Consider the following 47,015-nt stretch of genomic DNA (forward strand, 5'->3'; position numbering starts at 1 on the left):
GGAAACGCTGGGCATACCTTGCGGTTGTTCTTGATCTGTTCGCGAGGAAACCGGTGGGGTGGGCTATGTCGTTCTCCCCGGACAGCAGACTGACCATCAAAGCACTGGAAATGGCATGGGAAACGCGGTAAACCAGCCGGAGTGATGTTCCACAGCGATCAGGGTAGCCACTACGAGCAGGCAGTTCCGACAGTTGCTGTGGCGTTACCGGATCAAACAAAGCATAAGTCGGCGGGGTAACTGTTGGGATAACAGTCCGATGGAGCGCTTCTTCCGCAGCCTGAAGACAGAATGGGTGCCGACAAAGGGTTACAACTGCTTCAGCGAAGCAGATCATGAAATTACCGACTATATCGTGGGATATTACAGCGCACTCAGGCCGCATGAATATAACGGTGGGTTGCCACCAAACGAATCAAAAAATAGATACTGGAAAGACGCTAACGCGGTGGCCAGTTTTAATTGACCACTACAACATTGCCCTTTAATAGCACACCATTTATTTCTTTCGTAATGTAAAAACCGCCAGCCAATGTGAGCATAATCGCTCGAATCGTGAAAGAAGATGCACACCAGCTCAACGTGCGGGCGGGAGTGAAGAGGACGTAGGGACAGGGGGAAGAGATACTAACGGGGTGCGGGAAGGCAGTATAAGCTTGAAATTGGAATTAGAGTTGAAATCAGGCGCGAGATTGAGCTTAGGCTTTCCAATTGCGCTGATAATAGCGCGTGAAAATGGGTTGATGTGGTTGTTTTCGCTTTCCAGACCCTGATTACTGCCCTGTGTTTCAGGTACGCCGTTTGCCTTAGGTCTGAGGGCGTTCGGCGGATACTGTCTACTTTGCGTTTTTCTTATCGCCCTGGCATCAGCAGGGTAACCATATATGGGTCGTGCCAGGTGCGCTGTCCACCTGGCTTATCGGGGGGGGGTATTTATTTACAGACATAAAAAAACCCCGCCAGAGCGGGGTTATTTTGTCATGATAACTTAAGCCTGGGGCTGAGTTACCACGTCTTTGATGCCTTTCACTTCGATCTCTACACGACGATCCGGGGCCAGGCAGCTGATGACAGCAGCACGGCCTTTCATGCTGTTACAGGTGTTGCCGGTAACCGGGTTGGATTTACTCATACCGCGTGCGGAAATCTTGTCGGAAGGAATACCTTTGGAAACCATGTAGCTTACGACGCTCTGAGCGCGTTCCTGCGACAGTTTTTGGTTGTACTGCTCGGTACCGATACGGTCGGTATAGCCCAGAACGACGACAGAACCGTCTCTCGGATCCATCAAGCTCAGCTGGGAATACAGCTGATCTAGCGCCTGCTGACCTTCCGGTTTCAGGGTGGCTTTGTCGAAGTCGAACAGTACGTCAGACTTCAGGGTGAAGCGTTTGGTCTGAACAACCGGAGCCGGAGCTGGAGCCGGGGCAGCCACTTCATCCTGGCCGAAGCGGTAGGATACGCCGACGCTCAGCAAGGAGTTATCAGGACGGGCACCCACGGTACCGGCGTCGCCGATGTTGTTAACCCACTGGTAGTCCAGACGGGTGGCCCAATTTTTGGTCCAGGCATATTCCAGACCCACAACGGCCAGCGGCGAAACGCCGATATCATGGTCGCTTACTCGGCCGGCATTGCCGTTGTCGTAAGCACCTTTGGAATCAGCACGCCATACCATGCCGCCCAGACGGGTGTAGATCTCCAGGTCGTCGGTCAGCGGGTAGCTCAGCTTGGCTGCGAGGGAAATGCCCTGCGCTTTGAAAGCCCCGTTATTCACGCTGCCTTTATACGCCATACGGCCCAGCCAATCATAGCCCAGCTCGAAGCCCAGGTAAGGGTTCGCCTGATAGCCTAGAAAAGCACCCGCGCCCAACAGGTTATCACGGGTAGGACCGTTGCCGATACGGTTGTCAAAACCGTTACCGTAGAAACCGGTGTCGTGGTACTGGGACCAGCCCAGTTTGCCGCCGGTGTACCAAGTGTCGTCTTTCGGAGCGGCTTGCGCTACGGTCGCGAAACCTGCCAGTGCCACTGCAAGTGCGATAGCTGTCTTTTTCATTGTTTGCGCCTCGTTATCATCCAAATAGGCAATGAGCTTTTAAAGCTAATTTTAGAAATCTATTGCCGGCGTTCGTGCTCAGACTCTGTGCATCGCCATTAAAATAGCGTTATAGAGCAACCCCGGCGAATTAAAGTCTACAACGAAGTTGGAAACTTACAAGTAAGATGTAGTAAGCCGCTAATAAAAAAACAGCGTTTCAGGGCATCGCCATGGGAAAAAACGGGCTGAAAAAACGCTGTCGACAGGATGGAAAACGTACGCGAAGCCGCATATTCGCTGGATTTAACCCGTTGGGGAGGCGGTCATTCGGATCGACGGCCTGTCGACCTGAGAATAATCCTAATTTTACTTAATGATACAAAGTTGAATGAATTTTTAACCCTGAAAACTGTCCAGAATGACGCTGAAGTTGTTCGTTAGCAAGGCCTTTTCCATTGCCGCCACGGTATCGAACGCCGACGGTTGGCGCAACTGCACCACCTTTTGTAGCGGCAGGCCCGACTGTAGTGGCACACTGAATTTGGCCACCTGAACAGAGGTGATATGCTCACCTCAGAACAACACGGGTGCACCAATGAAAAGAAGAAATTTTAGTCCTGAATTCAAACGCGAATCCGCTTAACTGGTTGTCGACCAAAATCACACCGCCGCACAAACAGCAAAAGCCATGGACGTCGGCCATTTCTACGATGACGAAATGGGTAAAACAACTGTGTGATGAGCGACAGGGGAAAACGCCAAAAGCCTCTCCCATAACCCCGGAACAAATCAAAATACGTGAGCTCAAGAAAAAGGTACAACGCATTGAAATGGAAAATGAAATATTAAAAAAGGCTACAGCGCTCTTGATGTCAGACTCCCTGAACAGTTCTCGTTAATCGGGAAACTCAGAGCGCGTTATCCTGTGGCCACACTTTGCCACGTGTTCAGGGTTCATCGCAGCAGTTACAAATACTGGAAAAGTCGTCCTGACAGGTCAGACGGCAGGCGAACAGTATTGCGCAGTCAGGTTCATGAACTACACAGTATCAGCCATGGTGCAGCTGGCGCGAGAAGTATCGCCACCATGGCAACCCAGAGAGGCTTCCGGGTGGGACGCTGGCTCGCAGGCAGGCGCATGAAAGAGCTGGGGCTGGTCAGTTGTCAGCAGCCGACGACGCACAGGTATAAGCGTGGCGGTCAGGAGCATGTTGCGATCCCGAATTATCTTGAGCGCCAGTTCGCTGTAACGGAGCCAAACCAGGTATGGTGCGGCGATGTGACGTATATCTAGACCGGGAAACGCTGGGCATACCTTGCGGTTGTTCTTGATCTGTTCGTGAGGAAACCGGTGGGCTGGGCTATATTGTTCTCCCCGGACAGCAGACTGACCATCAAAGCACTGGAAATGGCATGGGAAACGCGTGGTAAACCAGCCCGGAGTGATGTTCCACAGCGATCAGGGTAGCCACTATACGAGCAGGCAGTTCCGACAGTTGCTGTGGCGTTACCGGATCAAACAAAGCATAAGTCGGCGGGGGAACTGTTGGGATAATAGCCCGATGGAGCGGTTCTTCCGCAGCCTGAAGACAGAATGGGTGCCGACAAAGGGTTACAACAGCTTCAGCGAAGCAGCTCATGAAATTACCGACTATATCGTGGGATATTACAGCGCACTCAGGCCGCATGAATATAACAGTGGGTTGCCACCAAACGAATCAGAAAATAGATACTGGGAAAACGCTAACGCGGTGGCCAGTTTTAGTTGACCACTACACTGTATGTGCGCCCTCACCCTAGGCACCACTAAAACAATCTTAAAGTTAGACGTCATTACGCCCTTTGAGCAAGAGGTCAGCGCATGAGGTATCAGGAAATAAAACATCTGCGCCGTCAGATTGAAAAACGCCTTAACCGCGCCATGCATCATCTGCAGGCAGACCATTCTGCCGCTGCGTATTGTAAATTTCAAAATGCCTTCGAGATATTGGCCAAACCCTTAGATAAGGAAAACACATTATGTGTATTACCTGCATCAGCTGCCATCAGGCAACCCGCCACCTGAATTTTACCCAAGCCAAGATCACCCAACAACCGGAAAGCTGCGAGTGGGGAATTGACCTACTATTGGCCTGTCCTCACTGCGGACAGCCGTATAGCACCTGGGTACTTAACTGGGATGTCGTGCCACTAAAACGTATCACAGAAAATTCACCGTTAACGCCCCACAATTTCAATAAACCCGCCGATTAACGAGGAGGACATCACCATCTGGATATTAATTTTGGTCATGTACGCCAGTCCTTATGCCAATAATGCTTTTTCTTCCCTGCACACACAGGAATTTGACACGGAAACCGCCTGTCAACAGGCCGCCAGACTGTTTGCGGAAAAATTTGAAACGTTCAAGGATATTGATGTCTGGGCAATTTGCGTGAGGAAGTCATAGCAGAAAATCGGCATATAAACCATTCAATTATATAATAACGATATTCATCCTATAATCCTTCAAACCCCGGAGGATTATTTTTTGCCCATAGCATAAGGAACCCTGACCTCAACCACGACGATAAAGGACGCCACCGATGACCCGACAAAAATACCTGCAGTTAATCCATATTGCTACCCACAATCTCAAGGTGGATGGCACGACTTACCGCCAGATGCTGCACAGGCTAACCGGGAAAACATCGGCAAAAGCTCTGAATATAGCTCAAACTGGCTCAGGTGTTAAACGCGCTGAAAGCCAAAGGCTTTCGTATCCAACCCCATCAGGCCAGTACAAAAAAGCAGACTGACCGTCCGCAAATCCAAAAAATGTAAGCCCTATGGCAGACAGTGGCTCGCGAGGGCATTGTCCGGGTTGCGTCAGCAACAGCCCTTACCCATTTTGTTAAACGGGAAACCGGTTGTGATTCGCCTTACTAACTGGATAGCGAACAGGCCGGTCAGGTTATCAAGAAACTCAAGCAGTGGCAAACACGTGTGGCGAGGGCAACATCATGCTAGAGAATACCCTTTGTAGCAAAGGGTTAGAGTTACTGGTCGAGCTGGCCGAGCACACCGCCCAGACTGTCAGGCAGATTATCGACGTTGACCCCGCCGTTGCCAGCCAGATGATGACGGTTTGGGGAGGGCAAAATGTCTATTTCCTGATGGGGCTGATATGGAAAGTCAGCCAGCGTGACCGGGAGATATTTGCTGACTTCAACAATTATAACCATCACGCGCTAGCGCGTAAATATAAAGTCTCGCTACAGTGGATTTACTCCGTGGTGAAGCGGGTTAAAAAAGAAGAGCTGGCTCGCATCCAGGGCAGTCTGTTTGAAGATGAAGATAAGCCGTCTGGATGACCGTTTCTTGTTTCGCATAGTGAAACTTAATTACCGTAACCTGTCCCAGGTAGACCCACATTTATCGCACGTTTCCCTTTTAAATATCTCACGTCCTATCACCCCGGCAGGGCCGCCGCTGGTGGAAGGCAAGAGCGTCACGGGTTTTAGCAACACCGAAAGAAGAGGATGTCGGGCTGACTCACGTCGTGCCGTTCCTGGTGGAGGATGAGCTTAAGGTGTTGGGCGGCCTTTATAGCAAGGGGGAAAACTGGGCGCCTTATGTTGTGAGCGATGGCCTGCTGATAACCGGCCAGAACCCGGCGTCATCCGCGTCAATGGCGGCCTTGTTGCTTAAGCGCCTGAACGCAAGAAAATCTGCATAAGGTCACGGCCGACCATGAGCCGCTTCCCTCCCGACCAGCGGTGGGGCACTACAAGGCCGTCAGGCGGCGCGCGCCGAAAGGCCGAATAAGCGGGTATAGCGTTTTGTTCCGGCCGGCATGGGGAAAAGCATGGCACGTCAGCCAATGCGGCAGCCTGCAAGGCCGTGGCGACAAGGTATGTAGCAGGGCAGGCAATAAAAAAGCGGCCATGGGCCGCTTTTGACGATGATTAAGCCCGTGGATTAGCGGCTTTCGAGCGCTTTGCGCACCATTTTGACCGCGCCCAAAATACCGACGCTGCGTTTAGCCCAGCGCCCCAGACGGCTGGGGTGGCGAACATTATATAACGCCAACCGGCTGGTACCGGCAATCAGGTAGCAACAAAGACTTAACACACGTATCCAGCGCCGATTTCAAGGAGCGACAGCAAGCTGCCACTGGCGACTTTGCACACCCAGCGCCTGCCGCTGCTGCTGGATTTGGCGTAACAGCAGCAACTTCTCGGCGTGTTTCGGTTTGCGTTCGCTCATTTTGCCCCCGCAATTCTGTCGCGCTGCTTATTTTTGACTTTTTCATCGTGCTTGCGTTCGGATTCTTCGTTCTTGATTTCATCCTGCAATTTTTCAAGGATGTTACGATCTACCTGCAGCTCCTCGCGCGTGGAGCCGAGCAACGAGGATTTTCGCGCTTTGGTCAAAGTCACCACCGCGCCGACGATCGCCAGCAACAGCAAAATGCCTGTCGTGGTGGCGATCGCCGTCAGTCGGTACTGCGGATCGATGGCCAGGATCACCAATACCAAGAGGCTCATCAGACCGAACGCGGCAAAAAGCAGCGTGATACCAGCCATTATCAGCATCTGAATGATATTAAATTTCTCTTCCTCCAGCTCCACGACGGCCAGGCGCAGTCGGGTCTCTACCATACCGACGACGATAGTAAGGATTCGCTGGGCGATATTGAATAAGCCATTACCCGGGCCCTAGTTTTGCTGTTTGATCATAATGATTAACGCCGTGTGATAATTGCACCGAGGATAAAGCCGACCACGGCGCCGACGCCAATGCCCGCCCAGGGATTTTCATGTACGTGTTCATCTGCCTTGGTCGCTACCACGCGCGTTTGCTCCGCCAAACGCTCGCAGCCATCGCCAAGACGACTGCGGGTATCCTTCAGCGCGCTCTCCGCTTCGGTACGCAATTTTTCAAACTCTGCTTTGGGCTTTTGTGCGGATCCACGCAGTACCTCTTCTAACGTGTCCGCCAGTGATTTCAATTCCGCACGTAAATGTTCTGAAGTGGCATCTTTGACCATTTTTAGACTCCTTTGAAGTTTTGGCATTGGGGCTGGTGTGAAAAATCCCTTGTCCCACCTTGCCAATCATTAATTATTTTAAACCCGGCGACGTCCGACGCTGGCTTGTCCGAAAACGCTCACAACGCCGTTAGCGCCTCCCGGCGACAGGGTCTGGGCATAAAACGCGGCCTGCAGCGGCGTAGCTCGGATTGATAGGTCACTGCACTGTGTGCGATAAAGCCAGGTCGTCATGCTAAACATCAGAAGCTCTTCTGATGTTTAGCGCTTAAGGTTAAGCGTAGCCCCGGATCCGCCAAAGGGCAAAAAAGTGGTAACAATTTTTTAGGGTTAATCCGGTTAGGGACGCGGCAGTCGGGCAAAGCCGCCGGATAGGCGATAGAGCAGCGGCGCCCCACCGCAGGGCGTGATGCCGAGGCGGGATAACCCGGCGCGCTCACCCCCAGGCGCTCCTCATCGGTGGACGGGCGCTAAAGCCACTGCTAGCCGCTGCAGCGGCGGCTTTTGAGTATCGCGTAACCTTCCGGCAGATGGTGCTGCAACACCAGCTGCGCCGCCTGCGCTTGTTCCGGGGTGTCCAAATGAATAATCATGCTGTCTTTGGCGGGGGTAATGCTTTTAACGTGGATGCCGCGATCCACAAGCAACTGATAGAGAAAAAGCCGTCCGGTAGCGATCCGCGCTCGCGGGCAACGGTAATTTGCAGAGTGCTGTCATCACGGCAGCATAGGGTCGGCAATAAAAGCGTCAGCGTCAGCGACACCAGCACGGCCACGGCCAGCAGACCGAGGCGAAAGTGCTTTATAAAGCCAACACAACCTGACTCTTTTATTATTCTTTATCCGAATCGGTAAGCCGTTTGCGGCGCCAGATGATGACCAGCGAACTCACCAGTCCTATTGTCAGAAGCGCCAGCGGCAGCAGCATCAGACATAGCATCAATTCCTCTTCATAACGCTGAAAGATGGGCGTTTTGCCGAGGATGAACCCCACCAGCGTCAAGATAAAAACCCACAGGAAGGCGCTGGTCCAATTGAAAAATTGGAAACGCGAACTGCTCAGGCCGGACAAGCCGGTAATGGTCGGCAGCAGCGTGCGTACAAACGCGATAAAGCGACCGATAAGCAAAGCCGACAACCCGTGGCGATGAAACATCCGGTGCGCCCGCTGATGGTAGTGCGCCGGCAAATGGGCCAGCCAGCTTTTCATCACCTTGTTGTTCTCCAGCCATTTCCCCTGTAGATAACTTATCCAACTGCCCAGGCTGGCGGCGACGGTTAGAAGCACCAGCACCAGAGGAAAATTCAGCGTCCCCTTGGCAATCAGCACGCCGAGCAATATCAATAAACTATCGCCGGGTAGAAAGGCGGCGGGCAAAAGGCCGTTTTCCAAAAAAACGATGACAAACACCAGAAAATAAATGGTCCAAACCAAACTTTGATCGGAAAGTGTTTTAAAATCCTGCTGCCAGAGGGCGTGCAACAGTTCCTTAAAAATATCCATTGTGTATTCTCAACCAATGACGGCATATTATGCTGCTGCCCGCCGCCGAGTCGGAAAAGTAGAAGCGGGTATATGAGCGTTGACGCTTCGGCGTGGTCGCTTATCAACCGCAAACGTTGGGTTTAACGCTTCCCTCTCCGCGCCGGAAAAACCCGTCCCTGTATTTGAAGCGAGGGATAAACCGCCCGTAATGCGACGGCTGGCGAACCGGCAAAAGTGTAAAAAAACCATTCATACTGTAACAAAAGCAAATCCATTGAAACAGTGAAGTATAGCCGAAAATGCCTCGCAATGAGTGCTTTTGACGTTAAAAATTCGTCCTGCAACATGAGTTTTACACCCGCTGACATAAACTCACGCTTACTGACTTTGCCTGCGGCCCCGCTGCACGCCCGGCGGCGAAAAAGAGCGGTGCCGGACCTTACGGCGCATGCGGTGCTGCCGAAGGCGAGAGAAGGCCAACAGGCCGGCGTCCGTGCACGGCTCGACACACCTCAGGTTAAGCGCGCCGCCGGCGAGTCCCCAGCCGACAAAACCTCCCTAGCCGGCAGAAGGCCAAGCTCGAATGCGCTGGCTTAAATTACATATTTGCAACGCTGTAGGCCCGCTAATTAGCATAAAATACCAGCGGTAACGATATTTATGCCGGCAGACTTTTTCGCTTGGGAGATAATTATCGCCGTGTCCGATCCTTGACGATAAAGCTAACCGCTTTCTCTTGGCGGCGATAATTTTGCGCTTCGCTATTTGTCACGTAGATTATGCTCTGATGCGGGTGCGCACTTTTTATTCTGTCAAATAAGGATCGGTAATTAAATATTTCAATATTCGCGCAAATAGCTTAGAAAGGATTTTACCCGCTGTTAGGGCTGGCCTGGGGAGGGCTATTTCTGAAGCTTACAATCTGCGGGTGAGGGAAATTCACACTACTTTTTGGGGTATCATTATGTGGCCTTCAATAGGCATTGTTATTCTCGGCTTTGCGTTGCATTTCAACCCATTGGTGGTCGTCACACTCGCGGGACTTATCACCGGGCTGACCAGCGGCCTGGATTTGCCGGCGGTGGTCAGCGATTTCGGTACCGCCTATGTGCAAAACCGGTATATGACGCTTATCTGGCTGGCACTACCGGTCATCGGCCTGCTGGAGCAAAACGGCCTGCGCGAGCAGTCGCAACGGCTGGTGATACGCATTCACACCGCTTCTCTATCGCGCATCCTGATATTGTATATGCTGATGCGGCAGTTGACCGCTGCGCTGGGCTTGACCGCGCTCGGCGGCCACACGCAGATGGTGCGTCCGCTGATGGCCCCGATGGCTGAGGGCGCGGCACGTAAACGTTTGGGAGATCTTCCCCAGGCGGAGCGGGAAAAAATCCGGGCGCACAGTGCGGCGGTCGATAATATCGGCGTCTTTCTTGGGGAAACCATATTTATCGCCATCGGCTCGATCTTATTAATGAAAGGATTTATGGAGCATAACGGTTATATTATTGAGCCGCTGCATTTCGCCGTATGGGCCATACCCACCGCCTTTTTCGCCTTTATCATTCATAGCTGCCGCGTGACATTCTACCAACGCGCACTTATCCGGCGCTATGCGGCGCAAAGCAAATCGCGGCCGTCCAAGGAGTATAAGTGATGACAATCCTGGACGCGCCTTATTTGTTGATGGGCATTATGTTTGCCACCACAGCAATAATTAACCTGCGTGATAGTTCAAATGCCAAACGCTGGAAAAGTGCCGGTTTTTGGGGTATCAATGCGATTATTTTTATTTTCGGCAGCTATTTACCGCCGTTGGCAAATGGAATACTGGTCATTGTCATGGTATTGCTCGCGGGGCTCGGCGGACTTGGTCGCAGCGGCAAACCTGAAACGTCCCTGGAGCAGCGAGAAGTACGCGCCAGCCGCTTTGGCAACCGGTTATTCATTCTGGCGTTGCTGATTCCGCTGGTGACGCTGCTCGGCACCTTTGCCTTCAAAAGCCTGACCTGGAACAGCGCGCTGCTGATACCCGCCGGATCCTCCGCGCTGGCGGCGCTGGGTTTGGGGATTATTGTCGCGTTTTTCGCGGCGCTGGTGATGCTGCATGAGACGCCCGCCAGCGCAATGCACGAGGGCCGAGGTTTACTGGACGCCATTTGTGGGGTGGCAATCGCCGGGCAGGGGACGCTGGCGATCGAGCTGTTGCAGCAAGACGCCCATCTGGACCGCATATTCGTGCCGGTGGGCGGCGGCGGTCTGGCGGCGGGCGTGGCGGTGCTGATAAAGCATCTGATGCCGCAAATCAAAATCATCGGCGTCGAAGCGGAAGAGTCCGCCTGGCTGGCGGCGGCGCTGCAAGCCGGCGCGGCAGTGGATTTACCGCGGGGCGGTCTGTTTGCCGAGGGGGTAGCAGTAAGGCGTATCGGCGATGAAACCTTCCGTCTTTGCAGCGATTACCTTGATGATGTAGTCACCGTGGACAGCGACTCGATTTGCGCGGCGGTAAAAGATTTGTTTGAGGATGTACAGGCGATTGCCGAACCCTCCGGCACGCTGGCGCTGGCGGGGATGAAAAGATATATCCAACAACAACACGGCATCCGCGATGAGCGTCTGGCGCACGTACTGTCCGGCGCTAACGTCAATTTTCACGGCCTGCCTATGTCTCGGAGCGCTGCGAGCTGGGCGAGCAGCGCTAGGCGCTGATGGCGGTGACCATTCCGAAAAGGAAGGGCAGTTTTCTCACTTTCTGCGAGCTCCTGGGCGCTCGGCCGGTAACGGAGTTCAATTACCGCTACAGCGAAGCGATGCCGACAACGCCTGTATTTTCGTCGGCGTCAGGCTGACCCGCGGGCGCGAGGAGCGCGGGGAAATCCTGGCGGAGATAGTTGCCGGCGGCTATCAGATGGCGGATCTGTCCGACGACGAGATGGCCAAGCTGCACGTCCGCTATGTGGTGGGTGGGCGACCGTCAAAACCGCTGCGTTAGTGTTTATACAGCTTTGAGTTCCCCGAATCCCCGGGCGTATTGCTTAAATTTCTCTACACGCTGGGCACGCGCTGGAATATCACTTTATTCCACTACCGTAGTCACGGCACGGATTTTGGCCGGGTCTTGGCGGGCTTTGAACTGGCGGAACCTGAGCCGGAGTTCGATCATTACCTGTCGGCATTAAGCTATGGATGCCACGATGTCACCGCCAATCCGGCGTTTCGTTTGTTCCTGGCGGATTAACCGCTTTGGCGGCCGGGGCGAGTGCATTTTTTGGCGCCGATCAGCGTTTCAGCAGTTGCCAGAAGGCGTCGATCAGCGGTTCCTATAGCCGCTTTCTTTGCGCGCAAACCCCGAGCGCCAGCGGCGCGACCCGGGTGCCATGCTCCAGCAGGGTTATGCGGCTGCGCACCGGCTCCGGCGAATTGTTTATCACCACCGACGGGATCAGCGTGATGCCGCAGCCCAGTGCCACCATCGATACAATCGCCTCATTAGCGGCAACGGTAGCGTAAATCAGCGGATTGCTGATATGGTTGCTGCGAAACCACAGTTTAATACGCCTGCGCGCCGGACCGTGCTCCGGCAGTATAAATAAAGTGTGCGACCAGTCAGGCTGCGGGGTCTTCACACGGGCGCGAACTCTTTAAGTTGCTGGCCGGCGTCGGTCAATTGCACCGTGCGGTTGCCGCGTAGAAAAAGCGTCTGCCCGACGTCCTTTTCCAAGCGCTGAATCTGGCGCGTCAAGCTCGACGGGCTGACGTGCATCGCCTTGGCGCTACGGCCGAAATGGCGGCTTTCCGCCAGGTGGCGAAACAACTTAAGGTCGCGGATATCCATGAACTCGCCCCGAGAGTGAATGAACCCACCGTCACACATTGCCGGCAAGGTGTATTGCTGATTCTGCGAGATCAGATTGTTAATATATCAATTTAAGCAATGCTTTTCCTGCTTTATAGTGGTCGCCAGAGAAGAATTTTGTCCGCGGGCGAACGCCTGCGGTAAGCCCTAATACCCGATGATGAAGTTGCTTCATGGCTAACTATTTCAATATTTTAAACCTGCGTCAACAGTTGGCGCAGTTAGGTAAATGTCGTCTCATGAGCCGGGATGAATTCCTCGATGACGCGGATTACTTAAAAGGCAAAAAAGTGGTGATCATTGGCTGTGGCGCCCAAGGCTTGAACCAAGGGCTGAATATGCGCAACTCCGGACTAGATATTGCTTACGCGCTGCGTAAAGAAGCCATTGCCAAGAAACGTCCCTCCTGGCGCAAGGCGCCCGAAAACGGTTTCCGCGTCGGCACCTATGAAGAGCTGGTGCCGGAAGCAGACCTGGTGGTCAAACTGACCCCGGACAAGCAACATTCCGCCGTGGTGCAGGCGGTACAACCGCTAATGAAGCAAGGCGCCGCGTTGGGCTATTCCCACGGCTTCAACATCGTTGAAGTGGGCGAGCAAATTTGTCGCGACATCACCGTTATCATGGTGGCGCCGAAATGTCCGGGTACCGAGGTGCGTGAAGAGTACAAGCGCGGCTTCGGCGTGCCGACCCTTATTGCCGTGCATCCAGAAAACGATCCGAAGGGTGTGGGCATGACGCTGGCCAAAGCCTGGGCGGCCGCGACCGGCGGCCATCGCGCGGGGGTGCTGGAATCCCCTTTCGTCGCTAAGGTCAAGTCGGATCTGATAAGCGAGCAGACCATTCTGTGCGGCATGCTGCAGGCCGGCTCGCTGCTGTGCTTCGACAAAATGGTTGCCGATGGCGTCAACCCGGCCTATGCCGGCAAACTGATTCAATTCGGCTGGGAAACCACCACCGAAGCGCTGAAACAGGGCGCCATCACGCTGATGATGGACCGGCTGTCCAACAGCGCAAAATTGCGCGCTTATGCGTTGTCCGAGCAGCTCAAGCAACTGATGCAGCCGCTGTTTGAAACACATATGGACGATATCATCACCGGCGCCTTTTCCAGCGGCATTATCGCCGAGTCGGCCTATTACGAATCGCTGCACGAATTGCCGCTCATCGCCAACACTAGTCGCGCGCAAGTGTTTGTATGAAATGAACGTGGTCATTTCTGACACCACCGAGTACGGTAACTATCTGTTCGCCAATGCCGCCGTGCCGTTGCTGAAAGACGCGTTTATGGGCAATCTGCAGGCGGGCGATCTGGGTAAACCGGTGGCCGACGGTGAAATCGATAATGCGCGTCTACGCGATGTTTAATGAGGCTATCCGCCAGCATCCGATTGAAATCGTGGGCGCCGAACTGCGTGGCTACATGAAGGATATGAAACGCATCGCGGTCGCGAACTGACCGGCGGGAGGGTCATCCCGACGGGTGACGCTCCATTCAAACTTCAGCCCCGCCGTCCGGCGGGTTTTTTTGCCCGCCGCGAGGATAAACCCCGGTGCCGCTTTCTGCCACAATCCCTCTCCGTTCTCCGCCACTGTTTTTGCCTGGGATTCATGTATGCGCCTTAATCCAAGCCAACAGCAAGCCGTCGAATTCGTCACCGGACCCTGCCTGGTGCTGGCCGGCGCCGGCTCGGGCAAGACGCGGGTTATCACCAATAAAATCACCCATCTGATCCGCGGTTGCGGCTATCAGGCGCGGCATATCGCGGCGGTAACGTTTACCAATAAAGCCTCCAGGGAGATGAAGGAGCGGGTGGCGCAAACGCTCGGTCGTGCAGAAGCGCGCAGGCTGACCGTCGCCACGTTCCATACGCTCGGACTGGCTATCATCAAGCGCGAATATAAGGCGCTGGGCATGAAAGCCAAATTCTCGCTATTTGATGAGCAAGACCAACTGGCGCTGCTAAAGGATCTTTCCGAGCCGTGGCTGGAAGGGGACAAAGACCTGCTCAAGTCGCTGACCTCCGCCATTTCCAACTGGAAGAACGATCTGCTGTCGCCGCCGCCCGTTCCGAACAGGATAAGTTGCTCGCCCATTGCTATGCGCTCTATGACGACCATCTTATCGCCTGCAATGTGTTAGATTTCAATGATTTGATTCTACTGCCGACCCAGCTGTTGCAGCGCGACGAGGCGGTGCGCGAGCGCTGGCAAAACCGGCTGCGCTATTTGCTGGTGGATGAGTATCAGGATACCAATACCAGCCAGTATGAACTGGTGGAGCTGCTGGTAGGGCCGCGAGGCCGTTTCAACGTGGTGGGCAACGACGATCAATCAATCTATTCCTGGCGCGGCGCGCGGCCACAAAATCTGGCGTTGCTGCAACAAGATTTCCCGACGCTTGCGGTTATCAACCTGGAGCAGAATTATCGCTCCACCGAGCGCATCCTGAATGCCGCCAATATTCTTATCGCCAACAATCTACATGTCTTTGAAAAGCATTTTTTTTCCCGCCTGGGCTATGGCGACATCCTGAAAGTCATCACCGCCAACAATGAAGATCACGAGGCTGAGCGGGTGGTGGGGGAGCTGATCGCCTACCACTTCATCAACAAGACCCGTTATCGGGATTACGCCATTTTGTATCGCGGCAATCACCAGTTGCGGATGTTTAAAAAGATGCTGATGCAAAACCGCATTCCTTATCGCATCTCCGGCGGGACGTCGTTTTTTTCACGGCCGGAGATTAAGGACCTGCTCGCCTATCTGCGCGTGCTGACCAATCCCGATGACGATAGCGCATTTTTGCGGATAGTGAACCACGCCACGCCGGGAGATAGGCGCGGCGACGCTGGCCAAATTGGGCACCTGGGCGACGCAGCGCGATAAAAGCTTGCTTACCGCCAGTTTTGATTTGGGCCTCGGGCAAACGCTCAGCGGCCGCGGCCTGGAGTCGCTGCAACAGTTTACCCATTGGCTGGACGGCGTCGCCCGTCAGGTGGAGCGAGAGCCGGCGGCCGCAGTGCGTGAACTTATCCACGGCATCGACTATGAAAGCTGGCTCTATGAAAGTTCCATTAGTCCGAAAGCGGCGGAAATGAGGATGAAAAATGTCAATTAACTGTTCAGTTGGATGACCAAAATGCTTACCGGTTCCGATCTGAATGAGGCGATGACGCTGGATCAGGTGCTCACCCGTTTCACCCTGCACGATATGATGGAACGTGGCGAGAGCGAGGAGGAACTCAATCAGGTGCAGTTGATGACGTTGCATGCCCCCAAGGGGCTGGAGTTTTCCTATGTGTTCCTGGTCGGCATGGAAGAGGAGTTATTGCCGCATCAAAGCAGTATCGATGAGAATAATATCGAAGAGGAGCGCCGGCTGGCTTATGTCGGCATTACCCGCGCGCAAAAGGAATTAACCTTCACCCTGTGCCGCGAGCAGCGTCAATACGGTGAGTTGGTCAAGCCAGAGCCGAGCCGCTTCCTGCTTGAATTGCCTCAGCACGATGTGCAATGGGAGCAGATACGCAAATCGGTTAGCGCCGAGGAACGCATGAGCCACGGCCAGGGGCATCTGGCGAGTTTGCGCGCCCAATTGGCAGGGCGACTAACTTTCCCCACTCTGAGCGGGTACGCGGTTCGGCGGGCGGCACCCTCAGGGCGCTTCCTGCGGCAGAACGGTTGACGGTGAGGGGAGAGCCGGCGGCTCAATGTCGGGGCATCTCAAGCGGCAGGCGCCGTCAATGGCAAGGCGGCCTTCGCCGGCTCAGACTTGCGGCGTTTCTTCCAGCAATAGGGCCAGTGGACATAACTCTGCCATTGGCTTTCTTGCTTAAGGTACTCCGCCCGCAGCTGGATGCTGGCTCAACCAGCCCTGGGGCAAGATGACATGCAATCTCACTTCCGCGGCGCGCAGCTCTACTGCGGGTAATGCGTCGTCGCGGCGGCGGCTGGCAAAGATGATCGCCAGCCGGGTCACCCGCTGCGCCTGTTCGGTATCCAACTGGTAACGGCGCTGCAGATTTTCCAGGGTACTCTGGCGGATATCGCCGCCGACCGGCAGCGCCAGCAGAATCGCCAGCCCGCTCGAAGTTTTCCCAGGTCAGGCTGCGATCGTTAAAATAGCGCTCAAGCCAGGTGACGCAGCCCATTTCCAGACTGAACAGCGCCAGCGCCTGCGCGCCGCGCCCCGCAACCAGTTCGGTGCTGCCGCCGCTGTCCACGACCAGACGCTCATCGGAACCGCCGGTGGTATGGGGGACGCCCTGATAGACAAGCAGGGCTTCTTCTTCGCCGGAAATGACCTGCACCGGGCAGCCCAGAATGGCACTGGCCGGGCCGAGAAACTCCGCCGCGTTGGTGGCCAACCGCAGGGTGGCGGTGGCAACCACGCGTACCTGGGGGGGGGGGTATCCTGCAAATGTTCGGCAAACAGGCGCAGGCACTGCCAGCCCCGCTGCATCGTGTCGCGGGTCAGCCGGTTATCGCCGTTAAGTCCGGCGGCCAGCTGCAGTTTACGCTTGATACGCGCCAGCGTCTGAAGGGTGCCGGCCACCTCACGCACGACCAACATATGAAAGCCATTGGAACCTAGGTTAATGGCGGCATAGAGAGAGGTGGCGCTTATCATCTGTGTTTCAGCCAGGATGTTTACGGTTATGTCGCGGTGCGCCGCTGCGGTGGCGGGTCAACCGTTTCGGCGCGGGCAGGTCGGTCAGTAGCGCGTCGCTGTCATATTTACTGACGGGGATCTGATGGCCAATATAGCTTTCAATGGCGGTAAGATTCAACGCATATTTTTTGCATGCCAGGCTGATGGAGCAATCGCTCTCGCCGGCGCGTCCGGTGCGGCCGATGCGGTGCACATAATCTTCGCAGTCGTCGGGCAAATCGTAGTTGAATACATGGGTCACGGAAGGAATATGCAGTCCGCGGGCGGCCACGTCCGTCGCCACCAGAATATCCAGGGCGCCCTGGGTAAACTCTTCCAAAATGCGCAGGCGCCGTTTCTGCGAAACATCGCCGGTCAGCAGTCCGACGCGATGACCGTCAGCGGCCAGATGGCCCCAGATATCTTCACGGCGGTGCTTGGCATTGGCGAAAATGATACACCGGTCGGGCCATTCTTCCTCAATAAGCGTCTGCAGCAGCCGTATTTTTTCTTCGTTGGAAGGGTAAAACAGTTCTTCTTGTATGCGGTGACCCGTTTTTTGCAGCGGTTCCACTTCGACATATTCGGCGTTATTCATATGCTCGAAGGCCAGTTCACGCACCCGATAGGAGAGCGTGGCGGAGAACAGTATATTCAGCCGTCCGGCGGATATCCTTGATGAAACCAAGGTCGAACATTTCGTCGGCTTCGTCCAGCACCACGACCTGTATGGCGCCCATATTGACGTAGTTTTGTTTGGTATAATTAATCAGCCTGCCGGTCGTGCCCACCAGGATATCAACCCCGGCTTCCAGCACTTTCAACTGCTTATCATAACCATCGCCGCCGTAGGCCAGCCCCATTTTTAGGCCGGTCGCCTGGGCTAATGGTTCAGCATCGGAATGGATTTACACCGCCAGCTCGCGGGTGGGCGCCATGATCAGCGTGCGAGGCTAATTGGTTTGACGTCCCTCGGCGGTAGGGTGGGTAAGTAGATGATGAAAAGTGGCCGTTAAGAAGGCCAGCGTTTTGCCGGTACCGGTTTGCGCCTGGCCCGCGACGTCTTTGCCTGCAAGCGTAATGGATAAAGTCGGCGCTTGAATGGGCGTACAATTGTTAAAGCATTTAGAATCAAGTACTTCAACGATTAGCGGGTGCAGGGCGAAGTCGGAAAACTTCTTTTCTGTTGAGTGTGTTTTGCTCATAGCGTGGTAGAATACCGGTTAACTATTGCATTACGAAAGTGTATACAGTGAAATAAAGTCAACCTGTTGTTGGGCATTGCTGCAGCGGCAGGTAACGATAATCTTGCGGAGTAAAACATGAGCGATAAAATTATTCATCTAAGTGGCGATAGCTTCGAAAAGGACGTATTACAAACCAAAGGGCTATTTCTGGTCGATTTCTGGGCAGAATGGTGTGGTCCTTGTAAAATGATTGCGCCTATTCTGGCAGAAGTCGCTGATGAATTCGACGGCAAACTGACCATAGCTAAATTGAACATCGACGATAATCCGGCCACTGCACCGAAGTATGGTATCCGCAGCATTCCAACCCTGTTGTTGTTCCGCGATGGTGAAGTGGTAGCCACCAAGGTTGGCGCCCTGTCCAAAGGACAGTTGAAAGAGTTCCTTAACGCAAATCTGTAAGCGGTATTGCGAATCTTCCTCTGGGCGCTGGCGTTCATAAGCATTTCTCATATTGACCGCTAGACGCCCATCAAAAACCATGCTAAGTTTATGTCCACTGCACTGTGATCTTACCTGTAGTTTGAATCTGAGCTTTACTCTTTGCCCGCACCCCGTTGTAAGAAAGCACCAAACGTGACCAACGAGGCGTCAGGCAGGCGGGATTTAAATTAATCCGTTGTTCGGCACTCTTAATCTCAGTCTTCTTGTTGTTCATATTGCATGAGTTGCTGTTCATCAGCCCAAACGGGATATACCGGGATTAAATGCCATAGACAGGCACGATTTTACGCTGCCATACCATCCACAAAATCAGTTCGAGATATACCCCGAGTTTAAGAACTCACCATTATGAACCTTACCGAATTAAAAAATACGCCGGTTTCAGAGCTAGTGACCCTCGGCGAAAATATGGAGCTGGAAAACCTGGCCCGCATGCGTAAACAAGACATCATCTTCGCCATCCTCAAGCAGCATGCCAAGAGCGGCGAGGATATCTTCGGCGATGGCGTACTGGAAATTTTGCAGGACGGATTCGGTTTTCTCCGGTCCAGCGACAGTTCCTACCTTGCCGGCCCCGATGATATCTATGTTTCTCCCAGCCAGATCCGCCGTTTCAACCTGCGTACCGGCGACACCATTTCCGGCAAGATCCGCCCGCCGAAAGAGGGCGAGCGTTACTTTGCGCTGCTGAAGGTTAACGAGGTTAACTATGACAAGCCGGAAAACGCCCGCAACAAGATTTTGTTTGAAAACCTGACGCCGCTGCACGCCAATTCGCGTTTGTGCATGGAGCGCGGCAACGGTTCTACCGAAGACCTGACCGCGCGCGTTCTGGATCTGGCCTCGCCTATCGGCAGCGGTCAGCGTGGGCTTATCGTGGCGCCGCCGAAAGCCGGTAAGACCATGCTGCTGCAAAATATTGCCCAAAGCATCGCCTATAACTATCCCGACTGTGTGCTGATGGTGCTGCTGATTGACGAACGTCCGGAAGAAGTAACCGAAATGCAGCGTCTGGTGAAAGGCGAAGTGATCGCCTCGACCTTTGACGAGCCGGCGTCCCGCCATGTTCAGGTCGCCGAAATGGTGATTGAAAAAGCCAAGCGCCTGGTTGAACATAAGAAAGACGTTATTATCCTGCTGGACTCCATTACTCGCCTGGCGCGTGCCTATAACACCGTAGCGCCTGCTTCCGGCAAGGTATTGACCGGTGGTGTGGACGCCAACGCCCTGCATCGTCCCAAGCGTTTCTTCGGCGCCGCGCGCAATATGGAAGAAGGCGGCAGCCTGACCATCATCGCTACCGCGCTTATCGACACCGGCTCGAAGATGGACGAGGTGATTTACGAAGAGTTCAAGGGAACGGGCAACATGGAACTGCACCTGTCGCGTAAAATCGCCGAGAAACGCGTCTTCCCTGCGATCGATTACAACCGCTCGGGGACCCGTAAAGAAGAATTGCTCACCACTCAGGAAGAGCTACAGAAAATGTGGATCCTGCGCAAAATCATTCATCCCATGGGTGAGATCGATGCAATGGAATTCCTGATGAACAAGTTGGCGATGACCAAAACCAACGACGAATTCTTTGACATGATGAAACGTTCGTAAGTCACAAAAACTCGGGTAGCGCCACGTAAGAACGTGGCGTTTTTTGTTTCTGATGCTAGGATAGTCACATCTTTGGTGTGCCCGGTTACAAGCTTTCAGCCTGTCCGGGCGATTTAGATCTTATCTGCACGCCTGATGGAGATTCGGGTGGAAAATAAAGAGATAACGAAAACCCTATTTCGTTGCCACAAAACTCAGTGACGGGTAAGGCATCGGAGTTAAGGCGTAAACTATGGTGGCGCATTGAACGGCCTGATGAATGCAGAGAGCTTTCTATTGTGAACATACTCAATATGAGTACTGATTTTGTTGCTATTTTTCTATTTTCTTTGCTCTTTTTGTTTTTAGCGCGCAAGGTTGCTAAAAAAATAGGCCTGGTTGACAAGCCCAACTACCGCAAACGCCATCAGGGGCAGATCCCCCTGGTCGGCGGCATTTCCATTTATGCCGGCATCTGTTTCGCCTTTTTCTATACTGATCATTATATTCCCTATGTCGCGCTGTATCTCATGTGCGCGGGCGTCCTGGTAGTGACCGGCGCACTTGACGATCGATTTGATATCAGCGTGGCGGCGCGCGCGATTATCCAGGCCTTGGTCGCGGTGGCGATGATGGTGTTCAGCGGCCGCTATATCAATAGCCTGGGCTATATCTTCGGGCCGTGGGAGATGGTGCTGGGCCCTTTTGGCTATCTGGTGACGCTGTTTGCCGTCTGGGCGGCGATCAACGCTTTCAATATGGTGGACGGCATTGACGGACTGCTGGGCGGGCTTTTCTGCGTGTCCCTCGGCGCGATGGGTATCCTGCTTTCGCTTGATAATAATCTCGGCCTAGCGCTGTGGTGCTTTGCCATGATTGCCGCCATTTTGCCCTATATTTTACTGAATTTGGGGGTTTTCAGCCGGCACTATAAAGTATTTATGGGCGATGCCGGCAGCACCATGATTGGCTTTACCATCATCTGGCTGCTGCTGCAAAGCACTCAGGGCTGGGGGCATCCGATGAATCCCGTGACCGCGCTGTGGATTATCGCCGTGCCGCTGATGGATATGATAGCCATCATGTATCGCCGGATGCGCAAAGGCATAAGCCCGTTTGCGCCGGACAGGCAGCATATCCACCATCTCATCATGCGCGCAGGTTTCAGCTCGCGCCAGGCGTTTATCATTATCACGCTTACCGCCACGCTGTTAGCGTTTTTCGGCGTGGCGGGAGAGCGTTGGCTGCGCTGGCCGGAGTCGGTCATGCTGTTGCTGTGGATCGGGGTGTTTTTGTTGTATGGCTACGTACTGAAATGCGCCTGGCGGGTTGCCCGCTTCGTCAAGCGGACCAAGCGACGGCTCAGCCAATATAAAAAAGCACCACCTTAAACGGAAATTTGGGGCGAAATGACACTTGCAAGCTCACCATCTTCCGCCGGGCGGGAACAGCCTATCGCCAATGAACTGGACTTGCGCGGCCTGCTGTGTGCCCTGTGGCGCGGCAAACTCACCGTTATCGTCTGTGCTGTCGTGTTTGCACTGGGCGCTTTGATTTACTCCCTGGTGGTGCGCCAGGAGTGGACCGCCATCGCCATTACCGACAAACCTACGGTGAATGTGCTGGGCGGCTACTTCTCCCAGCAGCAGTTTCTGCGCAACCTGGATGTGAAAAATACCGCGCTGCCGACCACCGACACTCTTTCGATTGCCGACGAGGCCTATCAGGAGTTTTTGCGCCAGCTCGCTTCCTATGATACCCGGCGGGATTTCTGGGGCTCGCCAGCCTCAAAAAAGGCGACGTTCATGCCGACGCGGTGCTGCTGGATGAATTGATAAACGCCATTCAGTTCCTGCACCGCGACAACGTGAAAAAGCTGCCGGACAGCGCGCGGCTGGTGGCGGAAACCGCGCCAGACGCCAATCAACTGTTGCGGCGCTATGTGGATTTCGCCAACCAGCGTGCGGCTAACCACCTCAATGAGGACGTTGTAGCCGCCTGAGCTGCACGCACCGTCTCGCTCAAGGCGCAGGTAAAACGGCAGGAGGCAGTGGCCGCGGCGGTTTACCATCTCGAGCAGCTACACCTTAATCAGGCGCTGAAACTGGCGCACGCGCAGGGCGTCGATCGCAGCCGGACCGATGTCGCCGCCGATAGTTTGCCTCAATCCGAACTGTTCCTGCTGGGCCATCCGCTGTTACAGGCACGTTTGGACGCTCTGCAGGCGGCCGGGGCGGCCTATGATACCGATTACGACCAAAACCGCGCGATGTTGACTATCCTCAATGTAGGGCCGGTATTGAACAAGAGCTTCAAGACCTACCGTTATTTACGGACCCCTGAAGAGCCGGTAAAACGCGATGAGCCACGCCGCCTATTCCTGCTTATTCTGTGGGGCGCCGTTGGTACGTTGATCGGTGCGGGAGTCCTGCTGGCGCGCCGTCTCGTTAATGCCGCTGACAGGCATTAAACTGTCGGAATAAACCGCTGCCGTTAGCCGCGGGGCCCACCGAATTCTACGCCGTAGCCGGCTTTGCTCAGAATGAAGGGAACTGTTGTGAAAGTGTTGATCGTCTTTGGCACACGGCCGGAAGCCATCAAGATGGCGCCGCTGGTTCTGGCTCTGGCCAATGATACGACCTTTGAAACCCGCGTCTGCGTGACGGCCCAGCATCTCGCGATGCTGGATCAAGTGTTGCGCCTGTTTGCGATCGTGCCTGATTAAGATCTGGATATCATGCGCCCGGCACAGAGCTTGAGTGAGATAACCAACCGTATTCTGACCGGTATGCGGCCGGTATTGAAAGATTTCCGCCCGGATGTCGTGCTGGTACATGGCGATACCACCACGACCTTGGCCGCCAGGCTGGCGGCGTTTTACCAGCATATTCCCGTGGGGCATGTAGAAGCGGGCCTGCGCACCGGCAATCTGCTTTCCCCGTGGCCGGAAGAGGCGAATCGCAAATTGACCGGCCACCTGGCCCGCTGGTATTTTGCGCCTACCGAAAACGCGCGCGCCAATTTGCTGGCGGAGGGACTGCCGGCGGCACGAATTGCTGTGACCGGCAATACGGTTATCGATGCGCTGTTCTGGGTGCGCGCTCGTGTCATGAGCGACGCGGCACTGCGCGCTAGTCTGGAGCGACGTTACACATTTTTCGATGGCGTGCAGAAGATGATTTTGGTTACCGGCCACCACCGCGAGAGTTTTGGTGAGGGTTTCAAGCGCATTTGCGCCGGCCTGGCACGCATTGCGCTCGATCATCCCGACGTACAGGTGGTCTATCCGGTGCACCTCAATCCTAACGTCAGCGAACCGGTTAACCGTATGCCTAGCGGCATCGCCAATATAAAATTAATTGATCCGCAAGACTATTTGCCGTTCGTGTATTTAATGGATCGCGCCACGATTATTCTGACTGATTCCGGCGGGATCCAGGAAGAAGCGTTTTCTCTGGGAAAACCGGTGCTGGTGACGCGTGATGCCACCGAGCGACCAGAGGCGGTGGCGGCCGGCACCGTGCGGCTGGTAGGGACGGACGAGCAGGCGATTCATCAGGCGGTATCGCAGCTGCTGAATGATGCCCAGGCGTATCAACGGATGAGCCGGGTACATAACTTTTACGGCGACAGGCCACGCCCGTGAGCGGATTATCACGATATTAAAAAAAGATAGCAGGTGAATCCACGAGTTTTGACACAATTTCCGTAATTGGACTGGGGTACATCGGTCTGCCCACCGCCGCGGCGTTTGCCTCGCGCCGCAAGCGGGTAATAGGGGTAGACACCAATCAGCACGCGGTGGATACTATTAACCGCGGCGCGATTCACATCATCGAACCCGATTTGGACCGGGTCGTAACCAAAGCCGTGCGCGAGGGGCTGCTGCGGGCGGTAAGCCAGCCGCAGCTGGCGGACGCGTTCCTTATTACCGTAGCAACCCCTTTTAAAGGCGATCATCAACCCGATCTCAGCTATATGCAGGCGGCGGCGTTAGCGTTAGCGCCGGTGTTAACGCCGGGCTGTCTGGTGATCCTCGAATCCACCTCGCCGGTGGGGACAACCGAACAGATGGCCGGCTGGCTAGCCGGCGTACGTCCCGATCTGACCTTCCCACATCAGGTGGGCGAAGCGGCAGATATCAATATCGTTTATTGCCCGGAGCGGGTGTTGCCCGGCAAGGTGATGGTGGAACTGATCAAAAATGACCGGGTGATTGGCGGTATGACGCCGCGCTGGTCGGCACGCGCCGCCGAGCCGTATCGCATTTTCCTGGAAGGGGAGTGCGTCGTAACCCATGCCCGTACCGCCGGAATGTGTAAACTGACCAAAAACAGCTTCCGCGATGTCAATATTGTCTTCGCTAATAAACTGTCGGTGCTCTGTGCGGAACAGCAGATTAATGTCTGGGAACTGATAGCGCTGGCCAATCGCCATCCGCGGCTCAATATCTTGCAGCCGGGGCCGGGCGTCGGCGGCCATATTGTATCGCGGTGGATCTCTGGTTCATTGTGGCGTAGAACCCGGCGCAGGCGCGGCTTATCCGCACCGCCCGCCGGGTTAATAATAATGATAATGATGATAAGCCCGATTGGGTGGTGGAAAAAGTAAAGGCGGCGGTGGCGGATTGCCTCAACGACAGCGGGCGCGGCAGTAGCGATGTGATTATCGCCTGCTTCGGGCTGGCGTTCAAACCCGACATTGACGATTTGCGCGAAAGCCCCACGCTGCACGTGACGCAGCTGATTTGCCCGCGGACATCGCGGCCAGACGCTGGCGGTGGAGCCGAATGTCCATGCACTGCCGGCATCGCTGGACAGGCTGGTCACGCTGATTAAAATCGGCGCCGGCCTGCTGGTAGTAAAGGTGTTGGCGGTGGCCTTTGGCCTCGACGGCGTGGGGCAGGCGGGGAACTACCGCCAGTTAATCAGGGTGCTGGGCGTGTGTTGTCCCGGCGCCGGCAGTCTGCTCGGCGTCGTGGCCTTCTTCGCCTGCTATCGCCTGGGCGGTTATGCGGGGAGTTAGCCGGATTGGCGCTGCTGCCGGCGATGGCGCTGCTGCCGGTACTGTTCATGTTGTGCTACCGGCGTCAACTGCCGCTGTCGTTCCTGTTGCCCGCCTGGGACAACGGCTATGCCGCCTTGCTGAGCAAGTTCACCGTCATGGCGCTCATTACCGCGGTCACGCTGCCGGTGGCCTATGTGATGATGCGGAATTTACTGGCGCGCAGCGAGGGGTGGGCAGCGGTGGAGGCGGTCAGTCTGGCGCTTTGGCTGCTGTGCGATGTGGCGATACGGATTTTGTTTTCCGCCAAATTCAGCGCGATGAGCGGTTTATTTGCCTGGCAACTGGTGGGGGATGTCCTTAAAGTGGGCGCCTATGTTTTTGGCTATCTGGTGCTGGCCCAGGCGGCGCTGCGGATCTATTTATTGGCTGAAATCACCCAGTTTGTCCTGTTGACCGGATTTTCCCACTGGCTTATTCCGCGGCAAGGCGCGCTGGGCGCGACCCAGGCCTATATGGCCACCTATATCGTCTATTTCGCGCCGTGCGGCGGTGTGTTCTTACTCTATCTTAGGAAAAAATGAGTAATTTGACCCATCTGCTGGGATCCGATATCCCGCATCATAATGTGACGGTGCTGCGTTTCTTTAACGATAGGCTGGCGGCAATTTGCCCGCCGGCGCAGACCCGGCGTTTTATGGTGGTTGCCCGGGACGGCGCGCCATTCTCCAACTTTAACCAGCTGGATATAGAACGTTTCGACAGCAAACGGGCATTGATTAAAGCGCTGCGCCGCCGCGGCGCCGGACGAACGCTATTTTCTGCACGGTCAATTCAATCCCATCGCTCTGGCTGGCGATGCTGACGGGCAAAATACTCCCGGCGCGCCATGAGTTAGCACGCATGGGGCGTAGATCTGTACGAAGATTCACGCCGTCTGCGCCACCGGTGGTTCTATCTGCTGCGCCGGCGCGCTCAGGGACGGGTTGGCCATGTGTTCACGGCCCGCGGCGACCTGGCCTGTTACCGCCAGCGTCATCCGTCGGTGCCGGCTTCGCTGCTCTACTTTCCCACCCGGCTGGCCACAGATATCGCGCGGGCAACGCCTGATAAGGCGGTCAATCGGCCGCTGACGCTGCTGGTGGTCTATATATTATTACTCACGTTGGTGGCGGCGCTGACCTACCGGGAGTTTCGGCGGGTCAGGTTTAATTTCAATGTCTTTTTCTCCCTGTTATACCTGTTGACGTTTTATCTCGGCTTCCCTTTTACCTGCCTGCTGATGTTTCGCTACGGCGTCGAGGTGGTCCCGGTGGACAACCTGCTTGAGGCATTATTGGCGGCGACCGCCTTCTACGGCATCTATTATATCAGCTACAAAACCCGTCTTTTCGCTCGTCCACGCGGCCCGCGGCCGCCCTGGTTCAGCATCAGCCGTACCGAAATTCATTTGCTATGGCTGCTGCTGGCGCTCATCGCCGTAGCAACGGTTTTGATCTTCTTCATGCAGAACGGTTTCCTGCTGTTCCGGCTGCGCGCCTATAGCCAGATCTTCTCAAGCGATGTCTCCGGCGTTGCGTTAAAGCGCTTCTTTTATTTTTTCATCCCCGCCATTCTGCTGATTTACTTCCTGCCGCTGACCCGGCGCCGCTGGATAATATTCCTCATCACCACGGTCGCCTTCAGTATTTTCACCTATCTCGTGGTGGGCGGCCACCCGCGCCAATATCATCATTGCCTTCGCATTGTTTTTGTTTATCGGTATTCAACGCCGCTAGATCACGCTGTGGATGCTGGCGGGCGCCGGTGTGGTGGCGATCGGGGACATGTTCTGGCTGGCGCTGAAACGCTATGGTTTGAATGTCAGCGGCGATGAGGCGTTTTATACATTTCTCTATTTAACACGTGATACTTTTTCGCCATGGGAAAATCTGGCGCTGCTGCTGCAAAACTATGGCCACATTGATATTCAAGGGTTGGCGCCCATCGTGCGTGATTTTTACGTCTTTATTCCCGGCTGGCGGTGGCCTGACAGGCCATCATTGGCGCTCAATACGGCGAATTACTTCACCTGGGAAGTGCTGAACAATCATTCAGGATTGGCGATACCACCCACGCTTATCGGCTCGCTCGTAATGATGGGCAGGGTAGGTTTTATCCCGCTGGGCGCTGTCGTGGTCGGGCTTGTTATTAAGGGGTTCGATACGCTCTATGAACGCGGCAAAGCGGCGGGGGATCCCTATCGCGCTTCGTTGCTGCAATCGTTTTGCTTTGCTGCAGTATTCAATATGATTGTATTGGCGCGTGAAGGTGTGGATGCGTTTGTATTAGGAGTGGTGTTTTTCTGTCTGATATTCGGGCTATGCCTGCTCGTGGCCAAACTTTTGTTCCTGTTATTCTGACATGCGGGATTCATTCGGCTGCGCACCGCCAGATTAAACGGCTACAACGCTATGCCGTAACCGATTACCCCTATGGGAAAAAGAGAATGCATAATAACGACGGGGTACCCCACTATCAAATCCGCGGCCTGTCCCTGTGGGGATTTCGCTGTCGGGCTGACTTCATCGATTATCTGTTTGCAGGCGGACGGCTTAAAACCGGCACGCTGCTGGCGATTAACGCCGAGAAAGTGCTCAACGCCGAGCGGGATGCGGCGTTGAAAAAGTTGCTCGACGAGGCGGAATACAAATATGCCGATGGTATCAGCATCGTGCGTTCGATCCGCTGTAAATATCGCCATGCCGAGGTAAGCCGTATTGCAGGGGCGGATTTATGGGAAGATTTAATGGCCCGCGCCGGCAGGGAGGGGGTCCGGTGTTTTTGGTCGGCGGGCGCCCGGTGGTGCTTATGCAGACCGAAGCGCAACTGTGCGCACGCTGGAATGTCAACATTGTCAGCCGGCAGGATGGTTATTTTAGCGTCGACGCACAGCCGGCTCTGGTAGAACGCATCCGTGTCAGCGGGGCCGCCATTGTCACCGTTGCCATGGGGTCGCCGCGTCAGGAGCAGCTGATGGCACCAATCCGGCGGGAGCATCCTGCGGCGCTGTACATGGGCGTGGGCGGCACCTATGACGTGTTTACCGGTCACGTCAAGCGCACGCCCAAGGTATGGCAGGATCTTGGTCTGGAGTGGCTTCACCGTCTATTCCGCCAGCCGTCACGCCTGCAGCGTCAGCTTAAACTTTTACGTTATCTGGGCTATCATATCAGCGGACGCCTGTAGCGAGTGGAAGGAAAAGGCGCGCCGCCGACGTAAGTGAGCAAAGGGTAATCAAACGCATCATTTCTTTGAAAAATCACTAGACAGCCGGCGCGTAAATCCGTACTATCCCCACCCGCAACGGAGCTACGCGCCCGTAGCTCAGCTGGATAGAGCGCTGCCCTCCGAAGGCAAAGGTCTCAGGTTCGAATCCTGTCGGGCGCACCATCACATTTGTGTGCAGAGCCGCGGTAAGTCTAATGCCGCGTTGCGATAGTAATCAGTAATGGTGATTGTAGCTCAGTTGGTAGAGCCCTGGATTGTGATTCCGGTTGTCGTGGGTTCGAGTCCCATCAGTCACCCCACTATTAGTGGGCATACGAAGGTGTAGTAGGCATACAAAGGTGACGAAATTGGTAGACGCGCTAGCTTCAGGTGTTAATGTCTTAACAGACGTGAGGGTTCAAGTTCCTCTCTTCGCACCACATCCTTAATTTGCCAGTATCACCTGTCTGTCTGCCTCCGGTATGCGCATGCTCACGGTGGCATGCGCAGCGTATCATCTCGGCGAGTAGCGCAGCTTGGTAGCGCAACTGGTTTGGGACCAGTAAGTCGGAGGTTCAAATCCTCTCTCGCCGACCATATTCCCCAAAAAGCTTGTTAAACAATATCCAGACAAGTTTTCAACTAGAAACAGCAAGTCATGATAACTTGCTATTTTTTTTGGTTCACATCCTCTGATGCTAATGCTTAATTCACCTTTGCCGATAAGGCGTTGGCTACCCCTTGGATCAGGGGCGTTTTGCGACGGTTTGTCCCGCTTGATGTGTGATGACCAAGACCCGCAGCGGCCCCAATACACCCGCTGTGACAGAGATGAGTCCCGCTATAGCGCTTATCACTCGCTTTTCTTTAAAAAAGTCCCCTTTTTTTCGAGTAAAACAAGATCGCACATCCACTGCGCTTTTAGCGTGATGGCAATACGTCAGCAAAAAGAAGGTTTGTTTATTATTAACTTTTGAGGTAAATGTATTAGCTCCTTTAGCCTTACTAATCTCCAACTTAAATTAATGCTTTATAGCAGTAATGAAATAAGTAAATAAGTAAATAAGTAAATAAGGCCTGAGATTTACTGATCTTTGAAAATAGAGACATAGAATTACAAAAAAGGTCATTGCTTAACCAAAAGCAAGAAGCACATTACATATTTAGTTAAATATGACATGCTATAGCTATAAAAACAATATGAGTATTTTTATTATTTCCTTACTTGACGGCAATATGCAATGCAATCGCATCATATAATTAACATTAATGTTGTTGGTAATGAAATAAATATTTCATCGAACGAAAATAGGATTTGTCATTTAATAAATAGTGGAAACGGGTATGGAAAGGATTCTTGTGACAGGTGAAGCTGGCTACATCGGTACCCATTTAGTGGGGCTGCTAGTTTCTCAGGGGGACTTTGTCCGCGTTTTAGATAATGGGACATTTGGTCTGTCAGGATTACGGCCCTTTTATGGATTGAATCGTTTCGAGATGCAAACAGGAGATATACAAATCACAGCGCATCTTCGCAAAGCGATCGGCACTATTGATAAAATAGTTCATTTGGCTGGGGTTGTAGGCAATCCGGCATGTTCCTTTGATAAAAATATTTGTCATGAAGTGAATGTCGTTGCCACTAGACAAATCTTTAATGAGGCCGCCAGAGGAAATGTCAAAAACATCGTCTTTGCCTCCAGCTATAGCGTGTACGGTTATGGTGATGATATTTTTACCGAAGAATCAAGATTAAATCCGGTCGATTATTACTCAGAAACCAAAATCAAAGGCGAAGCTATCGCGCAGGCCTACAAAGATTACTTAGTCATGACGCTATGTCGATTCTCTACGGTTTTTGGTGCATCACGGGGAATGCGATTTGATTTAGCGGTGAATGCTATGACCGCTAGTGCAGTCAACAGGGGAGAATGCATGATTCATGGCGGGCAACAATGGCGGCCGTCCTGGTTTGGCTTCGTTACAGCGAACTGGCGCTCAAAATAATTCGGGATCGCAACATGCTCCTGACCGCCACGCTTATACCTGCTGTGCGTCGGCTGCTGACAACTAACCAGCCCCAGCTCTTTCATGAGCCTGCCTGCGAGCCAGCGCCCCATCCGGAAGCCTCTCTGGGTTGCCACGGTGGCGATACTTCTCGCGCCAGCGGCACCATGGCTGATACTGTGCAGTTCATGAACCTGACTGCGCAATACTGTTCGCCTGCCGTCTGACCTGTCAGGACGACTTTTCCACCAGTATTTGTAACTGCTGCGATGAACCCTGAACACGTGGCAAAGTGTGGCCACAGGATAATGCGCTCTGAGTTTCCCGATTAACAAGAACTGTTCAGGGAGTCCGACATCAAGAGCGCTGTAGCCTTTTTTAATATTTCGTTTTCCATTTCAATGCGTTATACCTTCTTCTTGAGCTCACGTATTTCGATTTGTTCCGGGGTTATGGGAGAAGCTTTTGGCGTTTTCCCCTGTCGCTTATCACGCAGTTGTTTTACCCATTTCGTCATCGTAGAAATGGCTGACGTCCATGGCTTTTGCTGCTGGCGCGGCGGTGTAATTTTGGTCGACAACCAGTTAAGCGGATTCGCGTTTGAATTCAGGACTAAAATTTCTTCTTTTCATTGGTGCACTCGTGTTGTTCTGAGGTGACCATATCACCTCTGTTCAGGTGGCCAAATTCAGTGTGCCACTACACTCTGTGCGGTGCCGTGATCGTTGCATTCGATAAGATGTTCGGCCAGCGCCACTTGCAGTGGGACGTCGTTGCACACCTTCCGGCTCTGCTCGCGCCACCAGCGGTTTAACCCCTCGCTGCCCTGATCTTCCATAATCTAATCCATCAGCCTGTTGAAAGCCTGATACTGCAGGCGGTTCAACGTCTCTTCGTTATAAACCTGCACTTTACGCATCGCCGGCAGAATATCCAGCAGCGATTGCTAAGCACGGGTACGGATAAACGCCTGTTCCGCCAAATGCAGCACCTCCGGATGGCGCGGCGCGGTCTCCAACAACCGGTCGATGCCGTGGCGCGCAGCATGATCCTTATGACGTGCCAGCTGAATACGCACCCGGGTAATATCCACCGGCAACTGATCGTTGTCCACCACTTCCGTAGCGCGCGCCAAATATTGATTGGAGCGCAAATCGTCCCCACGCTGCTGCGCGGCCTCCGCCGCCAGGAGGTAGTTGACCACCGGCTGGTCGGCGTGATCGGCATTGCGCGCCAACAGTTTTTCCACCTGGCGATAATCTCCTTCGGCCAGCTTCATCAGTGCCGCCCGGGTATGCTTGCGGGCGCGATGATTTTTGCGGCCGTGGAACCAGCGGTGGGTACGCGCGCCGGTCCGAAACAGTCGGCGGATGTCCCATTCGATGATAAAGAGGACGATAAACGCCAGAATGAGAATAATCACCAGACCGGTAACGCTGGTCTCAATATTATAATCGTCGGTCTGAATCAGCACATAATCCTGATGACCGGCGACCAGCGGACCGAGCACAACGCCCGCGAACAGCAGGACGAACAGCAATAAGACCTTGAGCATCGCTTACTCTCCCTGTGCGGCGGTCCCCGCTGGCTGGGCCAGCAGGTTGCGCACCCGGGTCTGCATCAGCTTATCCATATCCAGCAGCGGCTGGCTTTGCAGGCTGTCCGGCAGGGTTCATGGTGATATCCTCCTGACTCAACGCATCGAGCTGGCTCAGGAAGACGCGGGTATTGGCGTCGTCGGTGTCGAAGTAAGCGCGCACCTAGGTGGAGACCGAATCCAGCGACTGCTGGTAGATTTCATTTTGATGGCGCGGCACCGCCTGGGCTGCAACCAGTAGCCGGGCGCGGATATTTTCTCGCAGGTAGACATCTTGATTCGGCGCCAGTAGCGGCTTGGCGCCGGTGTCGCGGCGGCGCACGGTAATAAATTCGTTCATGAAGTTGTGCCAGCTTTTGCTAATGTTCTGCCGCCACTCCTAAATTGACCCCGACAATTCACCGCTGTCGCTATCCATGGACGCTTCATCGCTGTTGTTATCCGCCAGACGCAGGTTATTTATCTGATTGGTTAACTGATTGGTTAACTGATTGGTTAACTGATTGGTTAACTGATTGAGCTTGAGAATAATGCCGTCGAAGTCAACCTGGCTGACGCCGGCCAACGTGTGCCGATATCTTAGGTGATCGCGGGTCGTGCTTCGGTCAGGCTGGGATCGTTCATTTGCGCCAGGCTGGCGTCAGCGCTTTTCAGCAGTGCGCCGGCGGTAACGACATCCCGGTCGCTCCATAATTTACGCCCGGCCATTTTTACCAGAAAATCCGCCTGCGACAGCAGCCAGGTATTGGCGTTGCTCCCGGTAATCGCCGTCAATTTATTTTGCAAATCTTCCAGCTCGCGACCCTGCGCATCTTGCTGCGCTCGTGCCGCGTCGAGCGCCCGCCCTTGGGTGCCCAGCGCGTCCTGGTATTGTTGGCGTTGCGTCTGCTGGGCCTGACTGAGTTGCATCAAACCCCTCTTGCAACTGCGCACGGGCGGCCTCCTGCTGGTGCTGCTGGCGCGCGGCGATATAGACGCCCAGCGCTAATAATAGCGCAATGATCAGCGCCAGCAGCACCACTATCAACGCGAGCGGACGGCGTCCGCCGGCCGTCTTGCCCGGTTTGCCATTACCGGCCGGCGAAGTTTTCCGCCCCGCGGCGCGTGTGGAGGCGGCCGGCCAAGGCCCGGCATCGCCGGAGAGCGGGGTCGAAGCATGCGGGCTATCAGTCTTCCCTTCCTGGTCGCGTCATCCTGCGGGATCGTTGGAGTAGTGTGTTCCGTCATGTTGTGGCCTGTCCCATGATTAAATTTAGAGCAATACGCGCATCAAAGCATCGTTGTCTGCCGCGTTTGCTACGACGATATCCGTCCAGTCCAATTGGCGGGCAAGTATGGCTAACCGTTCGCTGATGACTATCAGCCGGCAGTGCGTCAGCCAGGCGTGACGATAGTATTCAGGCATTAAAGTATAGAATTGTTGTAACATTTCGCCGCTGGTAATTACCAGTGTGTTGATGCCCAGCGTCTGCATCCGCCGGCACTGCTCTTCGCCGTCGTAGTGGATAGGGCGGCGGCGGTAGCACTCGCAATAAGTGGTGTGCACGCCGCGCTGGCGCAACGTTTGCGCCAGCACTTCCCGCCCGCCGTTACCGCGTAAGATCAGCGCGCGCTTGCCATCGATACGCGCAAGCGCCGGTAGGCGCAGCAAATCCTCGCTGGTTTCCCCCTCATCGGGATAGCTGACCGGCAGCCCGCAGAGACCGTGCAGGCGCAGGCCAGTAGTGCGGCCTACGGCAAAATACTGTAGTCCGGTAGGCCAGGCGACGCCTTGTTGCGTCAGCCAGAGATGGGCGTAGTTAATTGCATGTTGGGAGACGATAAACAGCAAATCCCCCGCATTTAAATCGGCGAGGCGCTGGGCGAGTTGCGGCAGATCGTTGCCCGGCGTAAATTCGATAAGCGGCAGATGCCAGGCGGGTTTGCCGCGCGCGCGCAGCCTGTTCACCAGCTGTTCACCCGCGGGCGATGGGCGGGTGACGAGGATGCTCATTGCGGGGGATTATCCTGATAAACGTCGGCCAGGATGGCGCGGGCGCCGCGATCCAGCAAATCATCCGCCAGACGCAGGCCAAGCTGTTCCGCCTGCGCCAGCGGCGCGCGCCCTTCGCTGCGGATGACGGTGGTGCCGTCAGACGATCCCACCAGCGCGCGCAGCCATATCTCCTCGCCGTCAAGCACGGCATAACTGCCGATAGGCACCTGACATCCCCCCTGCAGGCGGGCGTTCATGGCGCGTTCGGCGCCGACGCGCAAGGCGGTTTCCCGGTGATGCAGCGGCGCCAGCAGCGCCAGCGTACGGGCATCGTCCAGCCGGCATTCAATGCCAACCGCCCCTTGGCCCACCGCCGGCAGCGAGTCTGCCGGATCGATAGCGTGGCGGATGCGATCCTCCAGACCTAACCGTTTCAGGCCGGCCACCGCTAGAATGACCGCATCAAAGTCGCCCCGATCGAGTTTCGCCAGGCGGGTGCCGACATTGCCGCGTAAATCGTGCACGACAACATCGGGACGCCGCTCGCGCAACTGGCATTGCCGGCGCAGGCTTGAGGTGCCCACAATCGTGCCCGGCGGCAGAGCGTCAAGATTGACGTAACGCGGACTGACGAAGGCATCACGCGGGTCGTCGCGCTCGCATAGCACGCAAAGCCCCAGGCCGGCGGGGAATGACACCGTGACATCCTTCATCGAATGGACGGCGATATCGGCGCGATGCTCCAGAAGCGCCCGTTCCAATTCCTTGATAAATAATTTTTTTCCGCCGACTTTTGCCAGCGGCGTGTCAAGGATGATGTCACCGCGGGTCACCAGTGGCACTAGCTCGACCTGCAGATGCGGATGATGGCCCAACAATTCATCGCGCACGTACCCCGCCTGCCAAAGCGCCAAGGGACTTTGCCGGGTGGCGATTCTGAGAAGGTTGTCTTGCATAGACATTACCGATTTTATCATTCACCCACCATCCTAACACCGATAGTGAAGCACTGTCAGTTTTTGGCGGCGGGGAAACGAGGCGATAAAGAGGAAAAAAGGAATAACAAGTTGCCGTTGGGGAAAGTGCTATACTCACTGGGTGGCTTAACTTTCTTTACGGTCAATCATCAGGGTGTTAGATTGATCACGTTTCCAGCATTTACCGGCCAATAACTCTACAACTCACTACGCCGGTCGGGTGGAGAAACGGGTTCTTCTGACACCGGGATAATCAGGCGAGACGTCTTGTACTTCTACATCGAGACCTTGAAACAGAGACTGGACGCGATTAACCAACTACGGGTGGATCGCGCGTTGGCGGCCATGGGGCCGGATTTTCAACACGTATACAGTCTGCTGCCAACCTTACTACATTTTCATCATCCGATGCTTCCGGGTTACCTGGACGGCACCGTGCCCCACGGCATCTGTTTTTATTCCCCCGATGAGACCCAGCGCGCCTGGCTCGACGACATCGGCCGTCAGGCCGGCGCGGCGGTAGCGGCGCCGGACAGCGGCGCGCAGCCGATCACCGGCGTTTACTCCATGGGCAGTACCTCTTCCATCGGCCAAAACGCCAGCTCCGATCTCGACATCTGGGTGTGTCATCAGTCCTGGCTGGACAACGAAGAACGCGCTCAACTGCAGTGTAAATGTCATCTGCTTGAGCAGTGGGCGAACCGCCGGGGCGTGGACGTCAATTTCTTCCTGATCGATGAAAACCGTTTTCGCCATAATGAAAGCGGCAACCTCGGCGATGAGGACTGCGGCTCTACCCAGCACATCCTACTGCTGGATGAATTCTATCGCACCGCCGTGCGCATGGGCGGTAAGCGTATCCTGTGGAATATGGTGCCCGGCGACGAAGAAGCGCACTACGACGAGTATGTTCTGTCGCTGTACGCCCGCGGCGCGCTGACGCCCAACGAGTGGCTGGATTTGGGGGGCCTCGGCACCCTGTCCGCGGAAGAATACTTCGGCGCCAGCCTGTGGCAGCTGTATAAAAGCATCAATTCTCCTTACAAGGCGGTGCTAAAAACGCTGCTGCTGGAAGCCTACTCCTGGGAATATCCCCACACCGAACTGCTGGCGATGAAAATCAAACAGCGGTTGCATGACGGCGAAATCGTTTCCTTCGGCCTCGACCCCTATTGCATGATGCTGGAGCGGGTGACCTACTATCTGACGCAGATAAACGATATGACGCGGCTGGATATGGTGCGTCGCTGCTTCTATCTGAAGGTGTGCGAAAAACTGTCACAGGATCCGGCGGGCACGCCCTGGCGGCAGGAGATCCTGACACAGCTGGTGACGAGCTGGGGCTGGGATGACGCGCGGCTGAAGATGCTCGACGAGCGCGCCAACTGGAAGATTGCGCAGGTGCGCGAAGCGCACAATGAGCTGCTGGACGCCATGATGCAGAGTTATCGTAATCTGATCCGGTTTGCCCGCCGCAACAACTTAAGCGTCAGCGCCAGCCCGCAGGATATCGGCGTGCTGACCCGCAAGTTGTATGCGGCCTTCGAGGCGCTGCCCGGTAAAGTGACTTTGCTCAATCCGCAGATCTCGCCGGATCTGTCGGAACCGCATCTGACGTTCATCCATGTGCCGCAGGGCCGCGCCAACCGTACCGGCTGGTATTTATACAATCAGTCGCCGTCGATGGATTCTATCATCAGCCATCAGCCGCTGGAATATAACCGCTATCTCAATAAACTAGTGGCCTGGGCCTGGTTTAACGGGCTGTTGACCCGGTCGACCCAGGTGCATATCAAGGGCAGCGACACCTGCGATAGCGCCAAGCTGAATGAGCTTATCGCCGATGTGGCCGGCCACTTCCCGCTGCGGGTGCCGGCGCCGACGCCCAAGGCGCTCTACAGCCCGTGCGAAATCCGTCATCTGGCGATTATCGTCAATCTTGAGCACGATCCCACCGCGGTATTCCGTAATCAGGTGGTGCATTTCGACTTCCGCAAACTGGATGTGTTCAGCTTCGGCCAGCAGCAGCAGTGTCTGGTGGGCAGCATTGATTTGCTTTACCGCAACTCGTGGAATGAAGTGCGCACCCTGCATTTCAGCGGCGAGCAGGCCGTGCTGGAAGCGCTAAAAACCATTCTCGGCAAAATGCATCAGGATGCCGCGCCGCCGGATACGGTGGAGGTGTTCTGTCACAGCCAGCATTTGCGCGGGCTTGTCTGCACCCGGGTGCAGCAGCTGGTTTCCGAATGTATCAAGCTGCGCCTCTCCAGTACCCGCCAGGATCCGGCGCGGTTCAAGGCGGTGCGCGTGGCGGGACAGACCTGGGGGCTGTTTTTCGAGCGCCTGAGCGTTTCGGTGCAGAAGCTGGAAGACGCGGTGGAGTTCTACGGCGCGATATCTAACAATAAGCTGCACGGGCTGTCCATCCAGATGGAGACCGAGCAGGTCCATCTGCCGCCGGTGGTGGACGGATTCGCCAGCGAAGGCATCATCCAGTTCTTTTTTGAGGACACCACCGACGACAGCGGTTTCAATATTTATATTCTCGATGAAATCAATCGGGTGGAAGCCTATCATCATTGCGAAGGCAGCAAAGAGGAACTGGTGCGCGACGTCAGCCGGTTCTACTCCTCTTCCCACGACCGCTTCACCTACGGCTCCAGTTTCATTAATTTCAATTTGCCGCAGTTCTACCAGATCATGAATCTGGACGGCCGCATCCAGGTCGTGCCGTTCTGCAGCAGCGTGCTGTCCCATTTATGCGCCGCGCCATTTGACAATGGCGCGCCGCCGCTGGCGCAAAACGCGCGCAGCAGCTAATTCGCCGGCGGGGCGCGCTGTCCCTGCGCCCGCCATTTCCCGCCCGCCGCGTCGCTTGCCAACGACAATTACTGTTGCTTTTCAGATGCCAACTGCGATGATAGGAAGCTGAGACGGATGAACAATAGGTAATGGGTGAAATGAAAAGCGAATTGTGCCGCATGGCGTTGGGGTTGATGCTGCTGGGACTTTACGGCTGTGGCCTGAAAAACTCCCTTTATTTTCCACCGGCGGATAAAGCGGATAAAAGCGAACAGAAGCATCAACTGACGACCACGCCGTCCTTGACCCAGTCCCCGGTGCAGAGACCGCCTCGCCCGGGGATGACGGCAGCAGCACCGCCATCGGGACCGAACAGCCGTAATCGCGACGCAGTCGCTTCCTGCCGGCAGACGCGCTATGCTGCATTATCGGCTACTCAGCGGAGTGGGATATGCAGTTCTCCAAAATGCACGGCCTGGGTAACGACTTTATGGTCGTGGATGCCGTGACGCAAAATGTTTATTTCTCACCCGAAATGATCCGCCACCTGTCGGACCGGCATTGCGGCGTAGGGTTTGATCAATTGCTGGTAGTGGAACCACCCTATGATCCGGAACTGGATTTCCATTATCGTATTTTTAACGTCGACGGTAGCGAAGTAGCGCAATGCGGCAACGGCGCCCGCTGTTTTGCCCGTTTTGTGCGCATGAAGAATTTGACCAACAAACGTGATATCCATGTCAGTACCCAAACGAGGCATATGGTATTGACCGTCACTGAAGACGATTCGGTACGCGTCAATATGGGCGAGCCAAATTTCGACCCGCAGCAGGTGCCGTTTCGCGCGGCCAGGGTTGAAAAAACCTATATTATGCGTGCGGCGGAGCAGACGGTGCTCGGCGGCGTGGTGTCCATGGGCAACCCGCACTGCGTGATCGCCGTAAACAGCGTAGACAACGCCCCGGTCGCGACGCTTGGACCGGTATTGGAGAGCCACGAGCGTTTTCCGGAACGGGCTAATATCGGTTTTATGCAGGTGTTGAACCGCGGGCATATCCGCCTGCGGGTCTACGAACGCGGCGCGGGGGAAACCCAAGCCTGCGGCAGCGGCGCCTGTGCCGCGGTCGCGGTGGGGATCTCGCAGGGTCAGCTGGCGGAACAGGTACAGGTGGAACTCACCGGCGGCCGACTCGCCATCAGCTGGCGCGGACCGGGTCATCCGCTGTACATGACCGGGCCGGCCACCCATATCTATGACGGATTTATTCATTTATGAAGCAAGTCGGCGAACAGGCGGACAGCGCGCAAACGCTGGATGACGAACAGGTGGTGCAATATCTGCTCACGCACCCGGATTTCTTTATCTGCAATGCCCGGGTCATAAAGCAGATGGTGGTGCCGCATCCGGTGCGCGGCTGTGTGTCGCTGCTGGAATGGCAACTGGGACGTCAGCGTGCTCATATTCAGCAGTTGGAAGACGATATTACCCGCCTCATGGAACACGCGAGCACCAACAAGCCGCTGTTCCATCGGTTACTGCGGTTGCAGTCCGATCTGGTGGCGGCAGGGAGTTTGCAGGAACTGCTTAATCGCCTGCAGCGCTGGGCGCGCGGACTAGGACTCGCGGGCGCGCATGTGCGTCTGTTCAGCGACCAATGGCAGTTGGGCGCGCCGTCCGGATTCACCCATTTGGCGCTAGCGCGCAGCGCGTTTGAGCCGCTGCGGATCCAGCGCCTCGGCCAGGGCAACCATTATCTGGGCAAGCTTAATGGTCCGGAACTGCTGCCTCTGCCTCAGGTGCAGCAGGTCGCCTCCGTCGCCATGTCGCAGCTGGGGGATGACGGCGTCCTAGGCGTGCTGATGTTTACCAGCCGCTACAGCCAGCATTTCCAGGACGGGATGGGCAAGGTGTTATTACAGCCAGTTGGCCGTACTGTTACCGGGGCTGCTGGAACGTTGGGTCAGCCGGGCATGACCGGCACCAGCTCTCCGCTGCTGCCGCAGGTCGACGCTTTCCTGCATTATCTGCGGGTGGAGCAGCAAGTGAGCGTCAAAACGCGGGAAAGCTATCAGCAGCAGCTGTATATCGTTATCGTCCTGTTTGATGAAATGGGGCTGACGGAATGGCGCCAGCTGGAGGTAAGCCAGGTGCGGGCGCTGGCCGCGCGAAGCAAGCGCCAGGGGCTACAGTCCGCCAGTTTGGCGCTGCGGCTCTCTGCGCTACGCAGCTTTCTCGACTGGCTGGTGAACACCGACGCGCTGGGCGCAAACCCGGCACGCGGCGTATCCGCGCCGCGCCACGGACGGCATTTGCCAAAAAACATGGATGTGGATGAAGTTGACCACCTGCTGGATATCGATCCCCGCGACCCGCTAGCCCTGCGCGACCGCGCGATGCTTGAAGTGATGTATGGCGCGGGCCTGCATTTGGCGGAGCTGGTCGGCTTGAATTGCGCGGATATGGATCTCGGCGGCGGCGAAGTGCGGGTGGTGGGTAAGGGCAACAAAGAGCGTAAATTGCCCGTCGGCGCCACCGCCGTCACCTGGCTGACGCGCTGGTCAGCGCTACATGACCGTTACGCGCCCAAGGATGATGCGGTGTTTATCGCCAACAGCGGACGTCGCATTTCCGCGCGTAACGTACAAAAACGCTTCGGCGAATGGGGTGTGAAGCAAGGGGTAAACAGCCATATCCATCCCCATAAGCTGCGTTACTTCTTCGCCACCCATATGCTGGAGTCAAGCGACAACTTGCTTGCGCGCGGTGCAGGAGCTGCTTGGCCACGCCAACCTCAGCACCACCCAGATTTACACCCACCTCGATTTTCAGCATTTGGCATCGGTGTATGATGCCGCGCACCCACGAGCCAAACGGGAAAAAACCTGATGCATTTCTATCGTCCTTTGCGACCGCTGCGCGCGTTAACCTTTGATCTCGATGATACCCTGTACGATAACCGGCCAGTGATCGCCCGCACCGAATTTGAGTCGGTGCGGTTTCTGCAGCATTACCATCCTGCGCTGCGCGATTTGGGGCAAAAAGATTATCAGCGTTTGCGCCGTGAGCTGCGTCTGCGCGAGCCGGAAATCTATCACGATGTGAGCCATTGGCGCTGGCGCTCGATCGAATTGGCGATGCGTAACGCGGGGCTCAGCGAGCACGACGCGCGCGCCGGCGCCGATGCCGCCATGGAGGTCGTCTTGCGCTGGCGCAGTCAGATTGATGTCCCGGCAGATACGCACGAAACGTTGGCGGCTCTTGGCGCTCGCTGGCCGTTGGTGGCGATCACCAACGGCAATGCGTCACCCGAGGCCTGCGGGCTGGCGGGCTATTTCAGCCACATTCTGCGCGCCGGCCCGGACGGCCGCGCCAAGCCCTGGCAGGATATGTACCATCTGGCGGCAACGCGGCTGAAGGCGCCGCCCGAGACCATTTTGCACGTGGGCGACGATCTGGAAGCGGATGTCACCGGCGCCATCCGCTACGGGATGCAGGCCTGCTGGATCAACGATCGCGGCGGTAATTTCGCCGCCGCCGCCGATGCGCGTCTGTTGCCGCATCTGGAAATTTCGCGGTTGACATCCCTGACAGCCTTGTTATAATCAACGCTAACTTTGTATAAAATGAGGGTCTTCCCCTCTTGTGGTGGATCGGGGCATTATAATGGCAATCTTGATACTCTGAGGTGCCAGCCATGGACGAAAAGTCCCTCTATGCCCACATTCTTAACCTGTCCGCGCCGTGGCAGGTTAATTCTCTCTCCCTCGATAAAAATGCCGGTTCTGTGACGGTCACCGTCGGTATCGCTGAGCATACGCCTTTAACCTGTCCGACCTGGGGTAAATCCTGCCCCATATATGACCATCGACATCGTAAATGGCGTCATTTCGATACCTGCCAGTTCACGACACTGGTTGAGGCGGATGTTCCTCGCATTGATTGCCCTGAACACGGTTGCCAGACACTCCCCGTTCCCTGGGCTGGCCCTGGAAGCCGGTACACGCTGTTGTTCAAGTTCTTTGTCCTCTCATGGCTTAAAATCAGCACGGTAGATGCCGTCAAGAAGCAGCTTAAGCTAAGCTGGAATGCCGTGGACGGCATCATGATGCGCGCCGTTAAACGGGGTCTTGCCCGGATAAAAAAACCTTTATCAGCTCGCCACTTCTGCGTGGATGAAGTGGCCTTCAAAAAAGGCCATCAGTACGTCACCGTTATCTCTGACCGTCAAGGCCGGGCTCTGAAACTGACAGATGACCGTGGTATGGAGAGTCTCGCCAGCTATCTGCGCTGCCTGAGCGATTGCCAACTGGACGAGATAAAACCGCTGTCGATGGACATGAACATGGCCTATATCAGCGCGGCCCGGATCCATCTTCCCAAGGCTGTGGATAAAATCGCCTTCGACCACTTCCATGTGGCAAAAACGCTCTGCACCGTTGTTGATAAAACACGTATGGCTGAAATGAAACGCATCCCATCGTCAGACAGGAAAGGGGCTCATCGCTCGCGCTATCTGTGGTTTTACGGTAAACAGAACCGGCATGGACGCAGGTCCGACAGGTTGGAAGTTGCACGCTTGGTGTTACCCCAAACCAGTCAGTGCTGGGTCATGAAAGAACTTGCCCTCGACCTGTGGCACCGCTGCTACGACAGCCATAGCCGAAAGCTGTGGCAGGAATGGATGATAATGGCAAAGAACAGCGGAATACCGCTGATGGTCAGTGTTGGCAGGATGGTGGCAAAGCCCCTTTACGACATCCTGAATGCGATGAAAAACCGAGTGTCAAACGGCAGTGCGGAGTCGCTAAACAGTAAAATACGCCTGCTCAGGATTAAGTCACGGAGCTTCAGGAATAAAGAACGGTTCAAGCTGGGTGTGCTGTTCCACTACGGAAAGCTGAACATGGCGTTCTGAGTCTCCCACCATGATCGGGAAAGACCCATAAATACCAGTGTTTCGCCGCCGGGCGGCGTTCCTCATCGCATGTTAAAGGCCACCTATGGACGTTTCTGATTTGCTCAACAGCTTGAACGACAAGCAACGGGAAGCCGTGGCGGCGCCGCGCGGTAATTTGCTGGTGCTGGCCGGCGCCGGCAGCGGCAAAACGCGGGTGCTGGTGCACCGTATCGCCTGGCTGCTGTCGGTGGAAAATTGCTCGTCTTATTCGGTAATGGCGGTCACTTTTACCAACAAGGCAGCGGCGGAGATGCGTCACCGCATCGAATATCTGGTGGGCACCAGCCAGGGCGGCATGTGGATCGGTACCTTCCATGGGCTGGCCCATCGCCTCTTGCGCGCCCACCATCAGGATGCCAACCTGCCGCAGGATTTTCAGATCCTCGATAGTGAAGATCAACTGCGCTTGTTAAAACGCCTTATCCGCGCCATGAATCTGGATGAGAAACAGTGGCCGCCGCGCCAGGCGATGTGGTATATCGGCGGCAAAAAAGACGAGGGACTGCGTCCGCAGCATGTGGAGAGTTACGGCAATCCGGTCGAGGCGACCTGGCAACGCATCTATCAGGCCTATCAGGAAGCGTGCGACCGCGCCGGGCTGGTGGATTTTGCTGAGCTGCTGCTGCGCGCCCACGAGCTGTGGCTGAACAAGTCGCATATTCTGCGCCACTACCGCGAACGTTTTACCAATATCCTGGTGGACGAATTCCAGGATACCAACCAAATCCAATATGCCTGGATCCGCATGCTGGCCGGCGATGACGGCAATGTGATTATCGTCGCCGACGATGACCAGTCGATCTACGGCTGGCGCGGGGCGCAGGTAGAAAACATCCAGCGCTTCCTGGACGATTTCCCCGGCGCGCAAACCATTCGGTTGGAGCAAAATTACCGCTCCACCAGCAATATCCTGCAGGCGGCCAACGCTCTTATCGCCCACAACGGCGGCCGGCTGGGCAAAAATCTGTGGACCGACGGCGCCGAAGGCGAGCCGATTACCCTTTACTGCGCCTTTAACGAACTAGATGAGGCGCGCTTTGTGGTAAACCGCATCAAGGTAAGCCAGGAGCAGGGCGGGGCGCTCAAGGACTGCGCCATTTTGTATCGCAGCAACGCCCAGTCGCGCGTACTGGAAGAGGCGCTGCTGCAAACGGGGTTGCCTTACCGGATTTATGGGGGTATGCGCTTCTTCGAGCGTCAGGAAATCAAGGATGCGCTGGCCTATTTGCGGCTTATCGCCAACCGCAACGACGACGCCGCCTATGAGCGGGTCGTCAATACGCCGACGCGCGGCCTCGGCGATCGCACCCTGGATGTCATGCGTCAGACCGCCCGCGACCGGCAGCTGACGCTGTGGCAGTCGAGCCGGGCGCTGCTCGCGGAGCGCGTGCTGGCTGGTCGCGCCGCCGCCGCGCTGCAGCGGTTTTTAGAGCTGATTGATGCGCTGGCGGCAGAGACGGCGAAGCTGCCGTTGCATGTGCAAACCGATCGGGTGATCAAAAACTCCGGCCTGTGGCGCATGTACGAGCAGGAAAAAGGGGAAAAGTGCCAGGCGCGTATCGAGAACCTGGAAGAGCTGGTCACCGCTACCCGCCAGTTCAGCTACAATGATGAAGATCAGGATTTGCTGCCGCTGCAGGCGTTCTTGTCTCACGCCGCCCTGGAGGCCGGCGAGGGCCAGGCCGACGCCTATCAAAACGCGGTGCAATTAATGACGCTGCATTCCGCCAAAGGGCTGGAATTCCCCCAGGTGTTCATCGTCGGTATGGAAGAGGGCATGTTCCCTAGCCAGATGTCGCTGGACGAAGGCGTGCGCCTGGAAGAAGAGCGCCGTTTGGCGTATGTCGGCGTCACCCGCGCGATGGACAAGCTTACCATTACCTATGCGGAGACCCGCCGGCTGTACGGTAAAGAGGCTTACCACCAGCCGTCGCGCTTTGTCGGCGAACTGCCGCCGGCGTGCGTGGAAGAAGTGCGGCTGCGCGCCAGCGTGACCCAGCCAGCTAGCCAGCAGCGCATCGGTGCGCCGTTAAGCAAAAGCGATAGCGGTTTCACCCTTGGCCAGCGGGTTCGCCATCCGAAATTTGGCGAGGGTACGGTTGTCAACCTGGAAGGCAGCGGCGAACATAGCCGTCTGCAAATTGCGTTTCAAGGCCAGGGCATCAAATGGCTGGTGGCGGCTTACGCTCGCCTGGAACCCGTTTGACCCGCCACGCGCCGCGCTATTGTACAGAAACTGGCCAAACGGTTTTTCTCACGTATTGACAGCCTTTTTCTTCTCGGCGTAACATGCGCACACTACTATTAGGCTATTAGGCTATTAGGCTATTAGGCTATTAGGCTATTAGGCTATTAGGCTATTAGGCTATTAGGCTATTAGGCTATTAGGCTATTAGGAAAGGATTACGCCTTGGACACCCCCAGTAGATACTGGCTCGATAATCTGTTTATCAGGTACAACCACTAAGGCTGCCTCCAGCGCTGGCCGCCTCAGTGGTTGTCAGCGACCTTCAATGAATGTCGCGCAGAGTCGGATCTTTGACGGTCTGAAACTCGACGGTGACACCTCACCCCGTATTTCTGTGATCTAATGCGTTTCCCGTTGGTTATCGTGAAGGAAACGAGGGCGTATGCTTAACGCATTTCAACTGGAAAACCATCGTTTATCGCGTCTTGACGCTGATGAGCAGGGCTCCCTACCTGAAGCGGTATGGGTGGATCTCATCGAGCCCGGTGATGACGAGCGCAAACGGGTGCAGCACGAGTTGGGGCAGAGCCTGGCGACGCGTCTGGAGCTAGAGGACATCGAAGCGTCCGCCCGCTTTTTCGAGGACGAGGACGGGCTGCATATCCACTCCTTCTTCTTTTATGCCGACGCTGAAGATCACGCCGGTAACGCCACCGTGGCATTTACTATCCGCGACGGTCGACTTTACACCCTGCGCGAGCGTGAACTGCCGGCGTTTCGCCTGTACCGGATGCGAACCCGCAGCCAGACGCTGATTGACGGCAACGCCTATGAGCTGCTGCTGGATTTGTTCGAGACGAAAATCGAGCAATTGGCGGATGAAATTGAAAATATCTATAGCGATCTGGAAGCGCTGAGCCTGGTCATCATGGATGGCCATCAGGGCGATGAGTATGATAACGCGCTCTCCACGCTCGCCGGGCTTGAGGACGTGGGTTGGAAAGTCAGGCTGTGCCTGATGGATACCCAGCGGGCACTGAACTTTCTGGTGCGCAAGGCGCGGCTGCCGTCGGGGCAGCTGGAGCAGGCGCGGGAAGTGCTGCGCGATATCGAGTCGTTGCTGCCCCATAACGAATCGTTGTTCCAGAAGGTGAACTTCCTGACGCAGGCGGCAATGGGCTTTATCAATATCGAGCAAAACCGCATCATCAAGATATTCTCGGTGGTCTCGGTGGTTTTCCTGCCGCCGACCTTGGTTGCCTCCAGTTATGGTATGAACTTTGAGTTTATGCCCGAGCTCAGATGGTCTTTCGGCTATCCGGGCGCCATTATGCTGATGATTTTGGCCGGGCTGGCGCCGTATTTGTATTTCAAGCGCAAAAACTGGTTGTAGGGAGTGGCGGAGGCGGAGACGGCGGCCGGTCAGGGCGCCGCTCCAGAGGCAGAATATTTTTCCTCCGCGGCCACAATGCGTTAAAACGGCCACCTACGCCTGCTTTGAAACGACCTTCATTCATGAAAGCTTTGCCGGTTTTTCTCCAATAACTGATCCTGCTGGCGTGTTCGCTGGCGCTGGGATTTATCCTGTAACATTACCACGTTCCCACCGTGCTCCTGCTTAGACCCATGATGGTCGGTCTGGTGATGGCCTTGTCCGGTGTAGTGGCACACTGAATTTGGCCACCTGAACAGAGGTAATATGCTCACCTCAAAACAACACGGGTGCACCAATGAAAAGAAAAAATTTTACTCCTGAATTCAAACGCGAATCCGCTCAACTGGTTGTCGACCAAAATTACACCGCCGCGCAAGCAGCAAAAGCCATGGACGTCAGTTTTTCTACGATGACGAAATGGGTAAAACAACTGCGTGATGAGCGACAGGGGAAAACGCCAAAAGCCTCTCCCAT

Annotated in this window: 31 protein-coding genes, 3 tRNA genes and 23 pseudogenes; 40 read left to right on the top strand and 17 right to left on the bottom strand. The window is 55.4% G+C overall.

Annotation, left to right across the window (positions count from 1 at the left end; all coding sequences use genetic code 11):
• Positions 1-466: pseudogene (locus ACTBDU_RS06285) on the top strand (IS3 family transposase); the annotation flags it as partial.
• A 522-nt stretch (positions 467-988) separates the two neighbouring features.
• On the opposite strand, the gene ompA reads toward ACTBDU_RS06285, so the two are convergent.
• Complete coding sequence (gene ompA / locus ACTBDU_RS06290; protein ID WP_438805902.1) at positions 989-2,059, bottom strand: porin OmpA; 1,071 nt, start codon at positions 2,057-2,059, stop codon at positions 989-991.
• Positions 2,060-2,455: 396 nt separating this feature from the next.
• Positions 2,456-2,566: pseudogene (locus ACTBDU_RS06295) on the bottom strand (SulA-like leucine-rich domain-containing protein); the annotation flags it as partial.
• 118 nt (positions 2,567-2,684) lie between these two features.
• Here ACTBDU_RS06295 and ACTBDU_RS06300 point away from each other — a divergent pair.
• From ACTBDU_RS06300 to ACTBDU_RS06330, 7 genes and pseudogenes are all read left to right on the top strand, one after another.
• Positions 2,685-3,810 (top strand): annotated as a pseudogene (locus tag ACTBDU_RS06300) (IS3 family transposase).
• 92 nt (positions 3,811-3,902) lie between these two features.
• On the top strand, positions 3,903-4,106 hold the full coding sequence (locus tag ACTBDU_RS06305; RefSeq protein ID WP_438805903.1) for a hypothetical protein: 204 nt from the start codon (positions 3,903-3,905) through the stop codon (positions 4,104-4,106).
• A gap of 219 nt (positions 4,107-4,325) precedes the next feature.
• Positions 4,326-4,490, top strand: coding sequence for a hypothetical protein (locus tag ACTBDU_RS06310; RefSeq protein ID WP_438805932.1), 165 nt, complete (start codon positions 4,326-4,328; stop codon positions 4,488-4,490).
• A 136-nt stretch (positions 4,491-4,626) separates the two neighbouring features.
• Positions 4,627-4,839, top strand: coding sequence for a hypothetical protein (locus ACTBDU_RS06315; RefSeq protein WP_438805904.1), 213 nt, complete (start codon positions 4,627-4,629; stop codon positions 4,837-4,839).
• Between the two features lie 40 nt (positions 4,840-4,879).
• Entirely contained in the window at positions 4,880-4,969 is a 90-nt protein-coding gene (locus tag ACTBDU_RS06320; RefSeq protein ID WP_438805905.1) for a hypothetical protein, read from the top strand.
• Between the two features lie 74 nt (positions 4,970-5,043).
• Positions 5,044-5,394, top strand: a complete 351-nt coding sequence (locus ACTBDU_RS06325) for a Mor transcription activator family protein (protein ID WP_438805906.1) — start codon at positions 5,044-5,046, stop codon at positions 5,392-5,394.
• A gap of 109 nt (positions 5,395-5,503) precedes the next feature.
• Positions 5,504-5,759 (top strand): annotated as a pseudogene (locus ACTBDU_RS06330) (type 1 glutamine amidotransferase domain-containing protein); the annotation flags it as partial.
• Between the two features lie 242 nt (positions 5,760-6,001).
• Here the strand turns inward: ACTBDU_RS06330 and ACTBDU_RS06335 are convergent.
• From ACTBDU_RS06335 to ACTBDU_RS06355, 5 genes and pseudogenes are all read right to left on the bottom strand, one after another.
• Positions 6,002-6,160: a YqjK family protein gene (locus ACTBDU_RS06335; protein WP_438805929.1), complete on the bottom strand. Its 159-nt coding sequence runs from the start codon at positions 6,158-6,160 to the stop codon at positions 6,002-6,004.
• A gap of 218 nt (positions 6,161-6,378) precedes the next feature.
• Positions 6,379-6,717, bottom strand: a pseudogene (locus tag ACTBDU_RS06340) (phage holin family protein); the annotation flags it as partial.
• A gap of 50 nt (positions 6,718-6,767) precedes the next feature.
• On the bottom strand, positions 6,768-7,073 hold the full coding sequence (locus ACTBDU_RS06345) for a DUF883 family protein (RefSeq protein WP_438805907.1): 306 nt from the start codon (positions 7,071-7,073) through the stop codon (positions 6,768-6,770).
• 482 nt (positions 7,074-7,555) lie between these two features.
• Positions 7,556-7,714, bottom strand: coding sequence for a hypothetical protein (locus ACTBDU_RS06350; protein WP_438805908.1), 159 nt, complete (start codon positions 7,712-7,714; stop codon positions 7,556-7,558).
• A gap of 190 nt (positions 7,715-7,904) precedes the next feature.
• Positions 7,905-8,576, bottom strand: coding sequence for a DedA family protein (locus tag ACTBDU_RS06355; RefSeq protein WP_438805909.1), 672 nt, complete (start codon positions 8,574-8,576; stop codon positions 7,905-7,907).
• Positions 8,577-9,522: 946 nt separating this feature from the next.
• Between ACTBDU_RS06355 and ACTBDU_RS06360 the strand changes: the two genes are divergently transcribed.
• The 5 genes and pseudogenes from ACTBDU_RS06360 (at position 9,523) to ACTBDU_RS06380 (ending at position 11,799) form a co-directional block, all read left to right on the top strand.
• Positions 9,523-10,218, top strand: coding sequence for a DUF969 domain-containing protein (locus ACTBDU_RS06360; RefSeq protein WP_438805910.1), 696 nt, complete (start codon positions 9,523-9,525; stop codon positions 10,216-10,218).
• The gene (locus ACTBDU_RS06365; RefSeq protein ID WP_438805911.1) at positions 10,218-11,270 is read left to right on the top strand and encodes a pyridoxal-phosphate dependent enzyme; all 1,053 of its coding nucleotides are present in this window, start codon (positions 10,218-10,220) and stop codon (positions 11,268-11,270) included. Before ACTBDU_RS06360 ends, ACTBDU_RS06365 begins: the two co-directional genes overlap by 1 nt.
• Positions 11,270-11,332: pseudogene (locus tag ACTBDU_RS06370) on the top strand (hypothetical protein); the annotation flags it as partial. The gene ACTBDU_RS06365 and the pseudogene ACTBDU_RS06370, both read left to right, overlap by 1 nt.
• Positions 11,314-11,553 (top strand): hypothetical protein, encoded by a 240-nt coding sequence (locus tag ACTBDU_RS06375; RefSeq protein WP_438805930.1) that lies wholly within the window; start codon positions 11,314-11,316, stop codon positions 11,551-11,553. The pseudogene ACTBDU_RS06370 and the gene ACTBDU_RS06375, both read left to right, overlap by 19 nt.
• Positions 11,554-11,592: 39 nt before the next feature.
• On the top strand, positions 11,593-11,799 hold the full coding sequence (locus tag ACTBDU_RS06380; RefSeq protein WP_438805912.1) for a hypothetical protein: 207 nt from the start codon (positions 11,593-11,595) through the stop codon (positions 11,797-11,799).
• An 82-nt stretch (positions 11,800-11,881) separates the two neighbouring features.
• On the opposite strand, the pseudogene ACTBDU_RS06385 reads toward ACTBDU_RS06380, so the two are convergent.
• A pseudogene (locus tag ACTBDU_RS06385) lies at positions 11,882-12,396 on the bottom strand (LysR family transcriptional regulator).
• 194 nt (positions 12,397-12,590) lie between these two features.
• On the opposite strand from ACTBDU_RS06385, the pseudogene ilvC reads away from it, so the two are divergent.
• The 4 genes and pseudogenes from ilvC (at position 12,591) to ACTBDU_RS06405 (ending at position 16,105) form a co-directional block, all read left to right on the top strand.
• A pseudogene (gene ilvC, locus ACTBDU_RS06390) lies at positions 12,591-13,876 on the top strand (ketol-acid reductoisomerase).
• Between the two features lie 186 nt (positions 13,877-14,062).
• Positions 14,063-15,306: pseudogene (locus ACTBDU_RS06395) on the top strand (UvrD-helicase domain-containing protein); the annotation flags it as partial.
• A complete protein-coding gene (locus ACTBDU_RS06400; RefSeq protein ID WP_438805913.1) occupies positions 15,278-15,538 on the top strand; it encodes a hypothetical protein in 261 nt (86 codons plus the stop codon). The pseudogene ACTBDU_RS06395 and the gene ACTBDU_RS06400, both read left to right, overlap by 29 nt.
• A 12-nt stretch (positions 15,539-15,550) precedes the next feature.
• Positions 15,551-16,105, top strand: coding sequence for a 3'-5' exonuclease (locus ACTBDU_RS06405; protein ID WP_438805914.1), 555 nt, complete (start codon positions 15,551-15,553; stop codon positions 16,103-16,105).
• 382 nt (positions 16,106-16,487) lie between these two features.
• Here ACTBDU_RS06405 and ACTBDU_RS06410 read toward each other — a convergent pair.
• Positions 16,488-17,050: pseudogene (locus ACTBDU_RS06410) on the bottom strand (Ppx/GppA phosphatase family protein); the annotation flags it as partial.
• 7 nt (positions 17,051-17,057) lie between these two features.
• A pseudogene (gene rhlB / locus ACTBDU_RS06415) lies at positions 17,058-18,276 on the bottom strand (ATP-dependent RNA helicase RhlB).
• 117 nt (positions 18,277-18,393) lie between these two features.
• On the opposite strand from rhlB, the gene trxA reads away from it, so the two are divergent.
• The 14 genes and pseudogenes from trxA (at position 18,394) to ACTBDU_RS06485 (ending at position 30,609) form a co-directional block, all read left to right on the top strand.
• Positions 18,394-18,720: a thioredoxin TrxA gene (trxA, locus tag ACTBDU_RS06420; RefSeq protein WP_438805915.1), complete on the top strand. Its 327-nt coding sequence runs from the start codon at positions 18,394-18,396 to the stop codon at positions 18,718-18,720.
• Between the two features lie 390 nt (positions 18,721-19,110).
• The gene (rho, locus tag ACTBDU_RS06425) at positions 19,111-20,370 is read left to right on the top strand and encodes a transcription termination factor Rho (protein WP_438805916.1); all 1,260 of its coding nucleotides are present in this window, start codon (positions 19,111-19,113) and stop codon (positions 20,368-20,370) included.
• A 278-nt stretch (positions 20,371-20,648) separates the two neighbouring features.
• Positions 20,649-21,740 (top strand): UDP-N-acetylglucosamine--undecaprenyl-phosphate N-acetylglucosaminephosphotransferase, encoded by a 1,092-nt coding sequence (gene wecA / locus ACTBDU_RS06430; RefSeq protein WP_438805917.1) that lies wholly within the window; start codon positions 20,649-20,651, stop codon positions 21,738-21,740.
• An 18-nt stretch (positions 21,741-21,758) separates the two neighbouring features.
• Positions 21,759-22,819 (top strand): annotated as a pseudogene (wzzE, locus tag ACTBDU_RS06435) (ECA polysaccharide chain length modulation protein).
• A gap of 87 nt (positions 22,820-22,906) precedes the next feature.
• Positions 22,907-24,032, top strand: a pseudogene (gene wecB / locus ACTBDU_RS06440) (non-hydrolyzing UDP-N-acetylglucosamine 2-epimerase).
• Positions 24,022-25,227: pseudogene (gene wecC / locus ACTBDU_RS06445) on the top strand (UDP-N-acetyl-D-mannosamine dehydrogenase); the annotation flags it as partial. The pseudogenes wecB and wecC, both read left to right, overlap by 11 nt.
• A 152-nt stretch (positions 25,228-25,379) precedes the next feature.
• Positions 25,380-25,937, top strand: coding sequence for a hypothetical protein (locus ACTBDU_RS06450; protein WP_438805918.1), 558 nt, complete (start codon positions 25,380-25,382; stop codon positions 25,935-25,937).
• Positions 25,934-26,437, top strand: a pseudogene (locus tag ACTBDU_RS06455) (TDP-N-acetylfucosamine:lipid II N-acetylfucosaminyltransferase); the annotation flags it as partial. The gene ACTBDU_RS06450 and the pseudogene ACTBDU_RS06455, both read left to right, overlap by 4 nt.
• 45 nt (positions 26,438-26,482) lie before the next feature.
• Positions 26,483-27,755: pseudogene (gene wzyE / locus ACTBDU_RS06460) on the top strand (ECA oligosaccharide polymerase).
• Between the two features lie 86 nt (positions 27,756-27,841).
• A pseudogene (gene wecG / locus ACTBDU_RS06465) lies at positions 27,842-28,581 on the top strand (lipopolysaccharide N-acetylmannosaminouronosyltransferase).
• A gap of 127 nt (positions 28,582-28,708) precedes the next feature.
• Positions 28,709-28,785 (top strand) — tRNA-Arg (locus tag ACTBDU_RS06470).
• Between the two features lie 61 nt (positions 28,786-28,846).
• Positions 28,847-28,922 (top strand) — tRNA-His (locus ACTBDU_RS06475).
• Between the two features lie 200 nt (positions 28,923-29,122).
• A tRNA-Pro gene (locus ACTBDU_RS06480) sits at positions 29,123-29,199 on the top strand.
• Positions 29,200-29,946: 747 nt separating this feature from the next.
• A complete protein-coding gene (locus tag ACTBDU_RS06485) occupies positions 29,947-30,609 on the top strand; it encodes an NAD-dependent epimerase/dehydratase family protein (RefSeq protein ID WP_438805919.1) in 663 nt (220 codons plus the stop codon).
• On the opposite strand, the pseudogene ACTBDU_RS06490 reads toward ACTBDU_RS06485, so the two are convergent.
• The 6 genes and pseudogenes from ACTBDU_RS06490 to hemC form a co-directional block, all read right to left on the bottom strand.
• A pseudogene (locus ACTBDU_RS06490) lies at positions 30,570-31,193 on the bottom strand (transposase); the annotation flags it as partial. The gene ACTBDU_RS06485 and the pseudogene ACTBDU_RS06490 overlap by 40 nt on opposite strands.
• A gap of 113 nt (positions 31,194-31,306) precedes the next feature.
• Positions 31,307-31,447 (bottom strand): annotated as a pseudogene (locus ACTBDU_RS06495) (protoheme IX biogenesis protein HemY); the annotation flags it as partial.
• A gap of 111 nt (positions 31,448-31,558) precedes the next feature.
• A pseudogene (locus ACTBDU_RS06500) lies at positions 31,559-32,164 on the bottom strand (heme biosynthesis HemY N-terminal domain-containing protein); the annotation flags it as partial.
• Between the two features lie 3 nt (positions 32,165-32,167).
• Positions 32,168-33,233 (bottom strand): annotated as a pseudogene (locus ACTBDU_RS06505) (uroporphyrinogen-III C-methyltransferase).
• A gap of 225 nt (positions 33,234-33,458) precedes the next feature.
• Complete coding sequence (gene hemD / locus ACTBDU_RS06510) at positions 33,459-34,199, bottom strand: uroporphyrinogen-III synthase (protein ID WP_438805920.1); 741 nt, start codon at positions 34,197-34,199, stop codon at positions 33,459-33,461.
• Positions 34,196-35,137 carry a hydroxymethylbilane synthase gene (hemC, locus tag ACTBDU_RS06515; protein WP_438805921.1) on the bottom strand — a complete coding sequence of 314 codons (942 nt, stop codon included), beginning with the start codon at positions 35,135-35,137 and terminating at the stop codon, positions 34,196-34,198. The genes hemD and hemC overlap by 4 nt, the downstream gene beginning before the upstream one ends.
• A gap of 288 nt (positions 35,138-35,425) precedes the next feature.
• On the opposite strand from hemC, the gene ACTBDU_RS06520 reads away from it, so the two are divergent.
• The 8 genes and pseudogenes from ACTBDU_RS06520 to corA all read left to right on the top strand — a co-directional run bounded on the left by ACTBDU_RS06520 (position 35,426) and on the right by corA (position 46,499).
• Positions 35,426-37,978: a class I adenylate cyclase gene (locus ACTBDU_RS06520; RefSeq protein WP_438805922.1), complete on the top strand. Its 2,553-nt coding sequence runs from the start codon at positions 35,426-35,428 to the stop codon at positions 37,976-37,978.
• Positions 37,979-38,411: 433 nt separating this feature from the next.
• A complete protein-coding gene (dapF, locus tag ACTBDU_RS06525) occupies positions 38,412-39,236 on the top strand; it encodes a diaminopimelate epimerase (RefSeq protein ID WP_438805923.1) in 825 nt (274 codons plus the stop codon).
• Positions 39,233-39,841, top strand: a pseudogene (locus ACTBDU_RS06530) (DUF484 domain-containing protein); the annotation flags it as partial. The gene dapF and the pseudogene ACTBDU_RS06530, both read left to right, overlap by 4 nt.
• Before the next feature lie 90 nt (positions 39,842-39,931).
• Positions 39,932-40,847 (top strand): annotated as a pseudogene (locus ACTBDU_RS06535) (tyrosine recombinase XerC).
• Positions 40,847-41,563, top strand: a complete 717-nt coding sequence (yigB, locus tag ACTBDU_RS06540) for a 5-amino-6-(5-phospho-D-ribitylamino)uracil phosphatase YigB (protein WP_438805924.1) — start codon at positions 40,847-40,849, stop codon at positions 41,561-41,563. Before ACTBDU_RS06535 ends, yigB begins: the two are co-directional and overlap by 1 nt.
• Positions 41,564-41,655: 92 nt before the next feature.
• Complete coding sequence (locus ACTBDU_RS06545) at positions 41,656-42,876, top strand: ISL3 family transposase (RefSeq protein WP_438805925.1); 1,221 nt, start codon at positions 41,656-41,658, stop codon at positions 42,874-42,876.
• An 85-nt stretch (positions 42,877-42,961) separates the two neighbouring features.
• Entirely contained in the window at positions 42,962-45,124 is a 2,163-nt protein-coding gene (gene uvrD, locus ACTBDU_RS06550) for a DNA helicase II (protein WP_438805926.1), read from the top strand.
• Positions 45,125-45,548: 424 nt separating this feature from the next.
• Positions 45,549-46,499, top strand: coding sequence for a magnesium/cobalt transporter CorA (gene corA / locus ACTBDU_RS06555; protein ID WP_438805927.1), 951 nt, complete (start codon positions 45,549-45,551; stop codon positions 46,497-46,499).
• A gap of 116 nt (positions 46,500-46,615) precedes the next feature.
• Here the strand turns inward: corA and ACTBDU_RS06560 are convergent, their stop codons facing one another.
• Entirely contained in the window at positions 46,616-46,777 is a 162-nt protein-coding gene (locus ACTBDU_RS06560; RefSeq protein ID WP_438805928.1) for a hypothetical protein, read from the bottom strand.
• A 59-nt stretch (positions 46,778-46,836) separates the two neighbouring features.
• On the opposite strand from ACTBDU_RS06560, the gene ACTBDU_RS06565 reads away from it, so the two are divergent.
• Positions 46,837-47,015 (top strand): transposase (locus ACTBDU_RS06565; protein ID WP_438805931.1); only part of this gene is annotated, 179 nt, incomplete at its 3' end.

It is taken from the genome of Sodalis sp. (in: enterobacteria) (genome assembly GCF_051710625.1).
Lineage (GTDB): Bacteria > Pseudomonadota > Gammaproteobacteria > Enterobacterales > Enterobacteriaceae > JBPESN01.

Bases quoted from the DNA above. Each gene is read 5' to 3' on its own strand.
- ompA (WP_438805902.1), bottom strand. From the start codon at position 2,059: ATGAAAAAGACAGCTATCGCACTTGCAGTGGCACTGGCAGGTTTCGCG.
- ACTBDU_RS06305 (WP_438805903.1), top strand. From the start codon at position 3,903: ATGAGGTATCAGGAAATAAAACATCTGCGCCGTCAGATTGAAAAACGC.
- ACTBDU_RS06315 (WP_438805904.1), top strand. From the start codon at position 4,627: ATGACCCGACAAAAATACCTGCAGTTAATCCATATTGCTACCCACAAT.
- ACTBDU_RS06325 (WP_438805906.1), top strand. From the start codon at position 5,044: ATGCTAGAGAATACCCTTTGTAGCAAAGGGTTAGAGTTACTGGTCGAG.
- ACTBDU_RS06345 (WP_438805907.1), bottom strand. From the start codon at position 7,073: ATGGTCAAAGATGCCACTTCAGAACATTTACGTGCGGAATTGAAATCA.
- ACTBDU_RS06355 (WP_438805909.1), bottom strand. From the start codon at position 8,576: ATGGATATTTTTAAGGAACTGTTGCACGCCCTCTGGCAGCAGGATTTT.
- ACTBDU_RS06360 (WP_438805910.1), top strand. From the start codon at position 9,523: ATGTGGCCTTCAATAGGCATTGTTATTCTCGGCTTTGCGTTGCATTTC.
- ACTBDU_RS06365 (WP_438805911.1), top strand. From the start codon at position 10,218: ATGACAATCCTGGACGCGCCTTATTTGTTGATGGGCATTATGTTTGCC.
- ACTBDU_RS06405 (WP_438805914.1), top strand. From the start codon at position 15,551: ATGACCAAAATGCTTACCGGTTCCGATCTGAATGAGGCGATGACGCTG.
- trxA (WP_438805915.1), top strand. From the start codon at position 18,394: ATGAGCGATAAAATTATTCATCTAAGTGGCGATAGCTTCGAAAAGGAC.
- rho (WP_438805916.1), top strand. From the start codon at position 19,111: ATGAACCTTACCGAATTAAAAAATACGCCGGTTTCAGAGCTAGTGACC.
- ACTBDU_RS06485 (WP_438805919.1), top strand. From the start codon at position 29,947: ATGGAAAGGATTCTTGTGACAGGTGAAGCTGGCTACATCGGTACCCAT.
- hemD (WP_438805920.1), bottom strand. From the start codon at position 34,199: ATGAGCATCCTCGTCACCCGCCCATCGCCCGCGGGTGAACAGCTGGTG.
- hemC (WP_438805921.1), bottom strand. From the start codon at position 35,137: ATGCAAGACAACCTTCTCAGAATCGCCACCCGGCAAAGTCCCTTGGCG.
- dapF (WP_438805923.1), top strand. From the start codon at position 38,412: ATGCAGTTCTCCAAAATGCACGGCCTGGGTAACGACTTTATGGTCGTG.
- yigB (WP_438805924.1), top strand. From the start codon at position 40,847: ATGCATTTCTATCGTCCTTTGCGACCGCTGCGCGCGTTAACCTTTGAT.
- ACTBDU_RS06545 (WP_438805925.1), top strand. From the start codon at position 41,656: ATGGACGAAAAGTCCCTCTATGCCCACATTCTTAACCTGTCCGCGCCG.
- uvrD (WP_438805926.1), top strand. From the start codon at position 42,962: ATGGACGTTTCTGATTTGCTCAACAGCTTGAACGACAAGCAACGGGAA.
- corA (WP_438805927.1), top strand. From the start codon at position 45,549: ATGCTTAACGCATTTCAACTGGAAAACCATCGTTTATCGCGTCTTGAC.